We start from the raw sequence: 55,378 nt of genomic DNA, 5'->3' as shown, positions 1-55,378 counted from the left end.
CCCCGACCCCCGGCTCCACCACCGCCCCGCGCGAGTGGCGCCTGGCGTCCCGCCCGACCGGCTGGCCGACGCCCGAGAACTTCGAGCTCGCCGAGAGCGACGTCCCCGAGCTGGCCGACGGCCAGCTCCGCGTGCGCAACGTCGTCCTCTCCGTGGACCCGTACATGCGCGGCCGGATGAGCGCCGCCAAGTCCTACGCCGCCCCCTACGCGGTCGGCGAGGCGATGAACGGCGGCGCGGTCGGCGTCGTCGAGGAGTCGCGCGCCGACGGCTTCTCCGTCGGTGACCACGTGCTGCACGGCCTGGGCTGGCGCGAGGTCGCCGTCCTGGACGCCAAGGACGCCCGCGTCGTCGACGCCTCTGCCGCACCGGCATCCGCCTACCTCGGTGTCCTCGGGATGACCGGGCTCACCGCCTACGCCGGCCTCAAGCGCGTCGCCGCGCTCAAGGAGGGCGACGTCGTCTTCGTGTCCGGCGCCGCGGGTGCCGTCGGTGGCGCCGTCGGCCAGATCGCCAAGGCGATGGGCGCCTCGCGCGTCATCGGCTCGGCCGGCTCGCCCGAGAAGGTCCGCCACCTGACCGAGGACCTCGGCTTCGACGCCGCGTTCTCCTACCGCGACGGCAAGGTCTCCGACCACCTGCGCGAGCTCGCGCCGGAGGGCGTCGACGTCTACTTCGACAACGTGGGCGGCGAGCACCTCGAGGCGGCCATCGGCTCGCTCAACCTCGGCGGGCGCATCGCGGTCTGCGGGATGATCTCGGCCTACAACGACACCGAGCCGGCCCCGGGCCCGCGCAACCTCGTGCGGCTCATCCAGACCCGCGGCCGCATCGAGGGCTTCCTCGTCGGTGACCACTACGACCTCGCCGGCGAGTACTTCTCGACCGCGGCCGGGTGGCTCGCCGACGGCACGCTGTCGCAGCGCGAGACCTCGGTCGACGGCTTCGAGCACGCGGTCGACGCCTTCCTCGGCGTCCTGCGCGGCGACAACACCGGGAAGATGGTCGTGACGCTCTGACGTCCGCCTGACCCCCACGACCGGCCGCGGGCCGGGGCGCCCACCGGGTGCTCCGCCCGCGGCCGTCGTCGTCCCCGAGGGTGCCGCACGGCGCACCCGCGTGGGCGTCACCACCGCCGATGGGGCAGTTCCGTCGCGAACCGTGGATTTGTGCCGCACCTGCGGTTAGGGTCACGTCATGCACCTCTTCCGGATGCGCGAGGCCGCCGACCTCCTGGGCATCAGCGACGACACGATGCGCCGCTGGGCCGACGCCGGCCGGCTCGAGACGACGACGGACGCCGCCGGGCGCCGGGCCGTCGAGGGGCCTGTGCTCGCGCGCTTCGCCGAGGAGCTGGCAGCCGAGGGGGCCCACGCCGCCGTCGGCGAGGTCGCGGCCGCCTCCGTGCGCAACCGGTTCACCGGCCTCGTGACGCGCGTCCTCAAGGACGGCGTCATGGCGCAGGTCGAGATCCAGTCCGGGCCGCACCGGTTCGTGTCGCTCCTCAGCCGCGAGGCCGCCGACGAGCTGGGCCTCGAGCCCGGCGTCCTCGCCGTCGCCGCGATGAAGGCCACGAACGTGTCCGTCGAGATCCCGAGCAGCCGGTGAGCGCGCCGATGACCGCCGCCCGTCGTCCCCGAGGAGCCACCGTGCGCCGCACCGTCACCACCACCGTCGCCGTCCTCCTCGGGCTCGGGCTCGCCGGGTGCGGGTCCTCGAGCCCCTCCGCGTCGACGACCGCCTCCGCGGGGGCCTCCGCGGGCAGCACCGTGTCGGGCGACATCACGGTGCTCGCCGCGGCGTCGCTCACCGAGTCGTTCACGACGCTCGGGAAGCAGTTCGAGGCCGCGCACCCCGGGGTCAAGGTCACCCTGAGCTTCGGCGCCAGCTCCGCCCTCGCGACCCAGATCACCTCCGGCGCACCGGCGGACGTCTTCGCCTCGGCCAGCGCCAAGAACATGGACGCGGTCGTCTCGGCCGGCGACGCCACGAGCCCGATGACGTTCGCGAACAACGTCATGGAGATCGCGGTGCCGCCTTCGAACCCCGGCCGGGTGACCGGCGTCGAGTCGCTCGCCGGCTCCGGGGTGAAGACCGCGCTCTGCCAGGAGCAGGTCCCGTGCGGGGCGACCGCCGCGAAGGTGTTCACCAACGCCGGGGTCACGGTGACGCCGGTGACCCTCGAGCCCGACGTCAAGTCGGTGCTCAGCAAGGTGACCCTCGGCGAGGTCGACGCCGGGCTCGTCTACGTCACCGACGTCCGCGCGGCGGGCGACAAGGTGACGGGCATCGAGATCCCGGCCGACGTCAACGCCTCGACGAGCTACCCGATCGCGACCCTGAGCAAGGCGCCGAACGCCGCGACGGCGCAGGCCTTCGTCGACTACGTCCTCTCGGCCGAGGGGTCGACGGTGCTGACGGCGGCCGGCTTCCAGAAGCCGTGAGCCCTGGGGCTCCGGGCGGGGCGGTGCGCGAGAAGGGTCCCGCCGCTGCGGGGTCGGTGACCCTGAGCGCCCGTGAGCGCGCCCGCCGCGCCGCGACCGGTGGCGCATCCCGCAGGCCGCCGGCGCCCCTGCTCGTGCCGGCGCTGGTGGGCGTCGCGTTCCTCGTCGTCCCGCTGCTGGGGCTGCTCGTGCGCGCGCCGTGGTCGGACGCGTGGAGCATCCTGCGGCAGTCGCAGGCGGCCGAGGCGCTCCGGCTGTCGCTGTGGACCTCGAGCCTGGCGACCGTCATCGCGCTCGTCCTCGGGGTGCCGCTCGCGTGGCTGCTCGCGCGCAGCAGCTTCCCCGGGCTGCGCGTCGTGCGGGCGCTCGTCACGCTGCCGCTCGTGCTGCCGCCGGTGGTCGGCGGTGTCGCGCTCCTGCTCGCGTTCGGGCGCAACGGGTTCATCGGGCGGTGGCTGGACGCGTGGTTCGGGGTCACCATCCCGTTCAGCCCGGCGGCGGTCGTCATGGCCGAGACGTTCGTCGCGATGCCCTTCCTCGTCGTCACCGTCGAGGGCGCGCTGCGGGCGGCGAACCGGGGCTACGAGGACGCCGCGGCCACGCTCGGCGCGGGCCGCCTGACCGTCTTCCGGCGCGTGACGCTGCCGATGGTCGCGCCCTCGCTCGCCGCCGGGGCGGTGCTCTGCTGGGCGCGGGCGCTCGGCGAGTTCGGCGCGACCATCACCTTCGCGGGCAGCTTCCCCGGGCGCACCCAGACGATGCCGATCGCGGTGTACTACGCGCTCGAGACCGACCCGGACGCCGCCATCCTCCTCAGCCTCGTGCTGCTGCTGGTCTCGGTCGCCATCCTCGTCGCGCTGCGCGACCGCTGGCTGCGCGGGGGGAGCGTGTGAGCGCGGCGGGGCTCGACGCGTCGGTCGAGGTGCGCCGCGGCGACTTCGTGCTCGAGGCCGCCGTGCGCGCCGCCCCGGGCGAGGTGCTCGCCGTGCTCGGGCCCAACGGGTCGGGCAAGTCGACCCTGCTGGGCGCCGTCGCGGGGCTGGTGCCGCTCGCCGGGGGCAGCATCCGCCTCGACGGCGTGGTGCTCGACGACGCCACGTCCGGGGCGTTCGTCGAGGCCGCGCACCGTCCGGTCGGCTTCGTCTTCCAGGACTACCGCCTCTTCCCGCACCTCTCGGTGCTCGACAACGTGGCGTTCTCGCCGCAGGTGCGCGGACGCTCGCGCGCCGAGGCGCGGACGGTGGCCACGGAGTGGCTCGAGCGCCTCGGGCTCGCCGACCTCGCGCGTCGGCGACCCCACCGGTTGTCGGGCGGGCAGGCGCAGCGCGTGGCGCTGGGGCGCGCGCTGGCCGGCTCGCCCGACCTCCTCCTCCTCGACGAGCCGCTGTCCGCGCTCGACGCGCGCACGCGGCTCGAGGTGCAGGGGGAGCTGAAGAAGCACCTCGCGGCGTTCGGCGGCCCGAGCCTGCTCGTGACGCACGACCCGCTCGAGGCGCTCGTGCTCGCCGACCGGCTCGTCGTCCTCGAGGACGGGCGGGTCGTCCAGGAGGGCAGCCCGGCCGAGGTCGCCCGCCGACCCTCGACCGAGTACGTGGCCCGGCTCGTCGGGCTCAACCTCTACCCCGGGACCGCCGAGCCGGACGGGGTACGGCTGGAGGGCGGCGGACGCTTCGTCGTGCCCGACCACGGCGAGCGGGGCGAGGTGCTCGTCGCGCTGCGTCCTTCCGCCGTCACGGTCAGCGCCCAGCCGCCGGGGCCCTCCAGCGCCCGCAACACGTGGGCGGCGACCATCTCGGGCCTCACGCTGCTCACCGACCGCGTGCGGCTCGACCTCGTCGGCGAGCCGTCCTGCCTCGTCGACATCACACCGGCGGCCGTGGCCGAGCTCGGGCTGTCCGCCGGGCAGCGGGTCTGGTTGTCCGCCAAGGCCGTCGACCTCGAGGTCTACTCGCGCTGACCCGTGGGGCCAGGCGCCGGGCCGGTCCGTCCCGGTCGCGGCATCAGGTGCTCCGGGTGAGGACCTCCGCCGGACGGCCGGTGGAGGACCGCACGACGAGCTCGGTCGGGGCGATGACCGACTCCTCGGCGAGCGACCGGCCACCGAGGAGGTCGACGACCATCTCGCCGGCGACGGCGCCCTGGGCCGCGGGGTCCTGACGCACGGTCGTGAGGTCGGTCAGCTCGCCGAGGGGATGGCCGTCGATGCCGATGACCGACACGTCGACGCCGGGGCGCAGTCCGCTGCGCCGCAGGGTCCGGACCGCGCCGAGGGCGACCTCGTCCGAGTGCGCGAAGACGGCGGTCGGCGGGTCGGGCAGGCTGAGCAGGCGACCCATGAGGGCGGCGCCGTTCTCGCCGCTCCACGAGGCGGCGAGGACGAGCTCGGGGTCGACGGGGAGGTCGCGCTCGCGCAGCGCCTCGACGTACGCCGGTGAGCGGGTGGGCGGCAGCGTCGGCTGCTCGGGGTCGTACGCCTCGAGCATCCCGATGCGGCGGTGCCCGAGGAACAGGAGGTGGTCGACGGCCTGGCGTGCGGCGGTGTGGTCGTCGATGTGCACCGACGGGTAGGTCGCGCTCTGGCCGCCGGCGGCGACGATGTGCACGCCCATCGTCGCGAGCTGCGCCTGCTCGGCGGCGTCGACCTGGAAGCCCACGACGACGACGGCGTCGACCTTGCGCCGGGCCGGGAGCCGGGTGAAGAAGTCGCGCCGCTCGGCGGTGTCGGCGACGTGGTAGAGCAGGACGTCGAGGTCGGCGGCGTGCAGCACGCGGACCAGCCCCTCGACGACCTCGCCGAAGAACCAGCGCGAGAGGTGGGGGACGACGACGGCGACGCGGCCCCGGGTGCCCTTGGCCAGGCGCGAGGCCTCGGGGGAGACGACGTAGTTGAGCTCCTCGGCGACCCGCAGGACCCGGTCGCGGGTGGCGGGGGCGACGTCCTTGGCGTTGCTCAGGGCGCGCGAGGCGGTGCCGACCCCGACGCCGGCGAGGCGGGCGATCTCGACGATCGTCACCTTGGCGCGGGCGTCGACCTTGCGGGGCATGGCGGGAGCGTAACCGACTGCCGGATGGAAGCGCTTCGGTCCAGACCTGCCCCGGCCGCACGATCGCGAGAGGCGAACGCAAACGGACTCTTGACAGGAAGCAGGATCGCGCGCCATCCTCGGACCGGAAACGCTTCCAGTCCGACCGGGAGCGGTCGGTCCACCCCCGGCGAGTCGGCTCGCCGGATCCTCCAACGGCGCAGGAGAAAGCCCATGCCCTCGGCATCCCAGTCCCCCCGCAGCACCACCCGTCGTGCCTTCGTGGCCGCCGTCGGCGCCCTCGGCGTCGGCGCCCTGGCCGCCTGCTCGGCCCCCGGCGGCTCCGCCGGCGTCTCGTCCGCCGAGGCGGTCCCGTCGGCGGTGAGCACCACGCTCGGCAGCCAGGCGGTGACCCTCGAGCTCTACGACGGCCAGGGCCTCAAGCCCCTCGACGACGCGCTCATCGCGGCCTTCACCAAGAAGCACCCCACCGTGACGATCACGCCGACGTACGACCCCGACAACGTCACCACGCAGAACCAGCCGCGCCAGCTCGCGTCCCCGACGCCCCCGGACCTCGTCCGCGTCATCTCGGTGACGGCCGGCACGAAGAACAACCTCCTGACCAACCTCGACAAGTACGCCGAGGCCTACGGGTGGGACGCCCTCCCCGCGTCCCAGCTCGCGCAGTTCCGGGCCGAGAACGGCGTCGCCGGCTCGGGGTCGCTCTACGCCAAGGCCTCCGGCTTCACGATGACCGGCCTCTACTACAACAAGGCGCTCGCGACGAAGGTCGGCATGTCGACCCCGCCCACCACCCTCGCCGAGCTGACCGGCTACATGGACAAGGCCAAGGCGCAGGGGCTCACGCCGATGGTCGTGCACAACAAGGAGGGCGGCGGGGTGTTCCCGTTCCAGCTCCTCCTCAACACGCTCATGGGTCCGGAGAAGGTGTCGCAGTGGGTGTTCAACGCCCCGGACGCGACGATCGACGACCCGGCGGGTCTCGAGGCGGCCACCACGGTGATGCAGTGGCAGAAGGCCGGCTACTTCCCCGAGTCGGTCAACGCCGTGGACGCGACGGCGGCCGACGCGCTCTTCGCGAGCAACAAGGGCCTGTTCTTCCCGTGGGGCAACTGGGACGCCGGCAACCTCGACACGACGATGCCGAACCAGGTCGGGTTCTTCCCCTTCCCGGCGGCGAAGGACGGCGCCTCCCCGGCGGCGATGTCCGACGCGGCCACGGCGTTCGGCATCCCCGCGAAGTCCGCGCACAAGGACGCCGCCGCGGCCTTCCTGAACTTCCTCTCCAGCGACGAGGCCCGCCAGATCGCGGTCGACGCCGGCTTCATGCCCTCCGGCACGAGCGAGCAGCAGGCGCCGACCATCAAGGACGGCTCGGTGCTCGCCGACGTGACCACGGCCTTCGCCACGGTCTCCGAGGCGGGCGGTCAGGTCCCGTTCGTGCAGAACGCGACCGCCGGCATCAACAACCGTGCCTGGAACCCCGAGAGCCAGCTGCTCTACGGCGGCCGTGAGACGCCGGAGCAGTTCGTCAAGAACGTCCAGGCCAAGTACGAGGAAGAGCTCGGGCGATGAGCACCGTCGACGGTCTGGCCGGTCCGGCCGCCGTCGCCGAGGCCGAGCTGCAGGCCGAGCGGCGCGCTCCGCGCCGACGGCGGGCGGGCGGCGCCGGGTCCCGGCGCCGCGCCCGCTGGGCCGGCTGGTGGTTCGCCCTCCCGGCGCTCGTCATGTACGTCGTCTTCGAGCTGTACCCGATCGTCACCGCGGTCCAGTACTCGTTCTACGACTGGGACGGCATCAACCTCTCGACGCCGGTCGGGCTGGACAACTACGTGCGGGTCTTCACCGAGCCGCAGCTGCTGTCCTCGATCGTCCACGCGTTCATCCTCGTCATCTTCTTCTCGGTCGTCCCGGTGCTGCTCGCGCTGGTCATCGCCTCGATCGTCCGGGAGATCCGCTCGGCCGTCGCCGGCGGCCTGGCCCGCACCCTGCTCTTCCTGCCGCAGATCATCCCCGGCGCCGCGGCCGCCATCGCCTGGACGTGGATGTACGCCCCGGACGGCGCCGTCAACCAGGGCCTGCGGGCGTTCGGCCTCGACGCGCTGGCCCGGCCGTGGCTCGGCGACTTCACCTGGGCGCTGCCCGCGGTCGGCATCATCGGCACGTGGCTCGCCACCGGGCTGTGCACCCTGCTCCTCATGTCGGGCATCGGCAAGATCGACACCAGCCTCTACGAGGCGGCCCAGCTCGACGGGGCGAACCGGATGCAGCAGTTCCGCAACGTCACCCTGCCGGGGCTGCGCCAGGAGATCGGGGTCTGCGTGACCATCACGATCATCGCGGCGCTCGCGAGCTTCGACGTCGTCTACATGTCGACGCAGGGCGGCCCGGGCTACTCCACGCAGGTGCCCGGCGTGCAGGTCTACCAGCTGGCGTTCACGGAGAACCGGATCGGCCAGTCCTCCGCGGTGGCGGTCGTGCTCAGCCTCATCGTGCTGGCCGTCATCCTCCCGCTCCAGCGACTCTTCAGGGAGAGGTGAGCCCGATGCTGACCCGTCTCAAGGACTCCACGCCCAAGACCCTCCTGCTCGGGGGTGCGGCCCTCTTCTCGGTCTTCCCGCTCCTGTCGATGCTCTCCGCCGCGCTGCAGCCCCAGGGCTCCTCGCCGGCCGGGTTCTCGATCCCGACGGACCCGCAGTGGCACAACTTCGTCGACGCCTGGGACGTCGCGAACATCACGACGCTCATGAGGTCGAGCATCATCCTCGTCGTCGGGGTCGTGCCCGTCGCGGTGCTCATCGCGTCGATGGCGGCCTACGCCATCGCCCAGCTGCGCATCCCCCTCGGGAAGGTCTTCTTCCTGCTGCTGCTCCTCGGGCTGACGCTGCCCTACGAGATCGTCGTCGTGCCGCTGTACTACGAGATGCAGGGCCTCGGGCTGCTCAACACCCGGCTCGGGCTGATCCTGCCGCTCATCGGGCTGAACATGCCCTTCGCGGTGTTCTGGATGCGCACGCACTTCATGTCGGTGCCGGCCGAGCTGTCGGAGTCGTCCGCGATCGACGGAGCCGGTCCGTGGCAGGCGTTCCGGCGCATCCAGCTCCCGCTCGCGGTGCCGGCGATCGCCTCGCTGGCGGTGCTCATGTTCCTCAGCACCTGGAACCAGTTCCTCCTGGCGATCGTGCTCATCGACGACCCGAACAAGCGGACGATGGCCGGGGCGCTGCAGGGGTTCGTCGGGGCGCACTCGACCGACGTCGTCCTGCTCAACGCCGGGGCGCTGCTCATCATGGCGCCGACGATCCTCGTGTTCCTCGCCTTCCAGCGCTACTTCATCCAGGCGATGCTCGCCGGCGCCGTCAAGGGCTGAGGGCTCCGCGAAGCTCCGGGCAGCCCGTCCCGTCTGGGTCGGGAACGGGCTGCCCGGTCCACACTTGTCGACACGACCACCCCGAAGGAGGCGACCGCGGATGCCCGTGGACGCAGCACCTCACGACCCGACGACGCGGGACTGGTGGCGCGACGCCGTCGTCTACCAGGTCTACCCGCGCAGCTTCTCCGACTCCGACGGGGACGGGATCGGTGACCTCCCCGGCGTCCGCAGCCGTCTGCCCTACGTCGCCGAGCTCGGCGTGGACGCGGTGTGGCTCAGCCCGTTCTACCCCTCGCCGCTGGCCGACGGCGGCTACGACATCACCGACCACCGGGACGTCGACCCGCGGCTGGGCACGCTGGCGGACTTCGACGCGCTCGTGACCGACGCGCACGCGCACGGCATCCGCGTCATCGTCGACGTCGTCCCGAACCACACCTCCGACCAGCACCCGTGGTTCCGCGCGGCGCTCGAGGCGGGCCCCGGTGCGCCGGAACGCGACCGGTACATCTTCCGGCGCGGGTCCGGCCCGGACGGCTCGCTGCCCCCGACGGACTGGCGCTCGCACTTCGGGGGCCCGGCGTGGGAGCGCACGCAGGACGGCGAGTGGTACTGCCACCTCTTCGCGCGGGAGCAGCCCGACCTCGACTGGAGCCACCCCGAGGTGCGGCAGTACTTCCTCGACACGCTGCGCTTCTGGGCCGACCGGGGCGTCGACGGCTTCCGCATCGACGTCGCGCACTCCCTGGCCAAGGACCTCACCGAGCCGCTGCGCAGCCAGCCCCACCTGGACTCCCGGCTGCCGCTCGACGGCACCGACCCGCTGTACGACCGCGAGGAGGTGCACGAGATCTACCGCTCGTGGCGGCGCGTCTTCGACGAGTACGACCCGCCGCGGATGGCCGTCGCCGAGACCTGGCACCCGACGAGCAGCCGCACCTACCTCTACGCGCGCAACGACGAGCTCGGGCAGGTCTTCGACTTCTCGCTGCTCAAGTCCGAGTGGGACGCCGACCAGTTCCGCGACGTCATCACCCGCTCCCTCGCCGAGCACGGCGCCGTCGGCGGGGGGATGACGTGGGTGCTCTCCAGCCACGACGTGCCGCGCCACGCGAGCCGGCTCGCCCTCCCCGCCGGCACCGACGTCGACGCCTGGCTCTCGACCGACGGGCTGGCCCCCGCCGTGGACCCCGCGGGCGCCGCCCGGCGGGCCCGCGCGGCGACGCTGACGATGCTCGCCCTGCCCGGGTCGGCCTACCTCTACCAGGGGGAGGAGCTCGGGCTGCTCGAGGTCGCCGACCTCCCGCGCGACCGGCTGCAGGACCCCGTCCACGAGCGCACCGGGCGGGTGCTCAAGGGGCGTGACGGGTGCCGCGTGCCGCTGCCGTGGACCGCGTCCGGACCGTCGTTCGGCTTCGGCCCGGACGGTGCGTGGCTGCCCCAGCCCGCGTCCTTCGCCGACGTCGCCGTCGACGTCCAGGCCGGCCGCCCGGACAGCAGCCTCGAGCTCTACCGCGCGGCGCTGCACCTGCGGCGCAAGCTGGCCCACGACGAGTCCTTCGCGTGGGTGCCGACCGACGACCCGCTGGTCCTGCACTTCCGGCGATCGGGCGGCTGGTCCTGCCTGCTCAACTTCTCGGCGCACGAGGTGGCCGTGCCCGGTCGCATCCTCCTGAGCAGCAACCCCTCTCAGGGGGAGGGGCTGGCTCCGGAGACGGCCGTCTGGGTCGAGGCGGCCTGAGCGGGGCGGTGCGGATCGGCGGCGCCGGGCGGGCGGTCCGGCGCCGCCGGCCCGTGCCCGGCCGGTGTCGGCCGGCGTGCGGTGGGCCCCGTGGGATTCGAACCCACAACCTACGGAGTTCTCGGGTCCCCAGCACCGTGGTCTGCGACCCGGCGGTGCTCTGCTGTGGCGACCGCGGGCGGTCGTGGTTGTTGGCGACTAGTGGCTTAGCGATGTGTCCTCATATGTAACCCCAAGTCCAAGGTTGACGTGGCGAAGGGAGCTATGCGAGTCGGGAGACGCCGACGAGACCAACACGTCCGCACCGCTAGCCCAGTCGAGGGAGGCTCCGAGTCGACGACGGCGCCCTCACGGTGGCACGGAAAGTGGCAGTCCCTTCGGTCCAGTCGGTTCGGCCCATCCCACGCCGACCTCTTCAGAGGCTGGCCTGGGGCTGAGCCCGCTCCCGGACGGCGGGGTGCGCCGCACTGTCGTGACACTCACCTACTGTGTACCTCATGCCTAGCTCAGCCCTCCATCAGGTTTCCGGAGTAGGGCGCACCTTCGTGGAGTACTTCGCCGGCGTAGGTTTGATTCACGAAGCGCTCCGCCCCTTGGGATGGACTTGTCAGCTGGCGAACGACAATGATCCTAAAAAGGTCCGCGCCTATGAGGCGAACTATCCGAACGTGCCAGTGAGTGCGCTAGACATTCGCGATCTCTCCGCGAGCGATATTCCGCCCGCGACTCTTGCGACGGCTTCGTTCCCATGCATCGACCTCAGCCAGGCGGGCGGTCGCGTCGGCATCCACGGCACCCATAGCGGAGTCGTCTGGGCCTACCTCGATCGAATCAGAGAGGCCAAGAAGGTTGATCGTCAACCACGCTTTTTGTTCCTAGAGAATGTGGCTGGCCTCTTGACCCTGCAGGGCGGAAAGAGCATTGATATACTGCTGCACGCGATTGCGGAACTTGGCTACTCAATTGACGTCGTTCAGGTGGACGCCCGTCACTTTTTGCCCCAGGCGCGTAATCGCGTGTTTATCATTGCTGGCCTCGGATTGCCTCTCTCGCTGGGAGAGATGCCAACTTCGCATATCCGGCGGTATAAGGTGCGTGAAGTATTCGATCGAAACAGGGATTTGCCGTGGCACTTCTTCGACTTTCCGCGGTTACCCTCGGCAACGTACGAACTCAAAGACCTGCTTGAAGATATTCCTGTGTCGGACCCCCGCTGGTGGAACGCGGAAAGGATGTCCTATTTCTGGGAGCATCTCGAGCACCATCACCGCCCTCAGCTTGAAGAGATGGCCCGCAGGCGCATTCCCGTACGACTGACCGCTGTGCGGCGCGGCCGCCGACGGGGACTGCGCGAGCAGATCTTCAACCTTCGATTCGACGGTCTGGCCAGTTGCCTGCGTACACCGAAGGGAGGGTCGTCAATTCAGTTCGTCGTGGAAGTTCGATCCGACGGCTCGGTTGGCGTTCGCCGGATCACTGGCCTGGAGAGCGCACGTCTGCAAGGAGTCGGGCTACCGGACGCAGCGGATGACTTTGCGATTCCGCAGGTCGAAAGCGACGCGCTGTGGGCATTTGGTGACGCCGTTTGTGTCCCCGCCGTGCGCTGGGTCTTCCAGCACTCAATTGAGGCAGTCATGAGTGGAGTTGCTGCAGAGGGCCAGACGCAGCTGGTTTTTGACCTCGCGAGGGAAGCGTCGTGATTGAATTTCCCGAGTATCGAGACAGCTCGGCCGCGCCAAAGATTTCAGACCTTGAAAGGCTGATGGATCGCTCCTTGACCAACTCGCAGTACGTGGATGGGGCGAACGCAGCTCGCTTGCTAGGCACATTTATCCGGTCATTTCGTAGCGTCATTGGTAGCGCCGAGGAGTCGGCCACTCGAGCCAATTTAGTTGAGGCGCACGACGAGGCGAAACTCTTCGGGTTGATGCTATCCGCGGGATTCGACCTAATTTGTAATGCAGAATATGTCCACGGGCGATTGGTCAACAATAAGTGGATCTACTGCCACCGAGGGGGTGAGCCGGCTGTCGCCTATTACTCTTTCCTGAAACAGTGTCCTCGGTGCTGCCTTGACCGAGGCTTGGAGGGGCGGCTGAGTGGCGCACAGCACAAGCCGACGAGCCATCACATCGGTGAGATAACCACCGTCGCGATCGCCCTTCTTCTCCAGTTGGTGGCTGCCGCTAACGAGAATCCGTTCGAAATCGCCACGATCACAAAACAGTCGCATGACGTTGATGCCATTGGCTTCCGTGACGATCTTTTGGTCCTTTTCGAGATTAAAGCTTCCCCAATGGTCTCCTTTCCTCTGGTGACTGAACTGGAAGAACCAATGCTGCAGGAGGGCCCCGACGGCCCAGTAGAGTACCGGCAACACTCATTGGTGGATTTAACGCTGCAAGGCCGAGAATTCGCTGTAGCTATCCCGCACGCAGAGACGGCAATCCCTCTCGGTGAACGAGAGGGGGAGTCTTGGCCCTATGAACCGCTGATCGACTACTTCTCAGTACCCGCCAATGCCGCTAGTTATCTGCAGGCGTGGATCGAGCTGTACGCGGCTTACAGAACCCCCAAGACGCAAAGAGCGGGCCGGACTGCTGCGCTCGCGTATCTCGTGAACGGCTGGGGTGACGAGATCGACTCCAATAAGACTAAGCCTGGGCTTGGGCGGACTGATGACGTAAAAAAAGGCACTTATCAGTTGTTGAAGTTCGGTTCCTACTATAGGGACGACGCCGCAAGTGTGCCTGTAAGGGGTGCTCTGGTCGCCAACCTTGATCCGCTCTTTCTGCGCCCTGGTTACATCGATGGACTGTCTGACGTGCGCTGGGGCCACGGGCGCGATTTCACGCTTGAGGAGGGTGAATACAGGATCGCGGAAGGATCGCTGCGGCATCTGTACGATGCGATACTTGCGTTCAACGACCCGCTGTTAAACGACCCGCTCCTTCAAGAGATATTCGATCTTGGTGCCGTGGAGAGGAAACTGGCCAATGGCGACCTGGAAGCACTCTTGGACAAATGGATTGCGCGACCCGAGATAGTGCTTGACCCTAGTTGAGAGAATCTCCCGGCCAGTCGTAATCGCGAATTCACGAAGACTATAACGAGCGAGACGTCCGAGTACTCGTAGAACTGTTTTAAGAATACGTACGCGTATCTGGCTGGCTACACGAATGCTTGAGGTTGACTCTTGCGCGGCCGCCCATTGTCGGTCCGGTTAAAGGCACGCCGACGCAGTTTAAGTCGGAGGGCCGACCGAGGACGGCGCGCCAGCGCCGCCCGCAGGCGCCGCCGAGCGAAGCGAGGCCTTGATCTAGTAGAGGCACACTCAGCAGTCGCCGAGTTGAACGGTGCGCCGCTGTCCAAGTCGATTGACAACTTCAGCCGCAGCGTTCTGGGATGGCCGGCGCAGCGATCAGGCGGACCGTGACGGCATCGCGCATCCCAAATGCTGGGTGGTCCTCGAGCCCGGATCAGTGCCCCCCGAACTCAGCATCTTCTGCTGGGCAAGCTGTTTAGCTTGTGGCCTCCGACGCCTCGCTGCGCGCAGGTGGGTGGCGGTCACACAACGCGGAGGATCTGCTGCCCAGGCCGCGCTAGAGTCACCGCAGCTGCACCCTCCGTAACCTCCACTCGGGTATAAGTCTCCGCCCGGCTATCAGATTGGTAACGCGCATGACCCGCATCGAGTCAGTCGAGGTCCAAGGGCTAGCAGGACGGGAAGGTGCAGTCGCTTTCGACTTGCACCCCGACTTGAACGTCTTCTGGGGCTTGAATGGAAGTGGCAAGACATCACTTCTTCGTATTCTGGATAGCGCGCTGCGTAACGACGCGGCGGGACTGACGAACGTCGCGTTTGAAAGAGCAGTCGTTCGGTTTCATAGCCATCACAGGGAGCAGTCGTTCGTTCGGACTCTTACCAAGCCTGCTGCTGCTATGGCCGGGGAATTGGATCTATGGGGAGAAGAGCAGGAAGTTCAAAGCCGCAGAGTCAGGACTGCTCAGGTCGCACGAGAATTGCGATGGATGACTAAACCTGCAAATGTTGAGTACGCGTCGCGGTCTTTCGCTCACGCTTACCTGCCAATTACTAGGCTGAGCCCGAGCTCCCGTCCGCTAGAAAGGGTCTCCGGCAGGCGTGAAGCTATGGACGAGTCTGCCTTCGATGACGCATTTGCCGAAGCCATCAAAGTTCTCTGGATCCGAGTAAGCAACCAGTCTCTTGAAGCTCAGGCTTTGGCGCAACGCCGCGGGTTGGCGCGCGTGATGGAGCTCAGTTTTGCGGGCACAAGGCACGAGCGCGGACTCCAGCTCGACGCCGAAGATGCTTACGCCATTGTCAGAGACTTCCTGCGTGGCCAAGGCGTGTCTGGACGGATCAACAAGAGCAGCTTTATCAAGCGCTACGTGTCGGAGCCGACGCAACGTGAGATTGTCGCTAGCATCTTGGATCTGAACCTCGAAGTCGACGAGGCGGAGCGTCCAATGATTGCCCTGCAGGACCTCCTGAACGACCTGTTTTCAGGATCCAAAAGGGCGGTGGTTAGAGCGCACACCATTGGCTTCGATGTCGAAGGAAGACATCTGGACCTTCGCACGCTCTCCTCTGGTGAGCGTCAACTTCTTCTCCTCCTTCTTGAGGCGCTCGGCGCAGAGTTCAACCCGCTTATTGTCGACGAGCCCGAACTGTCGATGCACCTCGACTGGCAATCAAGGCTCGTTGCGTCGATAAAGACTGTAAATCCAGATTGCCAACTGGTCCTGGCCACCCATTCGCCAGAAATCCTAGCCACTGTCCCTGAGTCGAAAATCTTCGAGTTGTGAGCGGCTCCATGCCGTCTTCGGGTGGTCGACCGAAGAGAACGCCCGCATCGATGGCGTGGCGCATGAAGACCAGCCGCTATCGCCTATTCGTTTTTGTCGAGGGGCGTGAACTCGACGTACCGTTCTATGATGGCATTAGTAGAACTGCACTGGCGGCGACTGGCTTCGAATACACTGTGGAGCGAATAGTCGCCGTGCAGGGCCACGAAGGAAAATCGGGCTTGGAGGAATATTATGAGTATTTGCGCGATCAGAGAAAACTGAATCAAGCAAATTCACGCGGAAGGGTGAGCGCACTCTTCTTTATGGATAGAGACTTCGATCCGATCATCAAGAGTCAGTTGCCCAGAACTAAGAATATAGCCTTGACGCGGACGTACAACGTTGAGGCTGAAGTTTTCGACAGTGCGGACCCCGTCCGTGCGCTGGCGGATTTGGCTTCCCTGTCCGACGGTGAAGCGGCCAGGGTGGCCGCTGACCTAGGAAAATGGCAGCATGAACTGGCTGATAAATGGTCCACATGGCTGGAACTGTGCGTCATATCAGTCGCGCTTGGCTCGCAGTGTCGAACAAAGCCCAAAAGCCAGTCTCGTATCAACTCGCCCGTCTTTGGTCCCGTAAGCGACATCGCTGCGGCGGCAGAGTCAGAGCTGGTCTCCACCACGGCGACCTGCGAGGATCCCGTGGTGAGGCGGCAAGTCATCGAGGAGAGACTTTCAAAGGCGTTGAGGAGAAACGGGCACTTCCCCTTGCTCAGCGGAAAACATCTCGGTGCCTACCTAGAGGAAAGGTTGCGCGCGCACCCAATCGCTCAGCACGGTCACATGCGTGCTCTGGCCGGCGCAGCAAGCCGGGTGCATCTTGCACGGTTGGATTTCGGTGGTGAGTGGGCTGATTACTACCGCAGGAAGATCCTTCAGGCCGTGGTCTAAGGCCCAACCGCAGTTCATGCAGGCGCGCAGTAGTTGCCGAGGACGTTCACCTGTCTGAGGCTGATCCCCTTAGCGGAGCAGCTGTAGGGCCCGGCGGAGTGGGTCAAGGGTGGCCGTCGGCCATCACGCAGTGACGCCGTGGGCGCCCTTGACGCGTTCCGGCGGGCCCGGATGATGGGGAGTGGGGGAGCCAGCCCACCCAACGCGACCGTCCACGAGCACGGCTGTTCAAAGTCTTGGTAAGGGTTTCTGCTTCTTGTTGAACGAAGCACCCCGAGCGGAGCCGACTAGGTCTCGGAGGACCATTCCGGGCCCTCCGAGGCTCGACGTTAGGGGACACCGTGAACGAGTTCGTCGCGCTCGCCAGCGCCACCGGCGACACCACCAACCTGCAGTCCTGGATCAAGGACAACATCATCCCGCTGCTCCTGCTACTCATCGCCGTCATGCTCTTCGTCTTCGCCCAGCGCGGAGACAACGCCAAGGCCATGCGCGTCGTCGCCGGCGTCGTCATCGCTCTCGGGGTTCTGGGCATCGCCACCACCGGCCGAGCAGACGACGTGGGCACCTGGCTCGCCGGCCTCATCACGGGCTGAGCCATGCGCCTCGCGGTCGATGACGAGATCTACAACGTCAACGCGGTCTGGCTCGGCCCTCCGGGCAAGACCCTCCCCTTCCGGGCCCGCTACGTCGCCTACGGCGTCGGGGCCGCGGTCTTCGTCCTGGTCCAGATGCTCGAGCGTCGCCTCGGCATCGGGTTCGGCTTCTTCGCCTTGGCCTACTCGATGCTTGTGACCGTCGCCGTGACGAAGCTGATCCTGCGCGTCGTCGACCACGACCGGCCCGTCAGCGCGGTCCTGAGGGGACTCGCCAACGAGATCAGCGCACCGCGCGCGACCACGCGGATGACGACCGCCACCATTCGTCCGGCCCGGATCCGCGCAGTCCCCGCGCGTCCGGGTCGGACCCGGCCTCGGGGTAACCACTCCCCTGCGACCGGATCCACGTCTGGGAGCGAGTCGTGAGCAGCCGCGGACTGTCACTGCGGCGGATCACCGGCCACTGCACCGTGACCAGCGACCGGGTCACCGCCTGGTACCGGATGGGGCCGCAAGGCTGGTCCTTCCGACCCGACACCGTGCGCGAGCAGCTGATCATCGACACCGCTGATGCGCTCGCCCAGCTGTCGCGCCGAAACCTCCACCTGCGCGTCACGACGAGGCCGTACCCGGTGTCGCGATGGGCCGAGGCACATGACGCCAACGCTCCCGCGCCACTGCCCGGATGGCCCGAGCACCTCATCCGCGACCAACTGCACCTCGCCGGCAGGAGCATGGCCGATAAGGAGGTCTACCTCGGGGTCGACCTCGGCAGCACGAGGCGACTGCTCCACGCACTGAGCGGACTCGCGCCGCGCATGGCGGATCGTGAAGTCACCGCCCTCGCCAAGCCGGTCCGCGAGATCGACGACCTCCTGCGCCACCCCGGGCTGGACGGAACCCCGGCCACCCCGCGTGAGCTCGAATGGCTGCTCCACCGCTCCTGCTCGCTCGGACTCCCCGCCCCGCTGACTCTCGGAACCGCAGAGCACCCCGACTGGGAGAAGGACGACCTCCACGAGTTCACCGACCACGTCACCTGGTCGGCCGTGCCGTACGGACGGACCATCAGCGTCCGAGGCGAGGCCAACGGAGCCATCGTCGAGCGGCATGTCTGCGTGCTCTCGGTGGGCCGGATGACCGACCTCGAGATCCCACCCGGCGTGCCGTGGATCCAGCGCACCGACCAGCTGCCGTTCCCGATCGAGTGGTCCGCGCGGATTAGCATCGAGGACGCCGGACGAGTCGGGTCAGCGATGCGCCGGAACATCCAGCGGATCCGCTCGCAGAAGGAGCACTACGAGGTCGAGCACGCCGAGCCCGCCCCGGGGGCGCTCGACCGGCAGGCGTCGAAGGCGCTGCACGCCGAGGACGAGCTCTCGACCGGCCTCTCCGGGCTCAGCACCCGGACCGCAGGTTGGTACCGCCTCGCGGTCTCTGGCCAGACCGAAGAGGAGGCGCTCGAGCGCGCCGCGGCAGTCCGTCAGCTGTTCGCTCCGCAGATCACGATCTCCCGGCCGGCCGACCAGTACGCCGTTGCCCGCGAGTTCATCCCCGGCGAGAAGCTCGGCACCACGGCCTACCGGCGTCGCATGCCCGTGACGACCCTTGCAGCCGCAGTCCCGACCGCGACGGCAAAGGTCGGTGACCGCGTCGGCATCCACCTCGGGGAGACCTCCGGCACCTCGGCGCGCGTGGTCGCCTGGGAGCCCTGGCTGGCCACCGAGCAGGCCGAGGAGTCCGGGCTGGCCGTGATCTGCGCGGGGCTCGGCGGGGGCAAGTCCACCGCTGGCGGCAACATCATCTACCGCACGGTGATGCAGGGCGTGTCGTGGACGGTCCTCGACCCATCGGGGCGCCTGACCGCGCTCTGTCGGCTCCCACAGCTCGCGGCGGTGTCCCAGGCCGTCGACCTCCTCGACGCACCACCGGGCGCGCTGTGCACGTACCGCGTCATCGCCGAACCGCGGCGCGAGCACTACGACAGCGATGGCGAATGGCGCGCCGCTCAGGAGAACGCCGCCGACACGCGACGCCTCCTCACCAGCAGCGTGCTGCGATCGATCCTTCCCCGACAGATGCAGGACCACGTCCTCACCGAGGTCGCCCTGATGCGAGCCGTCGGTGCAGTGTCGGCAACCAGCACCTCGAGCCTGAGCGACGTCGTTGCCGCCCTCGGGCAGATCTCCGGTGACGACGAGCTGCGTCGGCACGCGGGGTACATGCGCGACTTCCTCTCCGAGGCAGCCCACACCGGCCACGGTCGCCTGCTGTTCCCGTCCGGCTACCGCAACGACTACGGCTCCGACGAGGCGCTGCTCACCGTGTACTCCCTGCGCGGCCTAGCGTTCCCCGACGAGCACAGCAAGGGGACTGAGGACCTCGATGAGCGGCTGAGCATGTGCGTCCTCTACCTCGCGGCCTGGCTGGCGCAGCGGGGCATGTACCTCGGCGATGCCCATGCTCGAAAGGGCATCTTCATCGACGAGGCATGGGCCTTGTCGACGTTCACCACCGGCCGGCGCTTCATCGAGCGCGCCGGCCGGGACAGCCGCAAGCACAACACCCGCGTACTGATGGCCAGCCAGAACCCGTCAGACCTGCTGCGGCTAGATCTGGCGAACCTCGTGTCCGCCGCGTTCATCGGCCGCCTGACCGACGAGCAGGCGCAGAAGGACGCCCTGCGGTTCATCCCTGGGATCCAGACCGGGCAGGGGTACGAGGCGATCTTCGAGTCGCTGTCGCGCCCGAATGCCACCGGACGGCGGGGTGCTCGCGAGTTCGTGTTCAGCGACGGCGCCGGAGGAGTGGAGCGGATCCGGATGGACCTGTCCGCCCACCCCGAGGTGCTCGAGGCGTTGGACACCACCGCCGATCCCACGAAGACCCGCGCTCGGCGCGCCGCTGCGACGGCGCCGGGTCTGGGTGAGGCTGCAAGCGACGTGCTGCAGGAGAGCGCCTGACATGGGAAGAATGCAGAGGCTCCTTGCCATTCTCGGGACGGCCACTGCCGTAGGGGTGCTGGCGATCGGCGGCGCACCAAACGGCTTTGCGAGCCCACCCTCGACTGCGCACCGTGCAGTGGAGGCTCCAAGCATTCCGGGGATCCCGGACTGCAAGGACGCACCACTGCCGGGACGCCCTGGCACCGGCCTTGCAGGAGCTCTGGACCCCAAGCCCGACCCTCTGCCACCGAATGCAGACCCCTTCGCGAACAACCCGACTACGAGCATCTACGACCAGTACGGATACGCCGGCCTTACCTGGAACACCTACGACCTCGGCTGCGGCGGATCCGTGCGAGACCCATCGGCCACCACCGACACCATGATCGGCAACGTCATGTTGTCGACAGCGGTGTGGCTGACCGCGGCGACAAACGGACTCCACAACAAGGTGGCCGACCCGGCCTCGTACATGGGCCCACTCGACCAAGTCGTCGGCACCGTGACCCAGCGGCTGCGCGACGCCATCTGGAGCCCGTGGGGCGGCGTCGCCCTCTTCGGTGTTGCCGCGATGCTGCTCCTCCAGGCGGTACGCGGGCACTTCCCGGGCGTCCTGCGAGGAGCGGTCTGGGCGGTACTGATCCTTGGTGTCGTCGCGGTTATCACGCAGTATCCGTCCCAGGCCAGCCGGTTCTTCGACGGCGCGATCACCTCGACCATTGGGACCCTCCAAGCGCGGACGGGCGGGGTCGATGGGCCCACGCCAGCTGGCCAAGGAGCTGCCCGCGGGCAGGGAGCGCTGACTGTCGACCGGGTGTTGTACGACGCGTGGCTGCGCGGCCAGTTGGGGTCCTCTGACTCGGCGGCCGCGAAGCGTTGGGGCCCAGCCCTTTTCCGGGCCAGCGCAGTGTCGTGGTCCGAGGAAGCAGCGGCAACGACGCCCGAGGCGAGCAAGCAGCTGACGGAGGGCAAGGCATCCACCTGGAAAGAGACTGCCGAACAGATCGCCGAGGAGGACCCCGCCACCTACGCGGTCCTCCAGGGGAAGGCCGGCGGACGGATGGGCACCGGAGCATTCGCGCTGCTCGGCGCGGTCTTCGTCGATCTGTTCCGGCTGGTGGCCGACGTTTTCCTGCTCGCCGGCCTCGTCATGCTGCGCCTGCTCGTGATGTTCCTGCCCGCGGCTGCGGTCGTGGGGGTGTTCGCGCCGATGTCCGGGATCGTGAAGCAGATGGCCAATATCGGCGGTGCCGCGGTCATCAATGTCGTGGCGTTCTCGGCAGGCTCCGTGATCTACACCGCCGCGATCACGGCTGTCCTCAGCACCGCGGACGACGCCGGAATGGGCATCATGGCCTTGGTCCTATGCCTCGTCATCACGCTCGCGGCGTTCGTGCTGACGGCACCCCTGCTGTCGTTCACGAGGATCTTCGGCCATGCCGGCCGTCGGAGTCGGGGCCGTCGCATCGGACGGCAGGTGACTCGATATCTCGTCACCCGGCAGGGCGTGAACGACGGCACGAAGCACGCGATCGAGGAGACGCCTGATTCCGCGCCCGAGCCGACGATCCCCAGCGAGGGTGCGACGCCACGAGCGGGGACACGGCCACCACGCAGCGAGACGTTCGGCCGGGAGCGCGTGGTCTGGGACGTCACGAGCGACGGTGGCCTGAGCCGGTCGACGGTCGTTCCTGCCCATCTCATCAGCGCAGGTCCGAGTTCGATGGGCCGCCAGGCCGCATCCGACCTTGCGACACCACCTGCGCCAATGCCCCACGACGTGCACCGCCAGAGCGGCGGACTGCCCGATACCAAGGTCTCGCCGGACGTCGTCGCCGGTGAGCTAGTGCCACCAGCACCGAGTCCCCGGCTGCAACCCGTCCGCGCGGAGCCTGCCCACGGTGCGAACGAGCAGCTCGACCAAGACGGCCTCGGGCACTTCGTGTACGACCCGCGGACCGGGGCCATGCTGCGGCACTCCGACGCGGTCCCGACGGAACAGGCGGAGGCGTCATGACTAGCGGCCGGCCCGAGTGGTGGCGCTGGCCGTTGTGGTCCTGGCGCAACCTGGCGGTCACGCTGCTGGTCGCGACGACGCTGGTCGGCGCGCTCGGCCGGGTCTCCGCGCTGGGCGAGCCCACGGTCGACGAGGCACCGGTTACTGAGGCGACGCCTCTCTCGTCCGTAGGTCGCTCTTTATCGAGCGATGCTCCATCTGCCCCCCGCCCCGGCCCCACCTCGTCCTCGTCGAGGGCAGCCCCGGAGGATGTGGCGCTCGCGTTCACCGAGGTCTGGGCTCGTCCTGACGCGGATGTCGATTCGTGGCGCTCCGAGTGCTCCTCCTTTGCGACGGCTCGCTTCACCAGGTTGCTGCGTGACTCCTCGTCAGCCAGCGTCCCCGCCTCGCGTGCGCTGGGAAGCGCCGAGACCGTTGAGCGCTTCGCGGCCTCCGCAAGGGTGCGGGTTCCCACGGATGGCGGGGCAGTCTTCGTCAGCCTCGAACGAGTTCGCTCCGAGTGGCTTGTCGACGGCATCGAGCCCGAGGAGTCCCCAGCTCTCGTCGGCAGGGCGATGGGTTGAGCCGTGGACCCGGTCACTGCTCTTGCCGCTGCCGAATTGAAGCGGCGCCTGTGGCGCTTGCTCGTGCGTGTTCTGGCTGTGGTGCTGCCTGTGGCACTCGTCGGTTTCCTCGCATTGACCGTCTTCACGATGTCGCTGCTCGCAGGCGAGCCTTCTGACTCCGAGCCGGCCGTGATGGGCTGCGGGACCGTCGATCGTCCAGCTGTAGTGAGCGTCTCGTCCTTCGACTCCGAGCAGCTGGCCAACGCCCAGACCATCGTGGCTGTCGGTCGAGAACTCGGTGTTCCTCAACAAGGGTGGGTAGTTGCGATCAGCACGGCGCTCCAAGAATCAGGCCTGCGCAACCTGCCCTTCGGCGACCGCGACTCGATCGGGATGTTCCAGCAGCGGGATGCCTGGGGTAGCCGCGCCGAGCGCCTCGATCCGATCCAGTCGACGTCGATGTTCTTCCGTGGGGGTCATGGCGGACAACGAGGCTTGCTCAGCGTTCCGGGGTATCTCGAGCTCCCAGTGGCCGAGGCCGCCCAGGCGGTCCAGGTCAGCGCTTTCCCGACTGCGTACGCGAAGTGGGAGGCGACCGCGCGTCAGCTGGTGGGCGCGCCGAGCATCGCCGCTGCTTCCTGCGCTGCGGCTCGTGGCCTTAACCAGGACAGCAAGGTCGTCGATGTAGCTCTGAGCCAGCTCGGCGTCCCCTACTCCTGGGGAGGTGGGACGCTGACCGGACCCGGTCCGGGATTCGGTAGCGGAACAGGGGTCGTTGGCTTCGATTGCTCTAGCTTCACGCGCTACGTCTGGTTCCAAGCGACCGGAATCACCCTTCCCCGAGTCGCCAGCGATCAAGCTGCGGCTGTGGCTCACGTGCCCCTCACAGAGATCCGCCCAGGCGACCTCCTCTTCTTTCACGATCCTCGGGACTCAAGCGGCGTCTACCACCATGTGGCTCTCTATGTCGCTGACGGCCAGGTAATCCACGCACCGGCGTCCGGGAGGACCGTCGAGGTGAAAGTTATAGATCTGTCCGCTGACAGACCGTGGGGCGACGACGACGTCGTCGCGGGCAGGCCCGACGCGAGTAGAAAACAACGACCCTAAAGGCCGTAGGGCCGAGGGCAAAGAGTGGTGGATGGTCCGACGCGCTGAACGGGATCGATAACCAAACAGGTGTCAAGGGCGCCGCTTCCGTCGAGAAACGCTTAGAGCGCCGCCGTGCAACTAAGATCGCGACGACGATTAGAAGGGGGCAAGTCAAATAGATCATCGTCGCCGTTCAAGGCCGAATAGCGTATCTGCGCGATAGCTGTCGTCGACCGAGTCGGATTGTGGTCCTTTGCTGCCCCATCCTGTGTAGACTGAGAAAGTGAGAGCAGCGCGACCAAGAGTGCGATCAACCCGACCACTGCGCTGACTACCGTCACCCACAAGACGCGACGGTTAATCGCATTTCCGAAACCTTGCAGATTCGCCGACATCAGGCTCGTTGAGACGGAGGCCTGCAGCGTCACAGAGTCAGAAACGTTCTCGACGCGACGTTCAACGTCCTCCAGGATCGCCGAAATCTCCGATTCCTCATCCAAGGCTCGAAGCAGCCGGCGCGTGAACCCGTGTAGCACCAGGACGGCATAATTTAAGCTCTCGTACGCGCCCGAGAGGATAGCTCTACTCCGTCGCACGCCCTCCACCGCATCCATGCTGGATGCTTCTGAGGTGCTCGTCGAGTAGAGCTTGCGAGCGTACTGAAGTTGACCACGTAGGAGCGCCTGCAGTCCCACGTGGTACTCCACTGCCTGTAGCACGTTGCCCATATAAAGGTGAAGTGGATTCTCGGCGTCCCAGAACCCACTCTGGATGCAGAGAGTTGTGTCGCGATCGACGAGGTAGAGCTCATTTGAGCGGTAGCCGAACTCCTTACTGGCCAAGCGCTCACGGTATTCTGCGTGATAAGTAGGGTACCAAGCCGCCAAATTCATAAGCCCTGCAACGGCTGCTGTGTCGCGGAGGCGGTGCGCGTCGCACACTCTCCCCGAGTCGCACTGCATGCTCTGAACGAAAATTGTTCTATGAGAACGAACCTTTTCGGAGTTCGGGTGCGAGCCGCAAGTGAATCCCTCACGCTCGAGGATTGAGCGAATAGGAGAACTGGCACCCACCATGTTTGAGGCGTGTTGATCGAACATCTTGCGCGCAAAGCGTCGGAGTGTGCGCAGGTCACGGATGGTTTCGTCCAGATCGAGTGCCTGATCTTGACGGAAGGAAACAGTTAGGACCACCACACCGTCTGGGGTCAAGTACCCGCGGATGGTGTCAAACTCCCATCCCCCCAGAGAAGCATCTAAACTCTGCATCCGACCCTGAATGCGCAACTGTTCTGCGCCCATATCGAACGAGCTGGGGTAGGGCGTTGTCCACGAGGCCCGAGTCTTAATGAAAGTGTCCGACCATACGGCCTTGCCGTCCTTGTTCACTGCTTCGTTTGCGTCGGCTTCGATGCGATCTGCCTGCGGAGCAAAGCCTTCAACGCCCGTTAAGGCGTCTTCGTAAAGACTCAGAAGCGTCCCAGCGGCACGGATTTCTTGGAGCGCGGCGATGGAATCATCGGTGACGCCGAAGTAGTCTCCAAGGTCTACCCCGAAAGTATAGAAAGCCCGGATTTTACTGATGCTGCGCGGATTGAGGGCGCAGGGAAGAGGGTGATCGCCCGGCAGGCCGATTATTGGCAGCTCAGTCAAGGCCAGAGATCTCGCTGCGTGCGAAGTTGATAGCCCTCACGGCGAGCCGCAAATCTCCACTTGAGGCGGCAACGGATAGGTCTACTGGGGGACTGAATAGGCGTGCGTGCAAGGCGCCTTGCGCTGAAATCCTCACTGCATAATCCCCCTCATCATCGGACCCGCCGGCGTTTCGCTTACGTATGCGATCCATCACGATAGGCCCGACGCGACCAGATAGACGCACCGATCTTGGCAAATGCGGGCTGTCGGCCGCTAAGAAAGCTGAGACGTAATCACGCCTGTCCTTGGTCATAGGGAGGCCCGATGCCCGGAAAGCAAGAGATAGTAGATCGTCGCCCGCAAGTGAAAGTTCAGACGCCGCTTTCTCGGCAAAAGGTGACCACAGGACAGGGTAAAGGCGGACCTCGCGTGCGCCAGCCCTGAACAGCTCCGCGCACAGACCGTTAACCTCTGAGACGGTGTCCGGCATCACAACCACGTTCGCCTTCACGTGCATCCCCGCGGCCGCGGCGGCGCGAATGCCCGCCATTTGTTGGCGAGGGCTTCCGGAGTTACTGATATCCGCTCTAAACGTCTCCAAATTGAGAGTGTGAACGCTTACGGTGACGTGTGACAGGCCCGTATCCGGAAGACGTTCTGCAAAGCGTTTCAGAAGCTGCCCGTTGGTCGTCAAAGAGACGCTGACCTCGGCTCCCGCCGTCTCGCATGCTAATTCTGAAAGAGCAACGATGTCCATGCCATCGCGCTGATAGATGAGAGGCTCACCGCCGGTCAACTTTATAGCGCGAACCCCCGCAGTTACGCTCGCACGGATGTAGAACGCCATATCTTCGGGGTGCAACTGGTTGCGCGAGGAAATCTGCGTTTGAAACGAGCCTTCATTGTGGCAAAAAGAGCAAGCGAAGTTGCATGCATCAGTGACAGAGAGGCGCAGGCGATCAGGCGGGTCAACCCCTTCCGGATGGGACAACCCGCTGGCCCTTTGGACTGGCAAGGTCCGCGCCACCTGCTCCTCCTGCACTTGAGTGCTCACAGACTACAGGCGACTGGCTGGGCGCCACCCGTTCCTTCGTGCGGGTCGTGGCCTGAGCCCTCCCGCGGGTCAATAGCCGGGGCGGGTAGGAACTAGGAACCTCGCTCCGCGAGCCCGAGGGGTGGCGCAGCACCAGGACGAGTACCCAGCGTTCCCCGGTAGGTGTAGAGGTGAGCGTCTAGGCAAGCCCGTCCGCGGCTGCTGCGTATCTTGGAGGCATGCGACCTTCTGAGGCACGTCAGCTCGCGGAAGGGTGTCTGATCGACTCCCACCCGCGACGTTGGCGGCATGTGGAAGGCGTAGCGGCGCGCGCTCAGCGATTGACCAACGACGTGGACGAGAACCCCCTCGTGTCAGCTGCGTGGCTACATGACATCGGATACGCCCCGACCGTCGCCTACACCGGTCTGCACGCGCTGGACGGTGCCGCCTGGCTCGCCTCGCGCAACGTGGATCCGATGGTTGTGTCACTCGTGGCCTTCCACACAGGGGCGGAGTTCGAAGCGGACGAGCGAGCTTTGCTGGGTGAACTGATGGCCTACGCGCGACCTCCGCAGCAGCTGCTGGACACGTTGATCCTGTGTGATCTCACCGTTTCACCTGTAGGCACTGACACAGGCGTCGCCGACCGGATCGCTGAGATCGTTGCTCGCTATGGCACGAGCGATCCGGTGCATCGCGCAGTGCTTAAGTCATCGGAGTATCTTTTTGCCTGCTGCGCCCGCGCGGCCAGCCGCACGTCAGCCGAGGAATGGGGAGTTGCGGTCCTCTAGCGCGTGCTGGATGCGAAGCCGCATTGACGGGTGGAGGTCCAAGGCAGGGAGGTCTTCAGGCCTGACCCACTCGACCTCACTGCTTTCGCTGCTCGTGCGAGCTTGGCCGCCGATGAGACGGGCACGGAAGGCGATCGAGAACTGTTGCCGGACCTCGCCGTCGTCGTAGGCCATGACGTGACGGGGGTTCGTATACGTACCAGTGATCGCCTCGACCGCGACGTCGTAGCCAGTCTCCTCTTTGACCTCGCGCACGACCGTCTCGGAGATCGACTCGCCGATCTCGTGACCCCCTCCAGGCAGCGCCCAAAGGTTGTTGTCGGTCTTGTGAATCAGGAGGATTCGGCCTACTCCGTCTCGAACGATCGCCACGACTGAGGGAACGACGCTGTTCGCTGTCGGCGCCTCGGGATCATCGATGTAGTCGACCCTGCCCATGCTCAAGACGATAGCCCCGTACGTCGAGCACGAAGTCGCCAACGGGGCACGTTCTGTCCGAGCGCTGATGGCGTTACTGCGGTAGCGCGGCGTCCCAGACCCGCTCGAAGGACCGCATGTGGTGGTCGAAGAGCCGGCCCCCAACAAGACGCCTCACGTGAAGAACTGGTGAGTGGTTCGCAGCAGCCCCGAAGAGGTGATGGTTGGCGAGCAGGTCACCGTCGAACCGGAACATTGAGCAGTAGAGCGTCGTGCTGTGGGCTCGAGCTTCGATCTCTGATACACCCAGCAGCGGCTCGACGTACTTCCACGTGAGACGGCATCGATCAGCCAGCGATGGACCGATGCCTTCGTCGTCACCTCGAAGTGCGACGGCAGCGCAGTCTGGATCGCCGAAGGCCAAGCGCACGCGCACCCCGGATCGCGCCTTCTTGAGCAGTTGATCATCGACGTCGGGCATGGTGTCGTGCAGGAAGCTCGCAGCGAACGCGACGATGTCTATCGACTCGACCGCGCCGTCGAAGAGGCTCTGCCACAGCGCCGTCGGGATGGATCCGCGGTTCGGGTAGACGCCGACGACCTCCGCTTGGCTGGCTCGCGATGCTGATGCATCGCTGAAGGCCTCGGGCCACAGGTATGCCTCATCCTGCGTCAAGGCCGCTGCGACTCGCTGGCGGTTGGACCGGTGCGGCATCCGCCCGTTGCTGACCCACCGGTCAACCGTTTTGGGGTCGACTTCGATGCGATCACCTAGCTGGCTGGAGGTCATCCCCGCGGCGGCGAGCGCGCTCCTGAGTCGGTCGTTGGCCATGAGCCCTCCTGAGGACGTTTGCGGCCCTTTCGAACAACGGTAGGACGTCCCGAGACGTCCCGCGAGGTGGTATCGGCGTCCTGTGGATAACGGTCTTCTGGTGTGAGCCGAATCGGCTATCCAGTTCTCGGGAAGGAAATGCCATGGCCCTTGCACGACGGTTCAGGATCTCGCACCACGAGGTGTTCCCACACGGGGCGTACATCGTCTCGCCTGTCACCGCGGTCCTCGACTTCGAGCAGTCCACCCGGGAGGTGAAGGTCCAGCAGACCGACAAGGAGACCGGCGAGTTCATCTGGTCGATGGATGTCCTCGACGCCGACCCCGAGGCACCCAAGAAGTCCAAGACGGTCAGCATCAAGTTCCTCGCGAAGGTGCAGCCGGTCCCGCCGGCCAACGACAGCGCCTCTCCCTTCACGCCCGTCGAGTTCGACGGACTGACGGCCCTCGCCTACATCGACGACAACGGCAACCGCCCGCGGATCGCGTGGTCGTACCGCGCGGACTCGATGCACGCCCCGGGCAAGGCGGCCGCCAAGTCGGCGACCTCCAGCGAGGGCCGGGCGGCGTGACATGCGTGCCGTCGACACCGTGGCGTGGACGGAGACCTTGGGGGTCGGCCGCAAGGAGCTCCCGTGGGCGCTGCGGAACAAGGCCCGTCAGATCGCCGAGATCCACGACGAGGTGACCCGCCTGCGCGTAGCTCTCGCGGCCGGCCCCGACGAGGAGCTCGTCATCATGCTCTCTTCCGCCTCGAGGTCGCTCGCGGAGGCGGGTGTCCGGGTGACCGAGACCTTGACGGACCTCAACCGGAGCGCGTGATGCGCAGCGGGACGCCGTTGGAGTGGGCGAATCTTCTGGGCGTCGGACCTGACGACCTGCCGGCCAGCACGCACCTGCTTGTACGAGGGGTCGAGGTGCTCGACGACTCCATTGTGCAGCTCCGGACGATGCTCCACGACTGCCCCGATCGAGGTCTGGACGAGGCGCTGCTGCAGCTCGAGCGGCGCATCCGGGACGTCGTGGCGCTCATCCGCGACCTCCACCACGAAGTGCTGCAGGAGCTGATGTGAAGTTGCACCATTCCCAAATCATCACCGAGGCCGACGACCCGCTGTCGATGACTCTCGAGGCCGTCGTGCGGAGTATCTGGCTTCTCGCGAGGCTAGTCGTCGGGGGCGTCGTCGTCCTCTGTCGGCACCCGCTGACGGCAGGAACCCTCGGCGTCTGTCTGGTTCTAGCCTGGCTCGGCGGGCTCCGGGCGGGAGCCGGGGTGGCGACGACGGTGGTCGCTGGGCTCGTCGGTTGGCGGTTGGCGCGGCCAGAGTCGTTCCACAGAGTTACCGGTCCACGGCTTGCGCTCCTGTGGAGGGCTCCCGTGTACCGGTTCCGGTGGCACCGCGTCGCGACCCGGTGCGGACTCGTCGTGCATCCGCACGGGGTGGTGGTCCACGATGAACCCGCGCGGCACAGGATTCCCATCATTCTGCGAGTCACTGTCAGCTCGGCCGGCATCGACCGGCTGCTCCTACGGCTTCCTGTGGGTCTGACACCAGACGATGTCGCGCGGCGGGCCGAGGCCGTGGGGCACGCCTTCCACGTGGCCGATGCTCGCGTAGTCCTCGCCCGGCCCGGACGCGTGTGGCTCGAGCTCCGACGACATGACCCCTTGGCGCGGGTGGTGCCTCCAGTACCTGCCGGACCAGTTGCGCTCGCTGGCGTGCCACTCGGCATGGGGGACGACGGCAAGGCCTGGCGCTTCAGGGTCGAAGGCACACACGCGCTCATCGCGGGCGCAACTGGAGCCGGCAAGGGATCGGTCCTCTGGAGCCTGATCCACGGCCTCTCGCCAGCCATCAAGCAAGGCTGGGTCCAGGTCTGGGCCATCGACCCGAAGGGCGGCATGGAGCTCGGCCTCGGGCGGGGCGCTTTCGCCAGGTTCGAAGGCGGGCATCCGGAGGCGATGTGTGACCTCTTGGAGGAGGCCGTCGACCTCAAGAGCCGGCGCAGCCTGGACCTGTCGACGCACGGACTCCGTTCGCACAGTCCTTCATCCGACAGTCCGCACCTGGTCGTCGTCATCGACGAGCTCGCCACGCTCAGCGCCTTCGCGGAACGCTCGGTCGTCCGACGCATCGAGCACTCGCTCGGGCTGCTGCTCACCCAGGGCCGGGCGGTGGGCATCACCGTCATCGCCGCCGTGCAGGACCCGGGGAAGGACGTCGTCGGATGGCGAGACCTCTTCCCGACGCGGATCGCGATGAGGTTGGACAACCCCATCCAGGTCGACATGGTGCTCGGTGACGGCGCCCGTGAGCGTGGAGCCCGCGCCGACCACATCTCCGAGCTCACACCCGGCGTCGCCTACATCCGCACCGAGGGAACTCGAGACGTGCGCCGGGTCCGCGCGTCGTACCTGAGTGACGAGGACGTCCTGAGTCTGTCCGCCTCGCTGTCGCCGTCCCCGACCTCGGACGAGCCCCACAACGACCGAGACCAGGGAGAAGCAGCATGACCTCCAGCGACAACCATCACCGCGTGGCCTTCCGCACCTTCGGGCAGCCACTCGCCCACGTGAGGACTACCCCATCCGTGATCAAGGAGCTCGACGGGCTTCGCTGGCGCCTTCGGGGTCGCTGCGCCGGCGACCGGTCAGGCGCGTGGTTTGCCGATCTTCGAACGCCGGCTGCGCGGATGGCACGGCAGGCGTGCGTGGCCTGTCCCGTGAGGCGGCGCTGCTTGGCTGCCGCGTTGCTCTACGGCGAGGAGTACGGCATTTGGGGAGGTTTCGCACCCGAGGAGCGAACTCTCCTTGATGCGCGGCTCCACCGTGGGGAATCCCTCGATGCGGTTGTCAGAGAGGCTGCCAGGGCGACGTTAGCGAGGGATCTCGATGAGGCTGTCTGACGTTCCGCTCGAGGCGGTACAGGAGTATGCCGTCAAGGAACAGGTCTGCATCCGGCCGTTGTTGCGGAGGGTCGTCGACCGGGAGACCGGCGCAGCCTCGGTCATCGCGCTGCCCTGTCAGTCGACGCGAGAGTCACGTTGCCCCTCGTGTGCCGCCCGGGCGAGGAAGTTGCGGATGACGCAGTGCCTGGCGGGCTGGCACCTCGCGGAGGAACCTGAGCGGCTACAAGAGGTCGTTGTGGCCGGGGCTGAAACGTCACTCCCTGAACCAGAGTCAGTTGCCAGGACTCGCTCAACCAGCCGCCGAAGCGACGCGCCGGATCTGCCGCGGATTTCACAGGAGGACAGAACAGTCGGTCGGGTCTTCGAGTCGCCGGAGGGGCGCACCTACCGCCCCTCCATGTTCATCACGCTGACGCTGCCGGGATACGGACGGATCCTTCCTGGAACGGGCACCCCTCGGGACTTCGCGCAGTACGACTACCGTCGAGCAGCTCTGGACGCTCTCCACTTCCCCAAACTTCTCGACCGCTGGTTCCAGAACCTCAGGCGGTGCGCCGGCTACAAGGTGCAGTACTTCGGGGCCGTCGAAGGGCAACGGCGGCTCGCGCCACACTTCCACGTCGCCGTTCGGGGAGCCATCCCCCGGGCCGTCATCAAGGAGGTCACCACAGCGACTTACCACCAGCTGTGGTGGCCGCCGATGGACGATCCTGTGTACGTCAGTGAGCTCCCGGTGTGGGACGGCCTCGACTACCTCGATCCGATCACCGGGCTTCCTCTTCAAACGTGGGCCGAGGCGCTGGACGAGTTGGACAGGCAGCCTCTCGCTCGGCCGGCGCACGTTCTCCGATTCGGATCGCAGATCGACATCCAGGGGCTGCTCGCCGGCTCCCCAGATGCCGACCGCTCAGTCCGCTACCTCACGAAGTATCTGACCAAGGCCGTAGGGGAGACGTACGCCAGGGACGCGAACGCCTCGTACGAGGCCCACATCGACCGCCTCCATGCCGAGGTTCGGTGGCTGCCCTGCTCCCCCGACTGCGCGAACTGGCTGCGGTTCGGTGTTCAACCACGAACCGTCAGCGCCGGACTCGTCCCCGGACGGTGCCTCAGCAAGGCGCACGACCGAGAGCACCTGGGTGTCGGTGGGCGACGGGTCCTGGTCTCGCGCGGATGGTCCGGGAAGACGCTCGCGGACCACAAGGCTGACCGCGCCGCCGTCGTCCGCCAAGCGCTCGAGGAGGCGGGCATCGAGGTCGAGTCGGCGCGACGGATGGCTGCCGATGTCGTGGCCTCGGACGGCGACGCGCGCTTCCTCTGGTCGGCCGTCGTCAGCCACGGAGGCTCGTCGGCCAGCATCATCATGGAGGCCGTCGTCCAACGTCGCAGATGGCGCGAGCAGTACGAGCAGGCCAAGGCTTTATGCGGCAGCGACCCTCCTGTGGAGAGTCGTTCGGCAACTGCCCGTTCGATAACCAGGAGGGCTGCCGGATGAACGGCAACCTGCTCGCCGAGGATCGCCTCTGGAGCGTAGAAGACGCGAGCTACTACCTCGGCGTTCCGATCCAGACTCTTTACTCGTGGCGAGGGCAGGGGGTGGGCCCTCCTGGTCGCCGTGTGGGTCGACGACTGCGTTACCGCCCCGAGGACGTCAAGGCGTGGGTGGCCGGCCTCTCAACGAACGTGGCGTCATGAGGCGACTGGGCATCGGTGAGTACGGCGAGATTTCCTACGCAGCCAGAGGGCGCAGCACGTCTGCGACCGTCTACTACCGGGACTTCAGCGGCCGCCGCCAACGAATACGGAAGAGCGCTCCGACCCGTGCAGCTGCCAGGCGTGCGGTCATGAGCGAGCTGAACCGGGTCTTGGAGGGAGGGGAGCAGGATCGGGTAGCGGCCGCGATGCCCTTGTCGACGGCGGCCGCCGCGTGGCTTGCCTCGATCGAGGAGCGTGTCGAGCGGGGAACGAGGAGCCCCTCGACGCTCGACCTGTACCGGCACGCCGTCAAGCGACACGTTGTCCCTCAGCTGGGTGAGTTGCTGCTGGCGGAGACCACCACCGCCCGGCTCGACCGCTTCCTCCAAGGGGTCCTGCGGACCAAGGGCTATGCGACGGCGAAGCTGTGCCGCACCATTCTGTCTGGGATCTGCGGTTGGGCCGTGCGCCAGGGCGGGCTGACGACGAACCCCGTCCGTGACGTCACACCGCTCGAGCTCGATCGGGACCGTACGGCGAAGGCGCTGACGCCGAGCGAGGTCCATGAGTGGCTATCGGTCCTTGACGAGGATGAGTTCGCCCGCCGGCGTGACCTCCCGGAGCTCGCGCGGTTCGTCCTCGCCACAGGACTGCGTTTGGGCGAAGCCCTAGGCGTGCGATGGTCCGACATCGACTTCGACCGAGGCGTCGTCAGCGTCGAGCGCACGGTGATCCGCGTGAACGGCAAGGGGCTGATCGCCTCACGGTTGAAGTCGCGATCGAGTTACCGCGTGCTGGTGCTGCCGGGCTGGTGCCTGACGATGCTCCGCGCACGAGGAGACCGCCTGGGCATCAGCGATGGACCCGTCTTCGCCGACGCCAAAGGCGGCTATCGCGACCGCAACAACGTCGGCGCTGCATTCCGTCGGGTCCGGCAGGGAACGCAATTCGAATGGGTCACCCCACATACGTACCGAAAGACGGTCGCGACCATTCTCGACAGCAGCGGCGCGAGTGCGCGAATGATTGCCGATCAGCTCGGGCACTCGAGAATCTCGATGACCCAGGACGTCTACATGGGACGTCGTGCCGTAACGTCGGCGATGGCCGAGGTGTTGGAGTCACTGGAAGGCTCGACCGACGGCGGGATAGCGCGCAATGAGTGAGAGCGCGAGCGTCGAAAGACGCGGCAATGCAGTCGAGCTGTCAGCGGCCCTTCAGCGCATCGATCGCTGCCCTGGGAAGCCGGCCCCGGTCCTTGACGTCCGGAAAGCCGTTCTTGCGCAGCCACTCACGGTCATCCGAGGTCACGGTTTCGCGGCGAGCAGGGGTAGCGCGTGCGCGGGTGCTCGTCGCCCTGCGCGCTGCGTTGAGGTACGGCGCAAGAGCCTTCTCCATCGCAGCGCGGTTCTTCTTCGACAGGTCGATCTCGTAGCTGGCGCCGTCGAAGCCGAATGCGACTGTCTCGATGTCCGAGCTCTCCTTGCCATCGAGGTCGTCCGAGAAAATCGTGACCGTTCGCTGGGCCATGTGGTTCCTTTCCACGAAATGGGTTCGCCGGAGTCAACCACAGCAGATGCCGTTGACCACATCGCGAGCCGTCGCCGTGAGGGTGATCTGGCGGGGCCGATGTCCGTGGCAGAGCTCCTGCTCCGACCGGCGGAAGTGACGGGATGTAGCCACACATATCGCCACACCCCCCTGATTTCGGGGTGCGAGCGATCAGCGGTACCGCGGTTGACCTGCGGCTTTGGTGGGCCCCGTGGGATTCGAACCCACAACCTACGGATTAAAAGTCCGCAGCTCTGACCGTTGAGCTAGAGGCCCGGGGGTGGAGGCACTTCGGACCGGTCGAGGACACCCCGTGGCCCGGATGTCCCGCGCACCCGCGTGACCGAGGGTAGCGTCACCTCCGGCCACTCCCGGTGGCGCGGGGCCCGAGGTCCGGCGGCGGCCGGGACGGGCGCGGCGCGACGAGTCGGCCTGCGCGGCGCTCCGGCTCGGGGTGGTTCGGTCCGCACAGGCCCGTGCCTCCCGGCACACGAGGGCCAGCGGTGCCACGATGTCGTGGAACCGGACGACGAGGGTGAGGAGGTGACATGCAGCTGTCCGTGGCGGTGCTGCCGCCGGACCACGTCCGTGAGGCGGTCACGGGCATCGTCGCGCGCGTCCCCGGCGCCGCCCAGCAGCTCGAGCTCACCCACGCGGGGGCCTTCCGGCTGCGGATCATCGGGCTCGGCAACCTCACGGTCCCGGATGCGCGGCGTCTGCACGAGGCGCTCTACTGGCCGACCCGTCGCTTCGGGCTCAAGGCCCGCATCCGGCTCTCGGGCGTCTGGGCGCTCGAGGACGAGACCGACCCGAGCATCGCCCTCAAGGTGCAGGGCGACGTCGAGCACCTGGCCCACATCGCCCGCAACCTGCCCCCGCTCGTCGCCGACCACGCCTTCTACGTCGACCGCCGCCTCTTCGTGCCGCGGCTCACCGTCGCGAAGGTCACCGACGCCACGACCGTGCCCGTGCTCGAGCAGGTCGTCGAGGCGCTGGGGCGCTACGAGAGCCCCGAGTGGGAGGTCTCTTCGGTGCAGCTGCTCAGCCGGGTCCACCGCGACACCGGCTACTCGTTCGAGGTCTTCGAGGACCTGCCGACGAGCCCCGAGGCCTGACCCTCAGGCGAGGCCTGCGGCGTCGACGAGGTCGGCGAGCTCCGGTGTGTCGCGGGCCTGCTCGACCGCTCCGTGCAGTGCGTCGTCGGCGGTGGGACGGGCGCGCTCGAGCAGGTCGCGCCCTGCGGGCGTCAGCTCGGTGTAGATGCCGCGCCGGTCGTCCGCGCAGAGGATGCGCGTCAGGAGGCCGCGGTCCTCGAGGCGGTTGACGAGCCGGGTGGCGGCGCTGGGGGAGAGCGCGGCCGCGCGGCCGAGCTGCGTCATCCGCAGGTGCCACCCGTCCTGGCGCGAGAGCGTGTCGAGGACGGTGTACTCGACGACGGACAACCCGTGCTCCTCGGTGAGCGAGCGCTCGAGCGTCGACTCGATGAGCCCGTGCAGCGCGGTGAGCCGGCGCCAGCCCTGCGCGCGCACCTCGACCGCGGTGTCGCTGATCCCCATCGGTCCTCCTCCTCGTCGTCCACGTGCGTCACCATCATATCGCGTCTTGCAATATCCCGCGTCTGCAACTAACGTCGTCCCAGTTACTTGCAGACGCGGGATACCGCCGCGTGCACTCATCACGAGAAGGACCAGTCATGCCCCTCGCACTCCTCGCCCTCGCCGCCGGCGGCTTCGGCATCGGGCTCACCGAGTTCGTCATCGCCGGGCTCCTGCCCGACGTCGCCGGCGACCTCGGCGTCACCGAGGCCACCGCCGGGTGGCTCATCTCTGGCTACGCGCTCTCCGTCGCGGTCGGCGGCGTCCTGCTGACGATGGCCACCGCCCGGCTGCGCCCCAAGCCGGTGCTGCTCGGCCTCATGGTGCTCTTCGTCGCGGGCAACCTCATCTCGGCGCTGGCCCCCACCTACGGCCTGCTCATGGCCGGCCGGGTCGTCGCGGCCCTGTGCCACGGGGCGTTCTTCGGCATCGGGTCGGTCGTCGCCGCCGGCCTCGTCGCCCCCGAGCGGCGCGCGGGCGCCGTCGCGACGATGTTCGCCGGCCTCACCGTCGCCAACGTGCTGGGCGTGCCGTTCGGCACCTTCCTCGGCCAGGCCCACGGCTGGCGCTCGACCTTCTGGGCGATCACCGGCATCGGCGTCCTCGCGCTCGTGGCCATCGCCGTCCTCGTCCCGTCCGCCGGCGCGCAGGGGCGGCAGCCGACGAGCCTGCGCACCGAGGTGCGGGCCTTCGCGAGCGGTCAGGTCTGGCTCTCGCTCGTCGTGACGGTCCTCGGCTTCGGCGGGATGTTCGGCGCCTTCACCTACATCGCCTACACGCTGACCGGCGTCTCGGGCTTCGCCGCCGGCTGGGTCCCGTGGCTCCTCGTCCTCTTCGGGGTCGGCCTCTTCGCGGGCAACCTGCTCGGCGGGCGCGCCGCCGACCGCGACGTCGACCGCACGCTCGTGCTCGTCCTCACGGGGCTCACCCTCGTCATGGTCGCCTTCGCGCTCGCCGCGCGCTCGCAGGCCGCCACCGTCGTCCTGCTCGTGCTCATGGGCGGCTTCGGCTTCGCCACCGTGCCGGGCCTGCAGATGCGCATCATGCGGTTCGCGGGCCAGGCCCCGACCCTCGCCTCGGGGGCGAACATCGCCGCGTTCAACGTCGGCAACGCCCTCGGCGCCTGGGTCGGCGGGATGACCATCGCGGCCGGCCTCGGCTACACCTCGCCGATCTGGGCCGGCGCCGCGGTCACGGCCCTCGGGCTCGTCGTCCTCGTGGTCGCCCGGCGCTCCGCCCGGACGGCCGAGCCCGCCGAGGCCCGCGAGCCCGCCCTCGTCTGAGGGCCGGCCGCCACGATCGACGACGGAGCCCCCGCGCCGGCAGGTGCCGGTGCGGGGGCTCTCGTGCTGCGGTCGGTCGGCTCAGGCCTCGAGCGCGAAACCGCCCGTCCACGGGGTCTTCTCGCCGACGGCGAGGGTCAGCTGGACGAAGCCGAGGGCCTCGAGCTCGCGGGCGCGGCGCAGGCTGCCGGCGTCGACGGCGCGCAGCCCGGCGGCCGTGACGACCTCGGCGAGCGTGGCCTTGGCGTCGGCGTCGTCGCCCGCGACGAGCACGGTGGTCGGCCGACCGGCGACCTCGCCCGAGGTGAGGGTCGCGACGAAGTTGGTGTTGAAGGCCTTGACGACGTGCGAGTCCGGGAGGAGCGCCGCGAGCTCGGCGGCCGCGGAGGAGTCGGCCGGGACGACGAGCGCGTCGAAGGTCTGGAAGTCGAGCGGGTTGGTGATGTCGACGACGACCTTGCCGGCCAGCTCGGCGGACCGGGCGGTCGCGATCTCGCGCAGCGCCGGGTAGGGGACCGCGAGGACGACGACGTCGCCGGTCACGGCCTGGTCGGCGCCGTCGCGGCCGAGCACCTGGACGCTGCTGCCGCCCTTCTCGGCCAGGGCGGCGATGGCCGAGCCCATGGACCCCGCTCCGATGATGGTCACTGCGGTCATGACGGTGTCTCCTCGACGATCGTTGGTTGTTGCTACAACCAACGTAGCACCGAATAGTTGTCTCAACAACCATCGAGCGGGCAGACTGGGTCCGTGCCCGCCTCCACGCCCCGCCCCCCGTCGTCCGGCGGCGCGCCCGACGACGGGACCCGGTGGCTCACGGCCCCGGAGCGCGCCGCGTGGATGCGGGTCGTCTCCGTCCTCGAGCTCCTGCCGGGAGCCCTCGACTCCCAGCTGCGGCGCGACGCCGGGCTCACCTTCTTCGAGTACTACCTCCTCGCACGGCTCTCCGAGGCGCCCGGGCGGGTGCTGCGGATGACCGCCCTCGCGCGCGGGACCAACTCGACGTTGCCCCGGCTCTCGCACGTCGTCCGGCGCCTGGAGGACCGCGGTCTCGTCGAGCGCCTGCCGTGCCCCGGCGACGGGCGGGCGACCAACGCGCACCTCACCGAGGTGGGCTGGGACGCCGTCGTCGCCGCCGCCCCGGGCCACGTCGAGGAGGTCCGCGGCCGGGTGTTAGACGGCCTCGACGCCGAGCAGGTCGACCAGCTGCGCGCCATCTGCGACGGGCTGCTGACGACGCTCGACCCCGAGGGGCGCACCAAGGCCTTCGACGGGCTCGGCGCCGAGGACCAGTCCACCGGCTGAGGCGTCGACCCGGCACGGGCGAGGTGGCCGGAGGGCGCGCCGGGCCCTCGGCAGGCTCGGCCGTGCTGGGATGGAACCGACGACCGTGCCGCCTCCGAGGCGGCCCCTGACGACAGGACACCGATGACCACCGCGCTCCTCCTCATCGACATCCAGGACGACTACTTCCCGGGGGGCGCCTTCCCCCTCGTCGGGCCCGACAAGGCCGCCGAGCACGCCGCGGACGTCCTCGGCCGGTTCCGCGCCGCCGGCCACCCGGTCGTCCACGTGCAGCACGTCTGGGACGACCCGGAGGCCGACTTCTTCCGGCCGGGCACTCCCGGGGTCGAGATCCACCACCGGGTCGCGCCGCAGGACGGCGAGCCCGTGGTGCAGAAGGCCTTCCCGAACGCGTTCCGCGACACCGACCTCCGGGCGATGCTCGACGGCCTCGGCGTCGACTCCCTCGTCGTCGCCGGGATGATGACGAGCCTCTGCGTCGACGCAACCGTCCGGGCCGCCGCCGACCTCGGGCTCACGGTCACCGTCGTCGCGGACGCCTGCGCGGCACCGGACCTCGAGTTCGGCGGACGCACGGTCGTCGCGGCCGACGTGCACGCCGCGTTCCTCGCCGCCCTCGCCGACTCCTACGCCACGGTCACGACTGCCGGGGACCTCGAGGTCTGACCGGCCCGACCGCTCACGACATCCGCACCGGGTGACGTCGGCGACGGCGCCACAGGACGACCAGGACGACCGCGAAGCCGAGCAGCACCCACGGACCCCACCGGACGAGTCGCTCGGTCCAGACGGCTCGGGTGTCGACCTGCGGGGTGCCGCGGAGCTCGTTGCCCGCGAACGAGACACACGCTCCGTCGTACAGAGCCGAGACCGCGACGAGGTCGAAGGCGGAGCCCGACCGGCCCGAGTACCGCGCGCCGGGGTCCTCGACGAACCCCGCCACGTCCCCGTCGGCGTGGACGGGCAGCCCGTCCTTCCAGGCCGGCCGGCAGCCCCACCCGTCCCAGCCGAAGAACGACCCCTGCAGGTAGTGAGCGGGGTCCAGGGTTCCGTCGGGCGACGGCTGCCCGAGCCCTCGACCCGTCCGCGTGTCGAAGAGCATCGCGTGGGTCCCGGCGATCACGCCGCTGTCGGGGTCGACCTCACCCTGGGTGAGCAGCAGCCGCGTGCCGTCGGGGGAAAGGTCGGCACGCATCCCCGGGGCCTCGGGGTCGCCCCACGAGACGGTCGCGCCGGTCGGGGTCCAGGTGGGGTCGCCGACGGTCCAGCGGTAGAGGTCCAGCACGGTGGGGGAGCCGGAGGGCTGCAGCGCCAGCACGGTGTCGTCGTCCAGCCATCCGGCGACGACGGGCTGGACGGCGTCGTCGACCAGGGGCGCGTCGGCGGTCGAGCCGTCCGTCGCGACGACGACGCCCACCGACACCGGGATGCCCTGGTTCACGCCGGCGACGAGGACGCGCGAGGAGTCGGGTGACCAGAAGGCGGGCTGCTCGGGCGGCGTCCACCGGCGCTCGAGCGTCGAGCGCGCGCGGAGCCCGGGGACGGTGGTGCCGGTGCGCAGGTCGGTGAGGACCGGGCCGCGGGCGAGCCACCGGCCGTCCGGCGACAGCGACGGGCCGGCCTCCGTGGGCACCGGCACGTCGGTGTCGAGGACGAGACGTCGCACCTGCCCGGTGGGGGAGACGACCCACGGGCGGGCCGGGTCCTCGCCCAGGACGACGGCCGCGGTGGTCCCGGGCGTCGAGGTCTCGGTCACGACGGGCGGCTTCGGGATCGCGCCGGGGTAGGACGTGAAGCGGACGGGACCGTCGTCGACGCGGACGGCCGGGACCGCGGCCCGCGGGGAGCCGGCCGGCCACGCGAGGAGGGCGACGAGCGCGGCCACACAGGCGGCCGCGAGCAGGGGGACGGCGCGTGCGGCCCGGCGGCGGCGTCGCCCGCCGGCCCACAGTGCCTCGGGCGCCGGCCCGGAGGCGTCGTCGACGCCGTCCACGAGGTGCTGGAGGGCGGTGGTCAGGGTGTCGGGGGTCATCGCAGGCTCCCCTCCCGTCCGAAGGTGGCGGCGAGCTCGGGCGCGAGGACGCGCAGCCGCTCGAGGGCGTGCCGGGTCTGGGACTTGACGGTGCTGACGGAGCAGCCGAGCACCCGCGCGGTCTCGACCTCCGTGCGGTCCTCGTAGAAGCGGGCGACGAGGACCGCGCGCTGCCGCGGGGTGAGGCGACGCAGGGCCGCCTCGAGCGTGACGCGGACGTCGGCGTCGTCGGACGGGTGCGACCGCGGGGTGCGTCCCTCGGTGGAGGAGTCGACCGGGTCCGGCTGATGGCGTCGCCAGCGCCAGGCATCGACCGAGCGCGTGTAGAGGATGCGGCGGACGTAGGCGTCGGGCGTCGCCGGGTCGACCCGGCTCCAGTGCTGCGCGGCACGGACCAGCGTCTCCTGCACGAGGTCCTCCGCGGAGTGGCGGTCGCCCGTCAGCAGGACGGCCGTGCGCAGCAGCGGGCCCCACCGCTCGCGCACGTAGGCGTCGAACGCCTCGCGATCCGCCATGTCCCCTCCTCGTCGTGCGGCCGGGTCCCCGCCGCCTCACCCATGAGTACGCACATCACCCCGTCCACGGGTGGATGTCGGCCGCTCCGGGTGTCGCGCCGCTGCGAGGGGTCAGCCCGACGGCGCGGTGAAGGGCATGACGGGCAGGGCCTGCGTCTCGCTCTCGCCGACCGAGCTGGTGGTGGTGACCTGCTGCGCGGCGAGGTCCATCGTGAGGTCCACGACGCGGTCGTCGATGGTCGCGTACTGGTCGCTGCGCCAGACGCCGTCCGCCACGAGGAACCACAGCGGCACCGACCACGAGGCCCCGACGTCGCCGGCCCGCACCGCGACGTCGACGTTGAGGACGGGGCTCTTCGTGGAGAAGTACTTCCGGCCGAGGTCGGAGGGGTCGATCGCGACGGACCAGTGCCCGGAGGGGTCGGTCTCGACCTCCGGGGTGGACCGGATGTCGACCGCCTCGCCGACCTTCGTGTCGTCGTCGGCGGGCCAGATCTCGAGGTGGACCGTCGCGCGCTCGCCGTCCGGGAGGCCGAGGACCGTGCCCTGGATCGCCGTCAGGCCGGTGGAGGGCCCGGCGGGGGCCGGGGCCAGGGTCCGGGGGACGGGCGCCGTGCCGTCGGCGCCGGCCGTCGCCGAGGTCGAGCCGCACCCGGCCAGGGCGGTCAGCGAGAGGCCGAGCAGCAGCGCTCCCAGGCGTCGAGCCATCGGTGCCTCCGTCCTCCTGTGCGCGTGGCCGGCGACCATGAGACCACGGCGGGAGGACAGCACACCCGGTGAACAGGGCAGATCCCGTCCGTCCGGCCGAGCCGTCGATGGCCCCGTGGTGGGGTGGGCGGGCATGCTGGACCCGTGAGCACCTCCTCGGGCCGTCGGGTCACGACCGGGTCGGTCGTCGTCGCCGCTCTCGCCGTCGCCTTCGCGGCGGTCGCGGGCTACGGCCTGTTCTGGATGGGGCTCGGGCTGCTGTTCGCCCTCGGGACGCAGCTGTTCGTCAGCGTCCTGGGCGTGGTGGCGGTCGTCGTCGCGGCGGGCGTGGCCGTGGTGAGGCAGCGGGCCACGGCGCGGCGCACCGACGAGCGCCTCTAGGTCGACGGGGCGGAGCACCGCGTCCCGCACGCCGAGGTCGTCCGTTCGGTCGGCGCTCCGCGAGCCTCGAGGAGGCGGCCGGCCCTGGAAGGCATCCTGTCCCGGTGCGGCACACCGGGACACCTGACCACGTTCAGGATGGTCGACGAGGCCGACATGCATCCGGTGGTCGGGTCGCCGTGGCCGCCGGCGCTCTCGTGGCCCTGATGCTGACCGGCTGCGCCGGCGCGGAGGCCGATGCCCCCGTCGCTGCGCCGACCGCGACCCACACGCGGACGCCGTCGACGGTCACTCCGACCCCGACCCCCACCCGCTCGACGCCTCCGCCGGTGGCCACACCGGCTCCGGCGTCCGCGCCGCCCTCCGCGTCCCCGAAGCCCCGGGGTCCGGCCCTGGCGGCCCTCGCCGGCATCCCGGTCAAGGGTCGCGCGCCGAGGACGGGCTACGACCGGGACCGCTTCGGGCAGGCCTGGGCCGACGCCGACCGCAACGGCTGCGACACCCGCAACGACGTGCTGCGCAGGGACCTCACGGACGTCACGCTCAGGGGTGGGACGCGCGGGTGCGTCGTGCTCTCGGGCTCGCTGCACGACCCCTACACCGGGCGCACCCTCCGCTTCGTGCGGGGCGCGGGCACGTCGGGCGCCGTGCAGGTCGACCACGTCGTCGCGCTCTCGGACGCCTGGCAGAAGGGGGCGCAACGCTGGCCGGCGTCCACCCTGACCGCCTTCGCCAACGACCCGCTCAACCTCCTGGCCGTCGACGGCCCGACCAACGCGGCCAAGGGTGACGGCGACGCCGCCACCTGGCTGCCCCCGCGCGCGGCCGGCCGCTGCGCGTACGTCGCCCGGCAGGTGGCCGTCAAGATCCGGTACCGCCTCTGGATGACCGCCGCGGAGCGCGCGGCGACCGAGCGCGTCCTCGCGAGGTGCCCCGGGCAGCCGCTGCCGACGGCGCGGCGCATCCCCCTCGGCGGGTCGCCCGAGCAGTCGGCACCGACGACACCGCGTCCTCCGGCGCCGGCCCGACCGGAGGCTGCGCGCGACCCCCGCTTCGCCACCTGCCGGGCGGCGAAGGCCGCCGGCCACGGCCCCTACACGCGCGGCCGGGACCCGGAGTACGGCTGGTACCGCGACGGTGACTCCGACGGGATCGTCTGCGAGTAGGCATCTCTCGGGACGCGTCCCCGACACGGCTGCGCAGCAGCCGGTTGCGGGCAGACCGCCGGTGACCGCCCTCGTCGTCACCCGGCCGGCGCCGGCGCAGCCTGATGGTCCGAGCGGCCCCGGACCGGCACACTCGTGGGCGCACGGTCCGTCGGACCACGAGCGAAGGGGAGCACCTCCATGTCCGCACCCGCCACGCCGCCACCCGTCCCGGCCTTCGAGCCGCCGCCGAGCGGCCCGACCGGTCCGCCGCTCGTCCGGCTCCAGACGTGGGTCAACGTCGTGCTCGTCATCATCCTGCTGGCCTCGTGCGGCGCCGCGGGCAACGCGAGGGACGTCGTGACCCAGGTCGTGGACGGCGGCGACGCCGCGTCGAGCGCGCAGGTCGAGGACATGTGCCGCCTGCTCGGCGCCGTCGCGCAGAAGCAGGGCATCGACCTCGACACCGTCTTCCCCGCGTCCTCGGGCGACCCGTCGAGCTCCTGCCGGGACGTCGCCCGCACCCCCGGCGCCCCCTGAGGCCCCGGGACGCGGGATGGCCGCACTCCGGAAGAGTGCGGCCATCGGGGTCGTGCGGGTCGTGCGGTGGTTCCGGACGGTCAGGCGCAGTCGAGGCAGATGCTCGTGCCGGGCTTGGACTCCTGCGAGCGGTGCACGAGGAGGAAGCAGCTGATGCACGAGAACTCGTCGGCCTGGCGCGGGATGACCCGCACCTCGAGCGAGAGGTCGGACAGGTCCGCGCCGGGGAGGGTGAGGCCGTCGACGGCCTCGGTGTCCTCCTCGAGGAGGTCGACGCTGGTCCCGCGGGAGCGGGCGGCGTCGAGCTCGATGATGTTGTCGGACTTCTCCTCTTCGCCGTCACGGACCCGGGGAGCGTCGTAGTCGGTTGCCATGTCAAGCACCTCTCGGTCGAGCTGGGTCGGCTGGGGCGGTGAGGCCGGAGCCATGAGTATGTCGAGGTCAGGGACCCTTGTCAAAGCTTTGTCTCAAGTTTGACGAAGGTGCGTCTGCTCGGTGAACGGTGGGGGAGCCGCTGGTGTTCCCGCGGGGGTCGCGCGGCCCCTGCGAGGGGCCCGGCGAGGGCGGCGGCGGGGGCCTGCTCAGCGGGTGAGGGCGAGCACCAGCCCGACGGCGAAGGTCGCGGCGATGACCGCCGTCGCGGGCAGCCACGCCCAGTGGACGCGGCGGACGCCGTCCTCGCCGACCGTCACGGACGGACCGGCCGGCACGCTGCCGCGCTCGTGGTGCAGCGCTCGACGGCGCCGACGGCCGTGGGGGTGGCCCAGGGGCGCCACCGGGGTCGTGGGGGTCGGCGAGGGGTCGCGGACGGGCGCCGCGGCGGCTGCGGCCGCCTCGTCGGCCGACCGGCGCTCGGCGGAGAGGGCGTGCCCCCGGACGTGGTGGGCGGCGACGTCGGCCGCGGGCTCGGCGTCGACGTCGCCGAGCCGCTCGCCGAGCTCGCGTGCGCTGGCGGGGCGCTCTTCGGGGCGCTTCGCGAGGCACTGCTCGACGAGCGTGCGCAGCGCGCCGGTGACGTGCTCCGGCAGCGGGGGCGGCGGGTCGTGGACCTGCGCCAGCGCGGTCGCGACCGGCGTGTTGCGATCGAACGGCCTTCTGCCGGTGAGCATCTCGTGCGCCACGATGCCGAGGGCGTACAGGTCGCTGGCGCCCGTGGCGGCCTCCCCGAGGGCCTGCTCCGGCGAGAGGTAGTGCGGCGTGCCGACGACCTCGCCGGTCAGCGTGTGGCCGCTGCCGTCGAGCGCTCGGGCGATGCCGAAGTCGGTGAGCTTCACGGTGCCGTCGGCGGTGAGCAGGATGTTCGCCGGCTTGACGTCGCGGTGCACCACCCCGGCCTCGTGCGCGACACCGAGCGCCAGCGCGGCCTGCGCGACGACCGAGCGCACCCGGTCGGGGGCGAGGGCGCCCTCCCGGCGGACGAGGGCCGAGAGCGGCTCGCCGTCGACGAGCTCCATCACGAGGTAGGCGAGGTGGTCCTCCTCGCCGTAGTCGTAGACGGTCGCGATGTTCGGGTGCGCGAGGGCCGCCGTGTAGAGGGCCTCGTCGCGGAAGCGCCGGGCGAACACCGGCTCGCTCTCGGTGCTGGGGCGCAGGACCTTGACGGCGACCGTGCGGTCGAGGACCTCGTCGTCGGCGCGCCAGACGTCACCCATCCCGCCGGAGGCGATGCGCGAGCCGAGCAGGTACCGGCCCCCGAGGCGGTACCCCTGCTGCAGCCGGTTCACCGGTGTCGACTCGTTCGCACGGTGTCGACTGTACGCGCGTCCGGAGGCCGCGCTCGCCAACCCTGACCTGCGGTGTTGAGGGTTTGTCGAGAAGTTCACCTCGCGTGCACCCCACCCGTCCCACGCCTCACATCCCGGCCCGGCCTCACACGCGAGGGGGAGGGCAGGACCCGTCCCGCGGGGGAGCCGGTGCGCCCCGTCGCCCCGGTAGACGGCAGGGGCGGCAGCCCGCCGCGACCCACCACCGACCGAGGGGACCCGATGACCACCACCCGCCACGTCCGTCGCCTGCGCACCGCCCTCGCCCTCGGGGCCGTCGGCGCCCTGACCGTCGCCGGCGCCTCCGGTGCTGCGAGCGCCGCCCCCGCCCCGGTGGCCGCCGCACCCTCCGGCGCCGCCTCCGCCCCGGCCGGGGACGACCGGGCGGCGGCCCGGGCGCGCCTGGACCAGCGGCTCGAGGAGCTGACCGCCGCGGGGGCCGTCGGCGCCGTCGCCCACAGCCGCGGCGCGACCGGTCGGGCCTGGGAGGGTGCCGCCGGCGTGCGCACCATCGACGCCGCCCGTCCGGCCCGGCCCGGCGACACCGCCCGGGTCGCCAGCGTGACGAAGGCGATGGTCGCCGTGCTCGCGCTGCAGGAGGTCGACCGCAAGCGCTGGAGCCTCGAGACGACGGTCGACGACGTCTGGCCCGGCCTGCTGCCCGGCCACGGCGACGTCACCCTCGAGCAGCTGCTCAGCCACCGCAGCGGCCTGCCCGACTACATCCTGCCGCTGCTCGGGGACGCCGAGACCGGCACGGAGCTCGTCGACGTCCTGACCCGCGACCGCACCGACCGGCAGCTCGTGCGGGCCGGTCTCTCGCAGCCGTGGCTGTTCGAGCCCGGGACCTCCTACGGCTACTCGAACACCAACTACGTCGTCGTCGGGCTCATGCTCCAGCGTGCCACGCACCGCTCGGTCGGCTCTCTGCTGCAGCAGCGGGTCTTCCGGCCCGCCGGGATGCGCGACGCCCGCTTCCCCACGACCGGGCGGACCTTCGCCGGGCCGGCGCACATCGGCGACTACGCGGTGCTCGAGCGGCCCTACCTGCTCGACGGCACGAGCTCGAGCGTCTTCTCCTCGGCCGGCGCGGTCGTCGCGAGCGCGGCCGACATCGGCGCGTTCTACCGCTCCCTCATGGCCGGGAAGCTCGTCTCGAAGAAGTCCCTGGCGCAGCTGCTCACCCCGCGCACCACCGAGCCGATCGCCTACGGCCTGGGCATCTACCGGGCGAGCGACCCCTGCCCCGACGCGTCCGGGCGGTACGGCACGCTCTACGGCCACGACGGCGCGTCCTTCGGGACGATCACGCTCGTCTTCACCTCGGCCGACGGCACCCGGCAGGCGAGCGTGGCCTTCGGCGGGCGCCAGTACACGGCGGACGCCCCGACCCTCCCGGCGGCCAACCGGGTCCTCGTCGACGCCCTCACCTCGACCTGCGCGCGGCCCGTCCCGCCGGCCGCCGCCCAGCGCACCCTCGGTGAGCTGGACCGCATCTCGGCCGACGTCGACGCCCGCGCCGAGCGCCTGCCGGAGGCGCTGACCGCCCGCTGACCGCCCGCCGGGGGTGCCCGTCGCCGGCTCAGCGGCGGCGGGCGCCCTGCGAGGGGAGCGGCTCGAGCTCGACGGAGTCGGCCCGCTCGTCGTGCGGCCGGGGCTCGGGGACGCCGCGCCGCAGCCGGCGTCCGGCCCGCACCCGCTCGTCGAGCTTCTCCTTGGCCTTCTCGGCGCCCGAGGCGTCCTTGAGCGGCAGCTGGACGGTGTGCTCGGCCTTGATGCCCGCCTCGAGCTCGCGGACCCGCTCGAGCTCGGCGTCGACCTCGGCGCCGAAGAGCAGCGCGAGGTTGGTGATCCACAGCCAGAGGAGGAAGACGACGATGCCGGCGAGCGAGCCGTAGGTCTTGGCGTAGGAGCCGAAGGTCGTCACGTAGAAGCCGAAGCCGATCGAGGCGACCAGCCAGAGCCCGATGGCGACCGCCGCCCCGACCGACACCCAGCGGAAGCGGGGCTGGCGCACGTTGGGCGTCCAGTAGTAGAGGACCGCCACCATGACGACGACGACGCCGAGCATCACCGGCCACTTGGCGACCGTGAAGACCGTGACGGTGGCCGTCTGGAGCCCGATCCGGCTGCCGACGACGTCGGCCAGCGGCCCGCTGACGACGAGCCCGACGAGGACGAGCCCGGCCATGACGACGAGGCCCAGGGTGATGAGCACCTGCTGCGGGCGCAGCTTCCACACCGGCCGGCCCTCGGGCACCTGGTAGACCCGGTTGAGCGCCCGCCCGAAGGCACCGACGTAGCCCGAGGCCGAGAAGAGGGCGGTGCCGATGCCGAGGACGAGCGCGAAGCCGGCGCCACTGGCCCCGACCATCGAGCGGATGGGGCCCGACAGCTGGTCGGCGGCGTCGCCCTGGCCGAGCTGACGCACGACGTCGAGCAGGGCCTGGGTCGTGGACTCGCCCTGCCCGAAGACGCCCAGCAGCGAGACGAGCGCGAGGAGCGCCGGGAAGACCGCGAGGACCGAGTAGTACGTGAGGGCCGCGGCGAGGTCGGTGCACTGGTCGCGCTGGAACTCGGCGAAGGCGGCCTTGGCCGTCGTGCGCCAGCCGCGCCGGCTGACCTCGGTGGGGGAGTCGGGGGCCCGGTCGCGGCCGGCCCCGGGCTCGCGGCGGGCGCTCGCGACGGGTGCGTCGGTGGCCATGGTCGTCCTCCGGGGTGCGGGAGTGCCCGGCGGGCACGGCGGTCCCTCCAACCTAGCCGGGGCGGTCGGCATCGGCGCTGGTGAGGGCGGTCGGATGGACCACCGCGCCGCCGCGCCCGGCTCGGGGTGCGAGACTGCCGGGATGACGAGCGACGGAGGACGCCCCGTACCGCGCCGGCCGGTGCGCTTCGGCCCCGACGCGCTCGAGGCCCACGGCGGCACCTCGCCCGGCCCGGCCGAGACGACGGAGATGGCGCACCAGACCGCGGCCATCCTCGTCGGGGCGGGCCGCGCCGCGCACGACCCGCAGGTCACCTCCCGCCTCGTCTCGCTCGTCGACGACCTCGGGCTCTCGACGGTCGCCGACCTGTGGTCCGCCCGGCCCGGGCGCTCGCTGCCCGGGGCGCTGTGGCGGCTCTACGCGCTGCGCGAGTGGGTGCGCCGCAGCCCCGAGGCCGCGAGCCGCGAGTACGCCGCCGGCATCCGGTTCACCGACGTCGCGCACGCCGTGGCGGGCATCGCGGAGCCGCCCGAGCCCGCCGAGCTGATGCGCGTCGCCGACCAGATCCTCGCCGGGGTGTTCGACGGCGACCTCGCCGTCGCGCTCGAGCGGGCGTCCGCCTTCTGCGCGGTCATCGCCGCCGGCCGCGCCGACCTCGCGAACGACCACGACGTCCTCGACCCCCTGTCGGCCACCGACCTCACCCGCAGCGGCGCCGCGCTGCTGGCCACGGGCGAGGACCTGCGGGTCAGCGCCCGCCTCTGGCGCACCGGCGAGCTGGACTGAGGCCCGACCGGGATCCCGCGGGGACCCGCTCGGCCCCGGGGCGTTCACTTCCCCGAGGATCGGTTCCCCCGTCGGGAACATCCCGGGCCGGGGCACGCGTTAGTGTCTCTCGTGGGTGCCGGGCCGCGGCAGCCCCGGGTCCCAACATCAGCCGCTACGAGCGGCCACGCGCCGTGAGGCGCTCCCGGTCCGGCACCCACCTCATCGTCCGCGGCCCGTCCTCGACCCCTAAGTGCGCCGCCCTCGACGCCGCGGCCCCCGACATCGTCGGCGTCCGGCCGCGGCGGCGCGTTTGCCCCTACGGTGGCCGGATGAGCCCCGACGACCCGCTGACGGACGACGAGCTCCAGGAGGAGATCACGCTCGTCGGAGCGCTCGTCATCGAGGCCACCGCGAGCGACGGCCCGATGGACCAGGAGCACATCGACGCCATCCTCGGGGTCGACGGGGCGCAGACGCCGCCGTCGGACGCCGACGACGCGCACGGTGATGCCGCGGGTGACGACGACGCGGCCGCTCGGGATCCGGGGTCCTGACGCACGGGGGCGGGTCGGGGCCTAGCCTGTACCCGAGCACCAGGCCGCTTCCCGGGAGACCTTCATCGTGGGCTTTCGCCTCACCCCCTCGGACCCCTCCTTCTTCGCGCTGTTCGCCGACTCGGCCCGACAGCTCGTCGAGGGCGCGGGGGCGCTGACCGCGCTCCTGGCGGCCGACGCCGACGAGCGCGGGGTCATCCTCGAGCAGATGCACGAGATCGAGGCCGCCGCCGACGACGCCACCCGGGCCATCGTCCGCAAGGTCGGCGGGTCCTTCGTCACCCCGTTCGACCGCTCCGACATCCACGCCCTCGCGGTCGCGCTCGACCAGTGCGTCGACCTCATGGAGGCCGCGGTCGACCTCATCGTCCTCTACCGCGTCGACGAGCTGATGCCGCGCGTCGCCAAGCAGGTCGAGGTCATCTCGCGGATGGCCGAGCTGACCCTCGACGCGATGCCCCGCCTGCGCTCCCTCAAGGAGATGGACGCGTACTGGGTCGAGATCAACCGGCTCGAGAACCGCGCGAACAAGCAGTACCGCCGGATGCTCGCCGAGCTGTTCAACGCCAAGAAGGCCGACCCCCTGACGGTCATGAAGCACAAGGACATCATCGACGCGCTCGAGGCCACCGCGAACGGCTTCGAGCACGTCGCGATGACCGTCGAGGCGATCGCCGTCCGGGAGTCCTGACCCGTCGTGGAGTGGTGGCCCGCGGCCCTCGTCGTCGTCCTCGCGATGGCCTTCACGTACACGAACGGCTTCCACGACTCCGCGAACGCCATCGCGACCTCCGTCTCGACGCGGGCGCTGACGCCCCGGATCGCCCTCGTGCTCGCGGCCGTCATGAACCTCGCCGGTGGGTTCGTCGGGGTGCGCGTGGCCGAGACCGTCGGCGGCGACATCGTCTCGGTGCCGACCGGGCCGACGGGGATCGTCCTGTGCGTCGGGGCGCTGCTCGGCGCGACCGGCTGGAACCTGCTCACGTGGTGGCGGGGGCTGCCGTCGTCCTCGACGCACGCGCTGATCGGCGGGCTCGGCGGGGCGGCGCTCGCGGCCGGCGCGACCGTCAAGTGGGACAGCATCCTCGACAAGGTCGTCGTCCCGATGGTCGTGTCGCCGGTCGTCGGCCTCGTCGGCGGCTTCGCGTTGATGACGCTCATCCTCTGGGTGTTCCGGGGGGCGCGGCCGGGGCCGGCGCAGCGCGGCTTCCGGTACGCGCAGACGGTGTCGGCGGCAGCGATGGCGTTCGGCCACGGGATGCAGGACGCGTCCAAGACCGCCGGCGTCGTCGTGCTCGCGCTCGTCGCGGGCGGGCACCGGGGCGCCGACGAGTCCTCCGTCCCGTGGTGGGTGCTGGCGCTGTCGGCCGTGGTGCTCTCGCTCGGGACGTACGCCGGCGGCTGGCGGATCATCCGCACGCTGGGGCGCGGCATCATCCACCTCGACCCGCCGCAGGGGTTCGCGGCGGAGGCGTCGGCGGCGTCCGTGCTCTGGGTGGCGACGATGACCGGGGCGCCGGTCTCGACGACGCACGCGATCACGGCGGCGATCACCGGCGCCGGGGCGACGCGCTCGGCCAAGGCGGTGCGCTGGGGCGTGGCGCGCTCCATCGTCATCGGGTGGGTGCTGACCTTCCCCGGCGCCGGCCTCGCCGCGGCCCTCGTCTACGCCCTGCTCTCCCCCCTCACCTGACCCCTCGTCCCCACGACCCGACTTATTGCGAGTTGTGTCGCTCGACGCGCCGGTGTGAGGCCGGGAAAGCGGTCGAACTCGCAATCAGTCGCAGGGATGCCGCAGCAGGTGCACCGGAGCAGCGCCCGGTGCGGGGTGACGGCCGCGGCGCCGACGGCGCGGTGCCAGCGCGCGACCACCGCCTGGGGCCTGGCGATGCGCTCCGCCGACGTCCACCGCACCACCTGGAGCCCCACCGAACGGAGGGACTCGGCGCGGTCGTGCGAGTGCAGCAGCCGGGCGGCCACGTCCGTCGGGGCATCGCCGAGGCCGAGCTCCGGGTCGCCGAGGAACTTCCCCCGGCCGTCTGCCTCGCCCACGACCCCGAGTTCGGCCCACGCCACGTCGACCCGGGCCAGCCACTCGCCGTCCAGGCTGAACACGTCGACCTGCGGTACACCGAGCGGCATCCCCCACCCGTGCAGCGTGACGGCGGAGGCCGACTCGAGCCAGCTCTCGCGCCGGGGGTCGGCGAACGCGAAGACGGCGTCGGCGCCCGTGACACCCGGCCAGCGCCGTTGCCCACGCCGCACCGCCACGAGCTCGTGCGACGTGCAGTGCCCGGCGCGCAGTGCAGCATCGGCGACCGCCACCGCGTCGGGCCGATGGAGGGAGCGGGCGCAGTCGACCACCGTCCGCGGCACCGTCGTCAGCGGGACGTCGGCGACCAGGGTGCGTTCTGCGTCCGGGAGCTCGCCGTGCCGCAGGTCGAGCCAGGCGTGACGGCTGGTGGTCGAGGTGTCCTCCACGGTGAGGACGGCCTGGTGCAGACCCTGCTGCGGGAGGGGGAGACCGTGCAGGCCGGCGGCGCTGTGGTGGCTCGTCACGTGCCCCGGGTGGGCGCGATGAGCAGCGGCGGCGAGTCCCAGCTGCTGCTGCCACGGCGGCGTCCCGTTCCACCCGTCCGCCACGGCGTACAGGCCCCGGTGCACGCGCGTGAGCACGCCGCGGCCGACCTCGCGGGTCACCTGGTGCCGGGTGATGCCGGCGGCAGCGGCGTCGTCGAGGAAGAAGGGCTGGGGCAGCGCGGTCAGGTCGGGGAGCAGCATCTGGACGATGCTGGGACGTGGGCCCGACCGTCACCAGACGCCGCTGGACATCTGTGGATGACGCTCGGCGACCCGGCAGCCTGTGGACGGCGCCGTGTCATCCCCACTGATTGCGAGTTCCGCCGCCCGACGCGCCGCGCGAAGGCGTGTCGAGCGGCGGAACTCGCAATAAGTCGGGAAAGCCCGGGAGGTGGGGGTGGGTGGCGCGGCGGGTCAGCCGAAGCGGCCGCTGATGTAGTCCTCGGTCGCCTTCTCGGTCGGGTTGGAGAAGATCCGCTGGGTGTCGCCGACCTCGACGAGGCGCCCGGGCTCGCCGGTCGCCTTGAGGTTGAAGAACGCCGTCTGGTCCGAGACCCTGGCCGCCTGCTGCATGTTGTGCGTGACGATGACGATCGTGTACTCGGACTTCAGCTCGTTGACGAGGTCCTCGATGGCCAGCGTCGAGATCGGGTCGAGCGCGGAGCACGGCTCGTCCATGAGGAGCACCTGCGGGTTGACCGCGATCGCCCGCGCGATGCACAGCCGCTGCTGCTGACCGCCCGAGAGGCCGGCGCCGGGCTTGTCGAGCCGGTCCTTGACCTCGTTCCAGAGGTTGGCGCCCTTGAGCGAGGTCTCGACGACCTCGTCGAGCTTCTTCTTGTTCTTCAGCCCGTTGAGCCGCAGCCCGGCGGCGACGTTGTCGCGGATCGACATCGTGGGGAAGGGGTTCGGCCGCTGGAACACCATGCCGACCGTCCGCCGCACGGCGACGGGGTCCATCGAGGAGGCGTAGAGGTCCTGGTCGTCGAGCATGACCGACCCGTTCACCCGCCCGCCAGGGATCACCTCGTGCATCCGGTTGAGCGTGCGCAGGACCGTCGACTTGCCGCAGCCGGAGGGGCCGATGAAGGCGGTGACGGAGCGGGGCTCCACCGTCATCGTCACGCCCTCGACGGCCTTGAAGTCGCCGTAGTAGATGTCGAGGTCCTTGACGTCGATGCGCTTGGCCATGGTGTGGGTGTCTCTTTCGTCCCGGGTGGGTGGTCGGGGGGGCGTTGGGGGAGAGGGGGTTTCAGCTCTTGACCTTGCTGAACCGGCCGACGAAGCGACCGAGCAGGTTCAGCAGGAAGATCAGGAGGATGAGGGTGAGCGCCGCGCCCCAGACCCGGTCGAGCGCCGGCTGGAGGTTCTCGCTGCGGCTCTGGTTGATCATCGTCGGCAGGGTCGCCATGTTCGTCGCGAACAGGTCGGTGACGATGACCGGCGTGTACGGCCCGAGCACGAGCAGCGGAGCCGTCTCGCCCATGACGCGCGCGATGCCGAGCAGCACGCCGGTGACGATGCCCGAGAACGCCGTCGGGAGAACCACCTTGAAGATGGTCTTCCACTTCGGCACGCCGAGGGCGTACGACGCCTCGCGCAGCTCGTTCGGCACGAGCTTGAGCATCTCCTCGGTCGAGCGGACGATCGTCGGGATCATCAGCAGCACGAGCGCGAGGCACACCGCGAAGGCGACCCGCTGGAAGCCGAACGTCGTGACCCACAGCGCGTAGACGAACAGCGCGGCGACGATCGAGGGGATGCCGGTGAGGATGTCGACCATGAAGGAGACGGTGCGCGCCAGCCGGCCCCGGCCGTACTCGACGAGGTAGACCGCGGTCATGATGCCGACCGGCACCGAGATCGCGGCGGTCACGGCCGCCTGGATCAGCGTGCCCTGGATGGCGTGCACGGCACCGCCGCCGACCCGGCGGTCGGTGATCCCGGACTGCGAGTTCGTCCACCACTGCGACTCGAGCAGCATCGAGCCGCCCTTGAGGGCCGTCGAGACGAGGATCCAGACGAGGGGGATGACGCCGAGGGCGAACGCCGACCACATGACGATGCGGGCGAGGTTGTCGCGCAACGCTCGTGACCCCGACTTGGGACCGAGGGCGGGCGGCGCGGCCGGGGCGGGGCTTCCGCCGCGGCGGCCGGCCTCGAGCTCGATGGTGCTCATTCGGTGAAGGCCTTCCTGCGCTCGATGATGAGGCGGGCGATCGCGTTGACGACGAAGGTCAGGACGAAGAGGACGAGCCCGGCGGCGACGAGGGCCCCGGTGCTCGTGGCCGAGTTCGCCTCCTGGATGCCGAGGGCGATCTTCGAGGCGAACGTCGCGCCCCCGTTGAAGATCGAGGACGAGAACGCCGAGCCCTCGTTGAGCGCCGACAGGAGGATGGTGACCGCGAGGGTCTCGCCCAGGGCCCGCCCGAGGCCGAGCATCGCGGCGCTGATGACCCCCGGCTTGCCGAACGGCAGGACGGCGGTGCGGATCATCTCCCACTGCGTCGCGCCGAGGGCGAGGGCGCCCTCCTTGTGGGGGGTCGGCACCTGCGCGAACACCTCGCGCGAGATGGCGGTGACGATCGGGAGCACCATGATCGCGAGGATGACGCCGGCGAACGCGAGCGTGCTCTTGGCGCTCGGTCCGTCCTCGGACTCGGCGAAGAAGGGGATCCAGCCGAGCGCCCCGTCGATGACGCTCGCGACGGGCTCGAAGTACTGCCCGGCGATGGTCAGCCCCCAGAAGCCGAAGACGATGGAGGGGACGGCGGCGAGCAGGTCGATGGTCGCCGCGGCCGGCCGCGAGAGCCAGGCCGGCGCGTACTGCGTGATGAAGAGGGCGATGGCCACCCCGAGCGGCACGGCGATGGCCATCGCGATGACCGAGGTGACGACGGTCGCCCACAGCAGGTCGACGATGCCGAACCGCGGGTTCGCGCCGGCGGTGCTCCACTCGCGCGATGTGAGGAAGTTGGCCTGGTTGGCCTGGAGGGCCGGGACGGCCTGCGCGACGAGGAAGACGCCGACGAGCGTGACGAGGGCGATGACGAAGACACCGGAGGCCGTGGCG

The 55,378-nt window shown here is 69.7% G+C and carries 57 protein-coding genes, 1 tRNA gene and 1 pseudogene (2 of these 59 running past the window's edge); 40 read left to right on the top strand and 19 right to left on the bottom strand.

Features of this window, described 5'->3' with window-relative positions; genetic code table 11:
* From HL663_RS01635 to HL663_RS01615, 5 genes are all read left to right on the top strand, one after another.
* A protein-coding gene (locus tag HL663_RS01635) for an NADP-dependent oxidoreductase (protein WP_173026756.1) crosses the window boundary here: on the top strand, positions 1-1,019 show its 3' portion. The gene continues 13 nt to the left of window position 1, outside the view; only the last 1,019 of its 1,032 coding nucleotides appear in the window; its start codon lies off the left edge, out of view; the stop codon is at positions 1,017-1,019.
* 178 nt (positions 1,020-1,197) lie between these two features.
* On the top strand, positions 1,198-1,608 hold the full coding sequence (locus HL663_RS01630) for a TOBE domain-containing protein (RefSeq protein ID WP_173026755.1): 411 nt from the start codon (positions 1,198-1,200) through the stop codon (positions 1,606-1,608).
* Positions 1,609-1,649: 41 nt separating this feature from the next.
* Complete coding sequence (modA, locus tag HL663_RS01625; RefSeq protein WP_286175855.1) at positions 1,650-2,444, top strand: molybdate ABC transporter substrate-binding protein; 795 nt, start codon at positions 1,650-1,652, stop codon at positions 2,442-2,444.
* A gap of 56 nt (positions 2,445-2,500) precedes the next feature.
* Positions 2,501-3,337, top strand: a complete 837-nt coding sequence (locus HL663_RS01620) for an ABC transporter permease (protein ID WP_502709046.1) — start codon at positions 2,501-2,503, stop codon at positions 3,335-3,337.
* Positions 3,334-4,401, top strand: a complete 1,068-nt coding sequence (locus tag HL663_RS01615) for an ABC transporter ATP-binding protein (RefSeq protein ID WP_286175854.1) — start codon at positions 3,334-3,336, stop codon at positions 4,399-4,401. The genes HL663_RS01620 and HL663_RS01615 overlap by 4 nt, the downstream gene beginning before the upstream one ends.
* Before the next feature lie 43 nt (positions 4,402-4,444).
* On the opposite strand, the gene HL663_RS01610 is transcribed toward HL663_RS01615, so the two are convergent.
* On the bottom strand, positions 4,445-5,488 hold the full coding sequence (locus HL663_RS01610; RefSeq protein ID WP_173026754.1) for a LacI family DNA-binding transcriptional regulator: 1,044 nt from the start codon (positions 5,486-5,488) through the stop codon (positions 4,445-4,447).
* A gap of 213 nt (positions 5,489-5,701) precedes the next feature.
* Here HL663_RS01610 and HL663_RS01605 point away from each other — a divergent pair, with 213 nt between their 5' ends.
* The 13 genes from HL663_RS01605 to HL663_RS01545 all read left to right on the top strand — a co-directional run bounded on the left by HL663_RS01605 (position 5,702) and on the right by HL663_RS01545 (position 23,583).
* Positions 5,702-7,066 carry an ABC transporter substrate-binding protein gene (locus HL663_RS01605; RefSeq protein WP_173026753.1) on the top strand — a complete coding sequence of 455 codons (1,365 nt, stop codon included), beginning with the start codon at positions 5,702-5,704 and terminating at the stop codon, positions 7,064-7,066.
* The gene (locus HL663_RS01600) at positions 7,063-8,031 is read left to right on the top strand and encodes a carbohydrate ABC transporter permease (RefSeq protein WP_173026752.1); all 969 of its coding nucleotides are present in this window, start codon (positions 7,063-7,065) and stop codon (positions 8,029-8,031) included. The genes HL663_RS01605 and HL663_RS01600 overlap by 4 nt, the downstream gene beginning before the upstream one ends.
* Positions 8,032-8,036: 5 nt before the next feature.
* Entirely contained in the window at positions 8,037-8,861 is an 825-nt protein-coding gene (locus HL663_RS01595; protein ID WP_173026751.1) for a carbohydrate ABC transporter permease, read from the top strand.
* A gap of 100 nt (positions 8,862-8,961) precedes the next feature.
* Complete coding sequence (locus HL663_RS01590; RefSeq protein ID WP_173026750.1) at positions 8,962-10,605, top strand: glycoside hydrolase family 13 protein; 1,644 nt, start codon at positions 8,962-8,964, stop codon at positions 10,603-10,605.
* 545 nt (positions 10,606-11,150) lie between these two features.
* The gene (locus HL663_RS01585; RefSeq protein WP_173026749.1) at positions 11,151-12,305 is read left to right on the top strand and encodes a DNA cytosine methyltransferase; all 1,155 of its coding nucleotides are present in this window, start codon (positions 11,151-11,153) and stop codon (positions 12,303-12,305) included.
* Positions 12,302-13,669 carry a hypothetical protein gene (locus HL663_RS01580; protein ID WP_173026748.1) on the top strand — a complete coding sequence of 456 codons (1,368 nt, stop codon included), beginning with the start codon at positions 12,302-12,304 and terminating at the stop codon, positions 13,667-13,669. The genes HL663_RS01585 and HL663_RS01580 overlap by 4 nt, the downstream gene beginning before the upstream one ends.
* A gap of 617 nt (positions 13,670-14,286) precedes the next feature.
* The gene (locus tag HL663_RS19495) at positions 14,287-15,435 is read left to right on the top strand and encodes an AAA family ATPase (protein ID WP_173026747.1); all 1,149 of its coding nucleotides are present in this window, start codon (positions 14,287-14,289) and stop codon (positions 15,433-15,435) included.
* A 62-nt stretch (positions 15,436-15,497) separates the two neighbouring features.
* Positions 15,498-16,367, top strand: a complete 870-nt coding sequence (locus HL663_RS01570; protein WP_173026746.1) for a hypothetical protein — start codon at positions 15,498-15,500, stop codon at positions 16,365-16,367.
* Between the two features lie 341 nt (positions 16,368-16,708).
* Positions 16,709-16,963, top strand: a complete 255-nt coding sequence (locus HL663_RS01565) for a hypothetical protein (RefSeq protein WP_173026745.1) — start codon at positions 16,709-16,711, stop codon at positions 16,961-16,963.
* Between the two features lie 3 nt (positions 16,964-16,966).
* A complete protein-coding gene (locus HL663_RS01560) occupies positions 16,967-17,392 on the top strand; it encodes a hypothetical protein (protein ID WP_173026744.1) in 426 nt (141 codons plus the stop codon).
* A complete protein-coding gene (locus HL663_RS01555) occupies positions 17,389-19,929 on the top strand; it encodes an ATP-binding protein (RefSeq protein WP_173026743.1) in 2,541 nt (846 codons plus the stop codon). Before HL663_RS01560 ends, HL663_RS01555 begins: the two co-directional genes overlap by 4 nt.
* Positions 19,930-20,293: 364 nt before the next feature.
* Positions 20,294-21,928, top strand: a complete 1,635-nt coding sequence (locus HL663_RS01550) for a hypothetical protein (RefSeq protein ID WP_173026742.1) — start codon at positions 20,294-20,296, stop codon at positions 21,926-21,928.
* Positions 21,929-22,494: 566 nt separating this feature from the next.
* Positions 22,495-23,583, top strand: coding sequence for a C40 family peptidase (locus HL663_RS01545; protein ID WP_173026741.1), 1,089 nt, complete (start codon positions 22,495-22,497; stop codon positions 23,581-23,583).
* 101 nt (positions 23,584-23,684) lie between these two features.
* On the opposite strand, the gene HL663_RS01540 is transcribed toward HL663_RS01545, so the two are convergent.
* Complete coding sequence (locus tag HL663_RS01540) at positions 23,685-25,217, bottom strand: hypothetical protein (RefSeq protein WP_173026740.1); 1,533 nt, start codon at positions 25,215-25,217, stop codon at positions 23,685-23,687.
* Entirely contained in the window at positions 25,210-26,253 is a 1,044-nt protein-coding gene (locus HL663_RS01535) for a radical SAM protein (RefSeq protein ID WP_173026739.1), read from the bottom strand. Before HL663_RS01535 ends, HL663_RS01540 begins: the two co-directional genes overlap by 8 nt.
* Positions 26,254-26,471: 218 nt before the next feature.
* Here HL663_RS01535 and HL663_RS01530 point away from each other — a divergent pair, with 218 nt between their 5' ends.
* The gene (locus HL663_RS01530; protein ID WP_173026738.1) at positions 26,472-27,026 is read left to right on the top strand and encodes an HD domain-containing protein; all 555 of its coding nucleotides are present in this window, start codon (positions 26,472-26,474) and stop codon (positions 27,024-27,026) included.
* Here HL663_RS01530 and HL663_RS01525 read toward each other — a convergent pair.
* A complete protein-coding gene (locus tag HL663_RS01525; protein WP_173026737.1) occupies positions 26,994-27,464 on the bottom strand; it encodes an NUDIX hydrolase in 471 nt (156 codons plus the stop codon). The two genes, HL663_RS01530 and HL663_RS01525, sit on opposite strands and share 33 nt — an antisense overlap.
* Before the next feature lie 73 nt (positions 27,465-27,537).
* Positions 27,538-28,275: an XRE family transcriptional regulator gene (locus HL663_RS01520; RefSeq protein WP_173026736.1), complete on the bottom strand. Its 738-nt coding sequence runs from the start codon at positions 28,273-28,275 to the stop codon at positions 27,538-27,540.
* 182 nt (positions 28,276-28,457) lie between these two features.
* Between HL663_RS01520 and HL663_RS01515 the strand changes: the two genes are divergently transcribed.
* The 9 genes and pseudogenes from HL663_RS01515 (at position 28,458) to HL663_RS01480 (ending at position 34,046) form a co-directional block, all read left to right on the top strand.
* On the top strand, positions 28,458-28,847 hold the full coding sequence (locus tag HL663_RS01515) for a plasmid replication, integration and excision activator (protein ID WP_286175852.1): 390 nt from the start codon (positions 28,458-28,460) through the stop codon (positions 28,845-28,847).
* A gap of 1 nt (position 28,848) precedes the next feature.
* Positions 28,849-29,097, top strand: a complete 249-nt coding sequence (locus HL663_RS01510; RefSeq protein WP_173026734.1) for a hypothetical protein — start codon at positions 28,849-28,851, stop codon at positions 29,095-29,097.
* On the top strand, positions 29,097-29,348 hold the full coding sequence (locus HL663_RS01505; protein WP_173026733.1) for a hypothetical protein: 252 nt from the start codon (positions 29,097-29,099) through the stop codon (positions 29,346-29,348). The genes HL663_RS01510 and HL663_RS01505 overlap by 1 nt, the downstream gene beginning before the upstream one ends.
* A gap of 47 nt (positions 29,349-29,395) precedes the next feature.
* Positions 29,396-29,869: pseudogene (locus HL663_RS19490) on the top strand (hypothetical protein); the annotation flags it as partial.
* A 126-nt stretch (positions 29,870-29,995) separates the two neighbouring features.
* Positions 29,996-30,790: an FtsK/SpoIIIE domain-containing protein gene (locus HL663_RS01500; protein ID WP_173026732.1), complete on the top strand. Its 795-nt coding sequence runs from the start codon at positions 29,996-29,998 to the stop codon at positions 30,788-30,790.
* Positions 30,787-31,182 carry a WhiB family transcriptional regulator gene (locus HL663_RS19435; RefSeq protein WP_173026731.1) on the top strand — a complete coding sequence of 132 codons (396 nt, stop codon included), beginning with the start codon at positions 30,787-30,789 and terminating at the stop codon, positions 31,180-31,182. Before HL663_RS01500 ends, HL663_RS19435 begins: the two co-directional genes overlap by 4 nt.
* The gene (locus HL663_RS01490) at positions 31,169-32,680 is read left to right on the top strand and encodes a replication initiator (RefSeq protein WP_173026730.1); all 1,512 of its coding nucleotides are present in this window, start codon (positions 31,169-31,171) and stop codon (positions 32,678-32,680) included. Before HL663_RS19435 ends, HL663_RS01490 begins: the two co-directional genes overlap by 14 nt.
* A complete protein-coding gene (locus HL663_RS01485; RefSeq protein ID WP_353654109.1) occupies positions 32,575-32,880 on the top strand; it encodes a helix-turn-helix domain-containing protein in 306 nt (101 codons plus the stop codon). The genes HL663_RS01490 and HL663_RS01485 overlap by 106 nt, the downstream gene beginning before the upstream one ends.
* 149 nt (positions 32,881-33,029) lie before the next feature.
* A complete protein-coding gene (locus HL663_RS01480) occupies positions 33,030-34,046 on the top strand; it encodes a site-specific integrase (protein ID WP_286175851.1) in 1,017 nt (338 codons plus the stop codon).
* A gap of 40 nt (positions 34,047-34,086) precedes the next feature.
* On the opposite strand, the gene HL663_RS01475 is transcribed toward HL663_RS01480, so the two are convergent.
* On the bottom strand, positions 34,087-34,410 hold the full coding sequence (locus HL663_RS01475) for a histone-like nucleoid-structuring protein Lsr2 (protein ID WP_173026728.1): 324 nt from the start codon (positions 34,408-34,410) through the stop codon (positions 34,087-34,089).
* A gap of 221 nt (positions 34,411-34,631) precedes the next feature.
* Positions 34,632-34,707, bottom strand: a tRNA-Lys gene (locus tag HL663_RS01470).
* Positions 34,708-34,979: 272 nt separating this feature from the next.
* On the opposite strand from HL663_RS01470, the gene HL663_RS01465 reads away from it, so the two are divergent.
* Positions 34,980-35,546: a 2'-5' RNA ligase family protein gene (locus HL663_RS01465; protein WP_173026727.1), complete on the top strand. Its 567-nt coding sequence runs from the start codon at positions 34,980-34,982 to the stop codon at positions 35,544-35,546.
* 3 nt (positions 35,547-35,549) lie between these two features.
* Here HL663_RS01465 and HL663_RS01460 read toward each other — a convergent pair whose 3' ends face one another.
* Entirely contained in the window at positions 35,550-35,987 is a 438-nt protein-coding gene (locus tag HL663_RS01460) for a MarR family winged helix-turn-helix transcriptional regulator (protein WP_173026726.1), read from the bottom strand.
* 137 nt (positions 35,988-36,124) lie between these two features.
* On the opposite strand from HL663_RS01460, the gene HL663_RS01455 reads away from it, so the two are divergent.
* Positions 36,125-37,309, top strand: coding sequence for an MFS transporter (locus tag HL663_RS01455; RefSeq protein ID WP_173026725.1), 1,185 nt, complete (start codon positions 36,125-36,127; stop codon positions 37,307-37,309).
* A gap of 81 nt (positions 37,310-37,390) precedes the next feature.
* Here HL663_RS01455 and HL663_RS01450 read toward each other — a convergent pair whose 3' ends face one another.
* Positions 37,391-37,966 carry an NADPH-dependent F420 reductase gene (locus tag HL663_RS01450; RefSeq protein ID WP_173026724.1) on the bottom strand — a complete coding sequence of 192 codons (576 nt, stop codon included), beginning with the start codon at positions 37,964-37,966 and terminating at the stop codon, positions 37,391-37,393.
* Positions 37,967-38,149: 183 nt separating this feature from the next.
* On the opposite strand from HL663_RS01450, the gene HL663_RS01445 reads away from it, so the two are divergent.
* Positions 38,150-38,614 carry a MarR family winged helix-turn-helix transcriptional regulator gene (locus tag HL663_RS01445; protein ID WP_173029934.1) on the top strand — a complete coding sequence of 155 codons (465 nt, stop codon included), beginning with the start codon at positions 38,150-38,152 and terminating at the stop codon, positions 38,612-38,614.
* A gap of 123 nt (positions 38,615-38,737) precedes the next feature.
* Positions 38,738-39,280 carry a cysteine hydrolase family protein gene (locus HL663_RS01440; protein WP_173026723.1) on the top strand — a complete coding sequence of 181 codons (543 nt, stop codon included), beginning with the start codon at positions 38,738-38,740 and terminating at the stop codon, positions 39,278-39,280.
* 13 nt (positions 39,281-39,293) lie between these two features.
* Here the strand turns inward: HL663_RS01440 and HL663_RS01435 are convergent, their stop codons facing one another.
* The 3 genes from HL663_RS01435 to HL663_RS01425 all read right to left on the bottom strand — a co-directional run bounded on the left by HL663_RS01435 (position 39,294) and on the right by HL663_RS01425 (position 41,869).
* Entirely contained in the window at positions 39,294-40,646 is a 1,353-nt protein-coding gene (locus HL663_RS01435) for a hypothetical protein (RefSeq protein WP_173026722.1), read from the bottom strand.
* Positions 40,643-41,161: a SigE family RNA polymerase sigma factor gene (locus HL663_RS01430; RefSeq protein ID WP_173026721.1), complete on the bottom strand. Its 519-nt coding sequence runs from the start codon at positions 41,159-41,161 to the stop codon at positions 40,643-40,645. The genes HL663_RS01435 and HL663_RS01430 overlap by 4 nt, the downstream gene beginning before the upstream one ends.
* 111 nt (positions 41,162-41,272) lie before the next feature.
* Positions 41,273-41,869: a hypothetical protein gene (locus HL663_RS01425; RefSeq protein ID WP_173026720.1), complete on the bottom strand. Its 597-nt coding sequence runs from the start codon at positions 41,867-41,869 to the stop codon at positions 41,273-41,275.
* A gap of 144 nt (positions 41,870-42,013) precedes the next feature.
* Between HL663_RS01425 and HL663_RS01420 the strand changes: the two genes are divergently transcribed.
* The 3 genes from HL663_RS01420 to HL663_RS01410 all read left to right on the top strand — a co-directional run bounded on the left by HL663_RS01420 (position 42,014) and on the right by HL663_RS01410 (position 43,935).
* Positions 42,014-42,250, top strand: a complete 237-nt coding sequence (locus tag HL663_RS01420) for a hypothetical protein (RefSeq protein ID WP_173026719.1) — start codon at positions 42,014-42,016, stop codon at positions 42,248-42,250.
* 329 nt (positions 42,251-42,579) lie between these two features.
* Positions 42,580-43,416, top strand: a complete 837-nt coding sequence (locus HL663_RS01415; RefSeq protein ID WP_286175848.1) for a GmrSD restriction endonuclease domain-containing protein — start codon at positions 42,580-42,582, stop codon at positions 43,414-43,416.
* A gap of 180 nt (positions 43,417-43,596) precedes the next feature.
* Positions 43,597-43,935, top strand: a complete 339-nt coding sequence (locus HL663_RS01410) for a hypothetical protein (protein ID WP_173026718.1) — start codon at positions 43,597-43,599, stop codon at positions 43,933-43,935.
* 80 nt (positions 43,936-44,015) lie between these two features.
* On the opposite strand, the gene HL663_RS01405 is transcribed toward HL663_RS01410, so the two are convergent.
* Both HL663_RS01405 and HL663_RS01400 read right to left on the bottom strand, forming a co-directional pair.
* Positions 44,016-44,309: a DUF4193 domain-containing protein gene (locus HL663_RS01405; RefSeq protein WP_030528457.1), complete on the bottom strand. Its 294-nt coding sequence runs from the start codon at positions 44,307-44,309 to the stop codon at positions 44,016-44,018.
* 207 nt (positions 44,310-44,516) lie between these two features.
* On the bottom strand, positions 44,517-45,659 hold the full coding sequence (locus HL663_RS01400) for a serine/threonine-protein kinase (protein WP_286175847.1): 1,143 nt from the start codon (positions 45,657-45,659) through the stop codon (positions 44,517-44,519).
* Positions 45,660-45,920: 261 nt separating this feature from the next.
* Here HL663_RS01400 and HL663_RS01395 point away from each other — a divergent pair, with 261 nt between their 5' ends.
* Complete coding sequence (locus HL663_RS01395) at positions 45,921-47,252, top strand: serine hydrolase domain-containing protein (RefSeq protein ID WP_173026717.1); 1,332 nt, start codon at positions 45,921-45,923, stop codon at positions 47,250-47,252.
* 28 nt (positions 47,253-47,280) lie between these two features.
* Here HL663_RS01395 and HL663_RS01390 read toward each other — a convergent pair whose 3' ends face one another.
* On the bottom strand, positions 47,281-48,402 hold the full coding sequence (locus tag HL663_RS01390; protein ID WP_216842647.1) for a YihY/virulence factor BrkB family protein: 1,122 nt from the start codon (positions 48,400-48,402) through the stop codon (positions 47,281-47,283).
* 142 nt (positions 48,403-48,544) lie between these two features.
* Here HL663_RS01390 and HL663_RS01385 point away from each other — a divergent pair, with 142 nt between their 5' ends.
* The 4 genes from HL663_RS01385 (at position 48,545) to HL663_RS01370 (ending at position 51,418) form a co-directional block, all read left to right on the top strand.
* Entirely contained in the window at positions 48,545-49,189 is a 645-nt protein-coding gene (locus tag HL663_RS01385; RefSeq protein ID WP_173026716.1) for a hypothetical protein, read from the top strand.
* Between the two features lie 311 nt (positions 49,190-49,500).
* Positions 49,501-49,725: a hypothetical protein gene (locus HL663_RS01380; RefSeq protein ID WP_173026715.1), complete on the top strand. Its 225-nt coding sequence runs from the start codon at positions 49,501-49,503 to the stop codon at positions 49,723-49,725.
* A 67-nt stretch (positions 49,726-49,792) separates the two neighbouring features.
* The gene (locus tag HL663_RS01375) at positions 49,793-50,416 is read left to right on the top strand and encodes a DUF47 domain-containing protein (RefSeq protein ID WP_173026714.1); all 624 of its coding nucleotides are present in this window, start codon (positions 49,793-49,795) and stop codon (positions 50,414-50,416) included.
* A gap of 6 nt (positions 50,417-50,422) precedes the next feature.
* Positions 50,423-51,418 (top strand): inorganic phosphate transporter, encoded by a 996-nt coding sequence (locus HL663_RS01370; RefSeq protein WP_286175845.1) that lies wholly within the window; start codon positions 50,423-50,425, stop codon positions 51,416-51,418.
* Here HL663_RS01370 and HL663_RS01365 read toward each other — a convergent pair.
* The 4 genes from HL663_RS01365 to pstC all read right to left on the bottom strand — a co-directional run.
* A complete protein-coding gene (locus HL663_RS01365) occupies positions 51,391-52,506 on the bottom strand; it encodes a type IV toxin-antitoxin system AbiEi family antitoxin domain-containing protein (protein WP_173026713.1) in 1,116 nt (371 codons plus the stop codon). The two genes, HL663_RS01370 and HL663_RS01365, sit on opposite strands and share 28 nt — an antisense overlap.
* 213 nt (positions 52,507-52,719) lie before the next feature.
* The gene (gene pstB / locus HL663_RS01360; RefSeq protein WP_173026712.1) at positions 52,720-53,496 is read right to left on the bottom strand and encodes a phosphate ABC transporter ATP-binding protein PstB; all 777 of its coding nucleotides are present in this window, start codon (positions 53,494-53,496) and stop codon (positions 52,720-52,722) included.
* Between the two features lie 61 nt (positions 53,497-53,557).
* Positions 53,558-54,484, bottom strand: a complete 927-nt coding sequence (pstA, locus tag HL663_RS01355; RefSeq protein WP_173026711.1) for a phosphate ABC transporter permease PstA — start codon at positions 54,482-54,484, stop codon at positions 53,558-53,560.
* Positions 54,481-55,378 carry the 3' portion of a phosphate ABC transporter permease subunit PstC gene (pstC, locus tag HL663_RS01350; protein WP_173026710.1) on the bottom strand. 122 nt of this gene lie beyond the right edge of the window, so only the last 898 of its 1,020 coding nucleotides appear in the window; the start codon falls outside the window, past its right edge — the gene reads right to left on this strand; its stop codon occupies positions 54,481-54,483. Before pstC ends, pstA begins: the two co-directional genes overlap by 4 nt.

This window comes from Arthrobacter sp. NEB 688, assembly GCF_013201035.1.
Classification (GTDB): domain Bacteria; phylum Actinomycetota; class Actinomycetes; order Actinomycetales; family Dermatophilaceae; genus Phycicoccus.
Note: the sequence above shows the minus strand (reverse complement) of the source record. Positions and strands in the feature narration are given on the sequence as shown.

Coding starts and splice junctions, on each gene's coding strand:
- HL663_RS01630 (WP_173026755.1), top strand. CDS start 1,198: ATGCACCTCTTCCGGATGCGCGAGGCCGCCGACCTCCTGGGCATCAGC.
- HL663_RS01610 (WP_173026754.1), bottom strand. CDS start 5,488: ATGCCCCGCAAGGTCGACGCCCGCGCCAAGGTGACGATCGTCGAGATC.
- HL663_RS01605 (WP_173026753.1), top strand. CDS start 5,702: ATGCCCTCGGCATCCCAGTCCCCCCGCAGCACCACCCGTCGTGCCTTC.
- HL663_RS01600 (WP_173026752.1), top strand. CDS start 7,063: ATGAGCACCGTCGACGGTCTGGCCGGTCCGGCCGCCGTCGCCGAGGCC.
- HL663_RS01595 (WP_173026751.1), top strand. CDS start 8,037: ATGCTGACCCGTCTCAAGGACTCCACGCCCAAGACCCTCCTGCTCGGG.
- HL663_RS01590 (WP_173026750.1), top strand. CDS start 8,962: ATGCCCGTGGACGCAGCACCTCACGACCCGACGACGCGGGACTGGTGG.
- HL663_RS19495 (WP_173026747.1), top strand. CDS start 14,287: ATGACCCGCATCGAGTCAGTCGAGGTCCAAGGGCTAGCAGGACGGGAA.
- HL663_RS01570 (WP_173026746.1), top strand. CDS start 15,498: ATGAAGACCAGCCGCTATCGCCTATTCGTTTTTGTCGAGGGGCGTGAA.
- HL663_RS01560 (WP_173026744.1), top strand. CDS start 16,967: ATGCGCCTCGCGGTCGATGACGAGATCTACAACGTCAACGCGGTCTGG.
- HL663_RS01550 (WP_173026742.1), top strand. CDS start 20,294: ATGATCGGCAACGTCATGTTGTCGACAGCGGTGTGGCTGACCGCGGCG.
- HL663_RS01530 (WP_173026738.1), top strand. CDS start 26,472: ATGCGACCTTCTGAGGCACGTCAGCTCGCGGAAGGGTGTCTGATCGAC.
- HL663_RS01525 (WP_173026737.1), bottom strand. CDS start 27,464: ATGGGCAGGGTCGACTACATCGATGATCCCGAGGCGCCGACAGCGAAC.
- HL663_RS01520 (WP_173026736.1), bottom strand. CDS start 28,275: ATGGCCAACGACCGACTCAGGAGCGCGCTCGCCGCCGCGGGGATGACC.
- HL663_RS01510 (WP_173026734.1), top strand. CDS start 28,849: ATGCGTGCCGTCGACACCGTGGCGTGGACGGAGACCTTGGGGGTCGGC.
- HL663_RS01505 (WP_173026733.1), top strand. CDS start 29,097: ATGCGCAGCGGGACGCCGTTGGAGTGGGCGAATCTTCTGGGCGTCGGA.
- HL663_RS19435 (WP_173026731.1), top strand. CDS start 30,787: ATGACCTCCAGCGACAACCATCACCGCGTGGCCTTCCGCACCTTCGGG.
- HL663_RS01490 (WP_173026730.1), top strand. CDS start 31,169: ATGAGGCTGTCTGACGTTCCGCTCGAGGCGGTACAGGAGTATGCCGTC.
- HL663_RS01485 (WP_353654109.1), top strand. CDS start 32,575: ATGGCGCGAGCAGTACGAGCAGGCCAAGGCTTTATGCGGCAGCGACCC.
- HL663_RS01480 (WP_286175851.1), top strand. CDS start 33,030: ATGAGCGAGCTGAACCGGGTCTTGGAGGGAGGGGAGCAGGATCGGGTA.
- HL663_RS01475 (WP_173026728.1), bottom strand. CDS start 34,410: ATGGCCCAGCGAACGGTCACGATTTTCTCGGACGACCTCGATGGCAAG.
- HL663_RS01465 (WP_173026727.1), top strand. CDS start 34,980: ATGCAGCTGTCCGTGGCGGTGCTGCCGCCGGACCACGTCCGTGAGGCG.
- HL663_RS01460 (WP_173026726.1), bottom strand. CDS start 35,987: ATGGGGATCAGCGACACCGCGGTCGAGGTGCGCGCGCAGGGCTGGCGC.
- HL663_RS01455 (WP_173026725.1), top strand. CDS start 36,125: ATGCCCCTCGCACTCCTCGCCCTCGCCGCCGGCGGCTTCGGCATCGGG.
- HL663_RS01450 (WP_173026724.1), bottom strand. CDS start 37,966: ATGACCGCAGTGACCATCATCGGAGCGGGGTCCATGGGCTCGGCCATC.
- HL663_RS01445 (WP_173029934.1), top strand. CDS start 38,150: ATGCGGGTCGTCTCCGTCCTCGAGCTCCTGCCGGGAGCCCTCGACTCC.
- HL663_RS01440 (WP_173026723.1), top strand. CDS start 38,738: ATGACCACCGCGCTCCTCCTCATCGACATCCAGGACGACTACTTCCCG.
- HL663_RS01435 (WP_173026722.1), bottom strand. CDS start 40,646: ATGACCCCCGACACCCTGACCACCGCCCTCCAGCACCTCGTGGACGGC.
- HL663_RS01430 (WP_173026721.1), bottom strand. CDS start 41,161: ATGGCGGATCGCGAGGCGTTCGACGCCTACGTGCGCGAGCGGTGGGGC.
- HL663_RS01425 (WP_173026720.1), bottom strand. CDS start 41,869: ATGGCTCGACGCCTGGGAGCGCTGCTGCTCGGCCTCTCGCTGACCGCC.
- HL663_RS01410 (WP_173026718.1), top strand. CDS start 43,597: ATGTCCGCACCCGCCACGCCGCCACCCGTCCCGGCCTTCGAGCCGCCG.
- HL663_RS01405 (WP_030528457.1), bottom strand. CDS start 44,309: ATGGCAACCGACTACGACGCTCCCCGGGTCCGTGACGGCGAAGAGGAG.
- HL663_RS01395 (WP_173026717.1), top strand. CDS start 45,921: ATGACCACCACCCGCCACGTCCGTCGCCTGCGCACCGCCCTCGCCCTC.
- HL663_RS01390 (WP_216842647.1), bottom strand. CDS start 48,402: ATGGCCACCGACGCACCCGTCGCGAGCGCCCGCCGCGAGCCCGGGGCC.
- HL663_RS01385 (WP_173026716.1), top strand. CDS start 48,545: ATGACGAGCGACGGAGGACGCCCCGTACCGCGCCGGCCGGTGCGCTTC.
- HL663_RS01380 (WP_173026715.1), top strand. CDS start 49,501: ATGAGCCCCGACGACCCGCTGACGGACGACGAGCTCCAGGAGGAGATC.
- HL663_RS01365 (WP_173026713.1), bottom strand. CDS start 52,506: ATGCTGCTCCCCGACCTGACCGCGCTGCCCCAGCCCTTCTTCCTCGAC.
- pstB (WP_173026712.1), bottom strand. CDS start 53,496: ATGGCCAAGCGCATCGACGTCAAGGACCTCGACATCTACTACGGCGAC.
- pstA (WP_173026711.1), bottom strand. CDS start 54,484: ATGAGCACCATCGAGCTCGAGGCCGGCCGCCGCGGCGGAAGCCCCGCC.